This window comes from Kitasatospora sp. NPDC001175 (genome assembly GCF_053598215.1).
This window is the reverse complement of record NZ_JBSFJU010000013.1, coordinates 69,038-124,336: the sequence shown is the minus strand read 5'-3', so window position 1 is coordinate 124,336 and position 55,299 is coordinate 69,038. Positions and strand designations below refer to the sequence as shown.

Here is a 55,299-nt window from a genome sequence, read left to right as displayed (position 1 = left end):
TGTGTTCCAGGGCGTGCCGGATGTACGGGCCGTGGCCCTCGGCGGTGAGGCGGAGCAGCTCCTCGTGGCAGTACGCGAGGTGGTTGTCCTCGTCGGCGGAGATCATCCGCATGGCCTTGGCCAGTTCGGGGTTGCCGCCGTACGCCTTCACCAGCTGGCGCATCTGCTCGGCGGCCCGTTGTTCGGTGACCCGGCTGTGCGCCAGATAGGTGATGATCTCGCGCTCGGTCAGCGGGACCTCGGAGTTGAGCCGCTCGTGCGAGAGGCCGATGCCCTGGCGCTCCAGCAGCATGCAGTAGTCGGTGTCCGGTGGGACGGACACCTTCTCCAGGCCGCGCCGGTGCAGCAGCTGGGTGAAGATCCGTCCGTGCTTGCGTTCGTCGGCTCCGTGCCGCCCGATCTTCGGGGCCAGCACCGGGTCGGTGGTCAGCGCCCGGATCCGCTCGTTCTCCCAGCCGCCCTGGTTCTCGCCGCCGGCCGCGATGCTGCAGAAGAGGCGGTAGGCCTCGTCGTTGCGGTAGATATCGTCGAAGAGCGAACGGGAGCTGAGCATCTGACCTCCTGGCGTCTGCGGGGTAGCCGGTCGGGCGGGAGACGTTCCCCGGTGGTGGCCCGTCGGCCGGTGGCCGGTGGGGAATCACCCGGCCGGGGGAGGGCGGTCCGGGCAGCGTCGGCTACTGGCGCGGCTCGCGGTCCTGCGGGGTCTTGAGGTGGTCGCTCATCCACTCCAGTGCGGTCGGCAGTTCGCGCCGCCAGGTCTCGAAGCTGTGGCCGCCGTCGTCCAGCACCAGCGAGTCCACCCGGAACCCGGGGTGGGCGTCGGCGACGTGCTTGGCGTTGGCGAGGAAGGCCTGGGTCTGGGCGAAGTCCTCCTCCGTCCTGGTACTCACCACCAGCAGCGAGACGTCGGGGGCGGGAAGGTTCTGCAGTCGCCAGTTGAGGTCGCTGTGCTGGGCGTCGGTCTGGTCGCCGCCGAACAGGTCGCCGTCGGTCCAGTGGTCGTTGGGCACCTGGTAGTCGGCGTGCATGCCGGTCGCGCTGGTGTAGGCCTCGGGGTGGCGCATGGCCAGGCGCAACGCGCAGCTGCCGCCGGTGGAGTAGCCGAGCACTCCCCAGGAGTCGGCCGAGCGGCTGAGCCGGTAGTTGGCGCGCAGGGCGTCCGGCAGGTCCTTGACGAACCAGGTCTCGGTCTGCGGGCCGCCGGCGACGTTAACGCACTCGGTGTTGCGGGGCGGGGCGACGGTCGGACGGGCCATCACGATCACGGTGGGCGAGATCCGGCCGGTCCGCTCCAGGTCCCAGGCGGTCTGCGGCACCCGCAGCCCCTCGACCAGGTGGAGCGAGGGACCCGGGTATCCGGCCAGGGTGAGCAGCACCGGGAAGCGGACCCGGGAGTAGCGGGGGATGAAGTACTCGGGCGGCAGGTAGACGAACACCTGGTCAAAGAGGCCGGAGTCGATGCCGGTGACCTTGACGGAGTCCACCCGGCCGACCTCTTCCGGCTTGCCCTGCGGCAGGTCCTTGACCGTCTCCAGCCCGCCCTCGGTGGTCGGTCGGACCAGGCCGGCGGTCTTCGGCGCGGCGCCCCTGAGGTGCTCGGAGCCCGCCAGGGTCAGCGGCGCGCGGCCCGGGTGGAGCAGGTCGTTCCACGAGGTGTAGAAGCCGTACGAGTTGTTGACCGACAGCGCCAGTACGGCCAGCACGGAGAGTTGAATGACCGCCAGCAGGCCGAGTCGGCCGAGCACCGGGAGCGGGCGCTGGCGGGCGAGCCGGGGCCACAGCCAGAGGGTGCAGACCAGGGCGGCGGCGGCCAGCGCGGTGAGCGAGTACACAAGCGCACTGCTGGTCAGTTCCATGCGGATTCGCCCTCCCTTGGGCAGCAGTGGGGCCAGGGTTCATCGTGGGGCGGTCGACTGGGGGCAGCCAGCGGGGATGCGCCGCCCGGGTCCGTCACGGCCGGGTACCGGCACGTCGTGCCCGCTGCGGAGGGTGCAACCGAAGCTCTAGAATGCGGCGTCCAGCGTGTGTAACGCGTGTGCGGGGCGTCCCGTGGCGCAGCGTGCCGGCGTTGGGCCACCCACCTGCCATCGCCGCCGTCCGACCGTTCAGCCGTCCCGCTGGACTCGCCGTCCGAGCGGCGTCCCTGTCCCCGAGGCGTCCGCACCGCAGGGGTGTCCCCGGGAATTTACCGCCCGGGGATGCTTCCTTGACGAACGGATTGCCAGACCAAGGAATAGTCATGAAGGTCCATCACAGCTCCTCCCCGGGAGTGACAGGACAGCCCGTTCCAGCCTCTACGCTGAGCTTCCATGAGCGTTCCCGTGTCCGTTGAGCCGTCACCTGAGCAGCCCCGTCGGCGGGGCCTGCAGACGCTGCGCAACCAAGCTGCCTCCGTTCCCCGTGCCTGGCTGCCGGGAGCCGTCGGATACGCCTGTCTGCTGATCGGCCTGCTGGACATCGCCAGCGCCGTCTTCCCCCGGCTTCGGCACACCCGGGTGCACAGCTGGGCCGGGCAGCTGCCGGGCAGCACCACCACGCTGGCCGCGGTCGGCACCCTGATGGTCGGCACCCTGCTGGTGCTGCTGGCGCACGCGCTGCGCCGTCGCAAGCGGCGTGCCTGGCGGGCGGTCGTGGTGCTGCTGCCGGTCGGTGCCGCGCTGCACGTGCTGCGCTGGCACCAGATCGGCCCGGCGGTGGTGTCGGTGGCGCTGTTCGCGGTGGTCCTGATCCACCGGCGCGAGTTCTACGCCAAGGCCGACCCGCGCACCCGCTGGCGGGCCCTGCTCAACCTGATCGTCATGGGCGCCTTCAGCGTGCTGCTCGGCATGGTGATCGTGAGCGTCCACCCGAGCTCCGAGGTCGGGCACCCGACCTTCATCCAGCGTCTCAAGGAGACGGTGTACGGCCTGTTCGGCTTCGACGGCCCGGTCCGGTACCACACCGAGCGGGTCACCGACCTGGTGGCGTACTCGCTCGGTGCGCTGGGTCTGATGACGGCCTTCATCTCGGCCTACCTGGCGCTGCGGCCGGAGAAGCCGAAGCCGGAGCTGACCGCCGAGGACGAGGAGAAGGTCCGGGCGCTGCTGGAGCGGCACGGGGCGCGCGACTCGCTCGGGTACTTCGCGCTGCGGCGGGACAAGAGCGTGCTGTTCTCGCCGACCGGCAAGGCGGCGATCTCCTACCGGGTGATCTCCGGTGTGATGCTGGCCTCGGGCGACCCGGTGGGGGACGTCGAGGCGTGGCCGGGTGCGATCAAGGTCTTCATGGCGGAGGCCCGTGAGCACGCCTGGGTGCCGGCCGTGGTCGGCTGCAGCGAGGTCGGCGGTGAGGTCTGGACCCGCGAGGCGGGGCTGGACGCGCTGGAGCTGGGTGACGAGGCGATCGTGGACACCTCCGCGTTCTCGCTGTCGGGACGTGCCATGCGCAACGTCCGCCAGATGGTGAAGCGGATCGAGCGCAACGGCTACACCTGCAAGGTGCGCCGGGTCTCCGACCTGACGCTGGAGGAGAAGCGGCAGGTCGCCGACGCGGCCGCCCGCTGGCGCGGTACCGACACCGAGCGCGGCTTCTCGATGGCGCTGGGTCGCTTCGGCGACCCGAGCGACGACAACGGCGTGGTCGTCACGGCGCACAAGGCTCCGGAGGAGGGCGAACCCGCGGGCGCGCCCGGCAGCGACCTGAAGGCCGTGCTGCACTTCGTGCCCTGGGGCAAGGACGGCATCTCGCTGGAGCTGATGCGGCGTGACCGGGCGGCCGACCCCGGCCTGAACGAGCTGCTGATCGTGGCGGCGCTGCAGGAATCCCCGAACCTGGGCGTCAAGCGGGTGTCGCTGAACTTCGCGATGTTCCGTTCGGCGCTGGCCCGCGGTGAGCGGATCGGTGCCGGGCCGGTGCTGCGGGCCTGGCGCGGGCTGCTGGTCTTCCTGTCGCGCTGGTTCCAGATCGAGTCGCTGTACAAGTTCAACGCCAAGTTCCAGCCGGTCTGGGAGCCGCGCTTCCTGGTCTACCCGCAGACCCGGGACCTGCCGCGGATCGGGTTCGCCGTGATGCAGGCGGAGGCCTTCATCACGCTCGGTATGCCGAAGTTCGGCCGGAAGAAGCAGCGCCAGGGGCTGATGCCGGAGCAGGCGCAGCTCGGTTCGGTGACCGAGGCCGCTTGAGGGCGCGGCGCCGCGGGGTGTGCGGCGCCGGACCGATGGACGTCCGGTATGCGGTGACCGATGGCCGGTGACGGAACCGGTGAGGGGAACCGATGACGGATGACGGAGATCCGGCGACGGCTGACCGATGACCGGTAGTGAATGACCTATGACGGCTGACAGATTCTGAAATCTGTCAGCCGTCATCGTTTTTCCGACCAGGGGTGGCTCGATAATGGCCGTATGATCCACCTTCCCGGGCTCCCCCAGCTCGACCGCTGTGCGGTCATGGGCATCGTCAACGTCACCCCCGACTCGTTCTCCGACGGCGGCATGTGGCTCGATCCCGCCGCTGCCGTCGCGCACGGCCTGCGGCTCGCGGCGAGCGGTGCCGACCTGGTGGACGTCGGCGGCGAGTCCACCCGTCCCGGCTCCCACCGGGTCACCGAGGAGGAGGAGCTGCGCCGGGTGATCCCGGTGGTCCGCGAGCTGTCCGGGGCCGGGGTGGTGGTCAGCATCGACACCATGCGGGCCAGCGTCGCCGAACAGGCGGTCGCCGCCGGGGCCCGGCTGGTGAACGACGTGTCCGGCGGTCTGGCCGACGCCACGATGGCCCAGGTGGTCGCGGACACCGGCGCGCCGTACGTGCTGATGCACTGGCGCGGCCAGTCCGCCGAGATGGACAGCCTCGCCGTGTACCAGGACGTGGTGGCCGAGGTCGCCGCCGAGCTGACCCAGCGGATGGAGGCGCTGCTGGCCGCGGGGGTGAAGGAGGAGCAGCTGATCCTCGACCCGGGCCTCGGCTTCGCCAAGACCAGCGAGCACAACTGGGCCCTGCTCGGCCGCCTGGACGCGCTCACGGCGCTCGGTCGCCCGGTGCTGGTGGCCGCTTCGCGCAAGCGGTTCCTGGGTACGCTGCTCGCCAACCCGGAAACCGGGGAGCCGCGCCCGGCCCGGCGGCGCGACGACGCCACCGCGGCGATCTCGACGCTCTCGGCCCAGGCCGGTGCGTGGGCGGTCCGGGTCCATGACGTGGCCGGCACGGCCGACGCCGTACGAGTGGCCGCGGCCTGGCAACAGGCGGCGGCGAGGAGGGGGTAGGGGGCTTGGTGCGGCTCTGGAGGAAGCATGGCGGGTGACGGCAGGGTGGGCGACACGGGCCGCGAGGCGGCGCTGGAGCTGGACCGGGAAGCCGTCCTGGCGGCCAACCGGGCGCTCTACGAGGCGCTGGAGAACGGTGATCTGGAGGCCGTCGAGTCCATCTGGCTGGGTGCCGGCGAGGCCGACGACAAGGGCGGGGTGATCTGCGTCCACCCCGGCTGGCCGGTGCTGCGCGGCCGGGCCCAGGTCACCCGTTCCTACATGTTGATCATGATGAACACGGAGTACATCCAGTTCTTCCTGACCGACGTGGAGGTCGAACTGCAGGGCGATGTGGCACTCGTCACGTGCACCGAGAACATCCTCTCCGGCGGCGAGGCCGAGGAGGAGGGCGAGCTCGGGCCGTTGATCGGCGGGAAGGTCGTCTCGACCAACTTGTTCCGTCGTACGGCGGACGGCTGGAAACTCTGGTCGCACCACGGTTCACCCGTCCTGACCAGCGGTGACGACGAGGACGACGACTGATCGCGAACCGTTTGCGCAAGGTGTGACCGAACGGGGTGCACCCGTTCCGTGCGTGGACACCCAACGTTCACGTCAATCGCCGATCCGGTGCGCGTGGCGGGCGGTTGTGCCGGGTAGGACGGTCCAGGTCCGCGGGGGCTCGCAGGTAGATTCGATTGCGGCGGGCGACCCGGCCCGCCACCCTGTCCGCTCCGGGCAGGGTCGTTCAGGTGGGAGAAGTGAGTTGCTGGACCGCGTCACCCTGCGGGGCCTGCGTGCCCGGGGCCATCACGGTGTCTTCGAGCGCGAGCGCGTCGAGGGCCAGACCTTCGTGGTCGACCTCGTGCTGTTCCTGGACACCCGTCCGGCCGCCGCCGGCGACGACCTCACCCGCACCGCGCACTACGGCATCGTCGCCGAGGAGGTCACCGCGATCATCGCCGGCGAGCCGGTCGAGCTGATCGAGACCCTGGCCCAGCGGATCGCCGACCAGTGCCTCAAGCACGAGGCGGTGGAGGAGGTCGAGGTGACCGTGCACAAGCCGGACGCCCCGATCACCGTCCCCTTCGACGATGTGACCGTCACCATTCACCGGGGGCGCGTATGACGCGTACCCTTCAACATCCCACAGCCCGAGCCGTAGAGGGATACCGATGAGCACCGACCCGACCGCCCTGCCGAGCGCCTTCGACCTGGAGCGTCGAGTCGACAGCGCCGACTCGACCCTGCAGAACCCGCGGAACGCCGTTGTCGCACTCGGAAGCAACCTCGGCAACCGCCTGGAGACCCTGCAGGGTGCCGTGGACGCGCTGGAGGACACTCCCGGCGTCCGGATCACCGCCGTCTCCGGCGTGTTCGAGACCGAGGCCGTCGGCGGCCCGGCCGAGCAGCCGAACTACTACAACGCCGTGGTCGTGCTGCGCACCACGCTGCCGCCCGGCTCGCTGCTGGAGCGGGCCAACGCCATCGAGGACGCCTTCGGCCGGGTCCGTACCGTCCGCTGGGGCGCGCGCACCCTGGACGTCGACATCCTCGCCTACGAGGGCGTCACCAGTGACGACCCGCAGCTGCTGCTGCCGCACCCCCGGGCGCACGAGCGGGCCTTCGTGCTCGCGCCGTGGCTGGACGCCGAGCCGGACGGGGAGGTGCCCGGACACGGCCGGGTCGCCGACCTGCTGAAGGGGCTGGGCGAGGAGGCCGGGACGGCGGTCTGGCGGCGCGAGGACATCCAGCTGCGGCTGCCGGAGTAGGCCGCACCGTTCGGTGGCGACGCCGCGGAGCGTCCTCGGGGGCTCCGCGCGGGCCGGAGGGCGTCCGGCCGTACCTCCCCGTGCGGAGCGAGGGGCTGAGTGCGGTTGCCGTCCGGTCGGGCGGCGGTCGGGGCGCGCGAGGGGCGGTGCGCGCTGGGGCGGGAACTTCGCGACGGGGGTCGGCCGTACGAGTAAGTGATCGGAAGGGTCGGACCCGGGTACGGTGGCCTGTGGCGTCGTGCCGGCGAGGCCGTCCGTCAATCCGTCCTCGGCCGTCGGCCGGGGCACCCCAAGCCGTCGCACATGCCGGGAAGGACTCAAGTCCCAGTGAAGCCGCTCCGCCTCCGCCTGCTCCTGGGTATCGCCATCGTGGCGGCGGTGCTCTCCTGGGCAGGTGCCAAGCTCTGGGACTCCTTCGGTCAGTTGCCCGGCGTTCCCACGGCCGCGCCGATCGTGCTGGCCGTGGTCGCCGTGGTCCTGCTCGCCACCGCGATCTCGCTGCGGAGCCGGCTGAAGGCCATGCGGGAGCGCCAGCCGGGCGCCAAGGGCGTGGACCCGCTGGGCGCGGCCCGGGCGGTGGTCCTTGGCCAGGCCAGTGCGCTGGTGGCGGCGGTGGTGACGGGCGTCTACGGCGGCGTCGGCGTCTTCCTGCTCGGACTGCTGGACGTCACCGCCCGCAAGCAGCAGGCCGTGACGGCCGGGTTCGCGGTGCTGGCGGGGGCCGGGGTGGTCGCCGCCGGGCTCTGGCTGCAGCATGTCTGCCGGCTTCCCGAGGACCACGACGACCCGTCCGGGCCGGCGGCCACGCCCCGCTGAGCGGACGGCGGCGGACGTGCGGGCACCGGGCGGATGGTTTCCCGGTGGTCGGGTCCGCGGTGGTCGGAGTCGCGGCGGGTTCGGTGGTTCGCGCCGCGGAACTGTCGTGACGTCAGGTGGTGGTTCGGGTACCCGAAGTGGTTCTGGCTCGCTGTCAAGACCCGAAAGGGTGTCGCGGCTGACAGGGTCCCAATTCGCACGCTAGTTTCTTTGGCATGTCACGTGGACGCCACCGTCAATCTTCCGTCCTCGGCCGGGCCGCACCTCCGATCGCAGCGGGTGCCCTCGTCCTTGCAGCACTGGTCGCACTGGTGGTCAGTCCCGATGTGCCGCTGGTCCGGTCGGTCGGAGTGGCGGCGGTCTTCGGCGCGGTCGGCATGGCCGTACTGCTGCGCCAGCGGGACCGGATCGCCAAGCAGGCGGCCGAGGCGGCCGCGAAGCGCCGGCTGGTGGCCGAGGAGCGGTACGAGGAGCAGATCGCCGAGGCCGAGTACGCCGCCGAGGTGGCCGAGGAGCGGGCCACCCGTTTCGGCCGCCGGCTGACCGCCGAGAAGGCTCGGCTGGCCAAGGCCGAGACGGAGATCGCCCGGCTGCTCCGGGAACGCGCGGTCGCCGTCGCCGAGCAGGCCATGAAGGAGGCGGAGGCGGCCCAGCGGGCACTCGTGGAGGCCCGGCCCGAGTACCCGGCCACTCCGGCGGCGTACGTCCGTGCGGCGGCCGTGCTGCGGCAGTTGGAGTGGAAGGCCGAACGGGCCGCGGCGGCTCGGGAGGGCGCGGGGCGGGCGCAGCTGGAGCTGCGGCCGAAGGCGCAAGCGGTGCCGGCTTCGGCGACGGGTGCGGCAAGGCTCGTTCCGGTGGCGCCGACCGCTCCCGCGCTGCTGGTGGCGCCCGCGGCGGCAGCGGCCGCTCAGGACGGTGCGGCGGGCTCGATCGTGCCCGCCGGGCCGGGTGGGGGACTGGTGCGCCGGCTCGCCCCGGTCGCCGCGTCCGCCGAGCCGGCCCGACCCGCGGCCACGGCCGTGCCGGTGTCCGCCGCGTCCGACCTGCCCGCTGGGGCCGAGCGGATGGCCGCTCCCGCTGCGCCCGCTGCTTCCGCCGCTCCCGTCGCGCCGGCTGTGCCCCAGCCCGCGCTGTCGGCGGTCGGCCCGCTGCCGGCCCGTCCGGCGCTGTCGGTGCCGCGGCCGGAGTCGGACGGTGGTACGGCCGAGCGGGCTGCGGTGCAGCCGCGGATGCTCGGGGCGGCGGGTGCCCCCGCGCAGGGCGGTGCCGCTCCTGCCGGGCGGCAGCGTCCGCGTCCGCAGGGGGTCGGCCGGTCCTCGGGGTTCAGCTTCTTCGGGCGTCCCGGCGCGGCTCGTCCGGCAACTCCGGTGCCTGCCGCCGATGGTGTGGCGGAACTGGGCGAGCGGGCCGATCTGGCGGACGTGGTCGGTGACGAGGCCGTGGCCGAGAGCGTCCGGTACGCCGTCCCCGGGGCGGCCGGGACGGCTGCCGAGCCCGCCGTCCCGCCCGCCGCGCAGCCGGTGCAGGCGGACGCGCGCCCCGACCACGCCCGCCCGGAGGTGGTCGACCTGACGCCGCACGACGAGACCGAGCTCCTGGAGGTCTCCGAACTCCGCGCCAAGCACAACCGGCAGCGGTAGCAGCCGGCCGTATACCGACGCGAACGCCCGGCCCCTGCTGAAGGGGCCGGGCGTTCGCGTCGGTGCGGTGCGTCAGATCGCCACGCCGAAGTCCTGGGCGATGCCCGCGAGGCCGGAGGCGTAGCCCTGGCCGATCGCGCGGAACTTCCAGTCGGTGCCGTTGCGGTAGAGCTCGCCGAAGATCATGGCGGTCTCGACGGCGGCGTCCTCGGAGAGGTCGTAGCGGGCGATCTCGGCGCCGCCGGCCGCGTTGAGCACGCGGATGTAGGCGTTGCGGACCTGGCCGAAGTTCTGGCCGCGGGCGATCCCGTCGTAGATCGTGACCGGGAAGACGATCCTGCCGGCCTCGGCTGGCAGCCCGGCCAGGTTGACCTTGATCTGCTCGTCGTCGCCGTCGCCCTCGCCGGTGCGGTTGTCGCCGGTGTGCACCACGGTGCTGTCCGGGGTGCTGGTGTTGTTGAAGAAGACGAAGTGGCCGTTGGACAGGACCTTGCCGTCCGCGTTCAGCACGATCGCGCTGGCGTCCAGGTCGAACTCGGCGCCGGTGGTGGTCCGTACGTCCCAGCCCAGGCCGACGGTGACTGCGGTCAGGCCCGGGGCCTCCTTGGTCAGCGAGACGTTGCCACCCTTGGAGAGGCTGACTGGCATGGTGTGTGGTGTCCCTTCGTTGCTCTTGTGCGTAAAGAACGTAAAGGGGCCGGACGCGGTTCCGGCGAGGCGGGGCCGATTCGTCCTCGCGTCGGTGTGGCCCGGGCGGGGACCGGTCAGACGCGGGGGTACTTCCCTTGCAGCGTCCAGATGTTGGGGTTGTCGCCCAGGCCCTCGTGCAGCTCGGTGAGATCCGCGATCACGTCCTGGAGGAAGTCCCGGGCTTCCCGGCGCAGTTCGGCGTGGCGGACCACGGCGGGCGGGGAGTTCCGCCGCCAGGTCGCGCTGATCTCCACCAGGCCGAACCGGCGGGCGAAGCGCAGCAGTTCGGTGTTCTGGGTGAAGTCCAGGTCGAAGGTCTGCACGGCGGCGGAGCGGCTGCCGCGCACGTCGCGGTCCAGCTCCTCGACGGTGTCGCAGAGCGCCCAGGCGAAGTCGAGCACCGGCACCCATCCCCAGGCTGTGGAAAAGTCCCGGTCGTCCGCCTCCAGGAAGATGTCGCCGCAGAACAGGTCGTACCGCAGGCTGCGTACCGACGCGGTGCGGTAGTCGGTCTGCGGCGGGTCGGGGAAGTGGTCGGAGAGGGAGTAGTCGAGCTCGATCACGTACGCCATTGTCCGGCACGCGGGGCCGGCGGGTGCCACCTGAGGTTGTCCACAGCTGTGGACAAGTGGAGATGGCGACAGACGAGTGGGGATGGCGACAAAGAGAGAAGGTGTTCGGTCGACGGGTGGATAACCGGGTGACCCGGGCGCGGCGGGGCGGGATGATGGGGGACATGCCTGAGCCAATCCGCGTTCGGGGCTCGGTGGTCGTACCGGAGGCCGAGCTCGTCTGGCGCTTCTCGCGTTCGTCCGGCCCCGGCGGCCAGCACGTCAACACCTCCGACACCCAGGTGGAGCTGCGCTACGACCTGGCCGCCTCGGACGCCCTGCCACCGGTCTGGAAGGAGCGGGCGCTGGAGCGGCTCGCGGGCCGGCTGGTGGACGGTCGGATGCTGGTGGTCCGCGCCTCCGAGCACCGGTCGCAGTGGCGCAACCGCGAGGTTGCCGCCGCCCGGCTGGCGTCGCTGCTGGGGGAGGCGACGGCACCGCCGCCGAAGGTCCGGCGGGCGACCAAGCCGAGCCGGGGGATGGTCGAGCGGCGGCTGGAGAACAAGCGGCACCGCTCGGAGCTGAAGCGGGGGCGGAGCCGGCCGTCCGCCTACTGATGATCGCCGCCGGGCTTGCGCGGTGGCGGAGTTGGAGACCGCCGCGATCAGGGCGACCGGGCTGCCGCGCGCGCGGTTCACGGGCGAAGGCCCCGCGGCTGTCGGCCGCTCCCGGGGTTCAGGCGAACTTGCGGTAGCCGGTGCGGAAGTAGAGCAGGGGCTTGGTGTCCGGGCCCGGGATGCGGGCCGCCAGCACCCGGCCGATCAGCAGGGTGTGGTCGCCAGCGGAGACCCGCTGCTCGGTGCGGCACTCGACGGTGGCGAGGGCGCCGTCGATCAGTGGGGCGTTGGTGAACTCGCCGCGGTGGTGCGGGGTGTCGGCGAAGAGCAGGCGGTCGCTGAGGCGGCCCTTCATGGCGAAGCGGGACGCGATCGTCCGGTGCTCCTCGCCGAGCAGCGAGACCGCCCAGGTGTCGATCCGGGAGAGCAGCTCGTCCATCCGGGAGTCCTCGCGCACCGAGATCAGCACCAGCGGCGGTTCCAGCGACACCGACAGGAACGAGGTCGCGGTCATCCCGGCGTCCTCGCCGTCGGCCCCGCCTTCGGGGTCGTGGGCGGTCACCAGGGTGACGCCGGCGGCGAGCTGGGCGAGCGCGGCCCGGAACTCGTCGGCCGTGGCGGTCGGGGCGGAGGCGGGTTGTGGGGAGCTGTACACGTACTGCACGGTAGTCGGCGCGGCGGGTGGGCGGCATCGGACCCTGGTCGTAGGACCCACCCGGACCGGAGTCCCATCAGGTGCCGGGTGGGCGGAGGAGGACTCACCCGCGAGGTGGTGGGCCGACGCCTCCCGGTCGTCACGGGGGTTGAGTGCCGATGTCCGGCCGCCGGCCACCCGATGTTCGTGATTGTCCGGGAATGGCTGGGTTTCGGGCAACTGAACGGCATATGTATACATAAGGGCTATGTGATTTGGGTCACAAGTGGCGGCCTATTGTTGACCGAGCGTGCCGATCGCAGTGCTCGCTGTGATTCAGTTCTTCTGGCAATCGGACCATAACCAATCAAGAACTATCCGAAGCAGCCGGGGAGCCCCCGCATGGAAGCCGAGTCGGAGCCGTACGTCCGCCTGGCGACCCTCCGCACCTTGCACCGGGTCGTGGCGGACCTCAACGCTGCCCGCAGCCTGGCAGGCACCCTGCAGGCCGTGGTCGAGGGCGCGGTGCACGGGCTCGGCTTCGACGCGGCCGCCGTCAGCCTGGTGCGGCCGGACGGTGATCTGGTCGTGGCGGCGGTCTGGGAGATCGAGGAGAGCGCCTTCGGCGGGCCGGCCGTGCTGCTCGGTCAGGTCGGCTCGCGGGAGTCCTGGGAGCGGCTGCTCGGCGTCAGCGACCACTGGGGCACGCTGCGCTTCCTGCCGTACGACCGGGGCTGGGCCGTCGGCCCGGACATCCCGCGCTGGACCGGTGACGGCCCGCTGCCGGTGTACGCCAACGACTGGCACCCCGCCGATGCCCTGCTGGCCCCGATGTACAGCGCGGGCGGCGATCTGCTGGGCGTGCTCTCGGTGGACCGTCCACGCAGCGGGAAGCGCCCCGGAGCGTGGACCCGCGAGGCCCTCGAGATGTTCTCCCTGCAGGCGTCCATCGCCATCGGCAACGCGAGGCTACGCGCGGAGATGCAGCGTGCGCTGGCCCGGCTGGAGAAGGAGCAGCAGGCGCTGCGGGCCAGCGAGGAGAGCTTCCGGCAGGCCTTCGAGTTCGCGCCCAGCGGGATGGCCATCACCGAGCTGCACGGTGCCGGGCGGGGCCAGCTGAGCCGGGTCAACGACGCGCTGTGCCGGCTGCTCGGCCGTCCCCGGGCGACCCTGCGCCAGCAGCGCTTCGCCGACCTGGTGCACCCCGACGACCTGGCGCTGCTGCACCGGACCAGTGCCGACGGCGGCCGGGCGGAGGTGCGGCTCTCCCGGCGGGACGGCGGCTACCAGTGGGTCTGTCTGCGCAACTCGGTGGTGACCGACGCCGCCGAGGGGCCGAGCTTCCTGCTCACCCATGTCGAGGACATCGAGGACCGCAAGCGGCACGAGCTCCAACTCGCCCACCGGGCCAGCCACGACGCGCTCACCGGCCTGCCCAACAGCGCCGAGCTGCGGGCCAGGCTCGCCCACCGGCTGTGCGACCAGGCGCAGCTGCCGGGGGCGGCGGGGCCCGCCGCGGCCCGCCCCGGGATCGCCCACGGCGAGATCGGCTTCACGCCGCCCGAGTACGTCCCGCCGGGCTACGCCCCGCCCGGGTACCCCGCCCCCGCCTACGCCGACCCGCTCGGGGCCCCGCACACCCAGCCCGCGTACGCCGCTCAGGGTGCCTCGTACGGCGCGCACGGCGACTACGAGGGGCTGGGTGCCCCGGCCACGCTGACGCACGGCTACGGCGCCCCTGACGACCCCGGGGGCGCGGGCGACTCGCGCTCGCCGGAGCGGGACCGCGCGGACTTCGCCGCCGGGCACCCGCCGGGCCGCCGGGAGGAGGCGCCGCCGGACCACGTGCACGCCGTGGTGCCGTCCGAGGGCGGCGGCGAGCTGTGGAGCGGCGGCTTCCGGGGCGGCGGGGCCGAGAAGGGGCTCGCGGTGCTCTTCTGCGACCTGGACGGCTTCAAGTCGATCAACGACCGGTTCGGGCACAAGGCGGGTGACGCGGTCCTGATCGAGGTGGCCAGGAGGCTCCAGCAGGCCGTGCGCGAGGGTGACACGGTGGCCCGGCTGGGCGGCGACGAGTTCGTGGTGCTGGCCGACGGGATCGGCCGCGAGGAGGCCAAGGACCTCGCCGGGCGGCTGCGCAACGCGATCGTCCCGCCGATGCGGATCGACAACCGGACCACCCGGGTCGGCGTCAGCCTGGGTATCGGCTGGGCGGGTTGCGGGATGAGCATCGAGGAGGTCCTGCACGCCGCGGACGAGCGGATGTACGACGAGAAGAGGGCACGTGGAGGTGCTGTGAGGGGCGCGCGGGGAGAGCGTTCGCATCGGCGTGCGGGCTGAGCGCAGTTCAGGGCGCCTTTCTCTGTTGTCCGCTGTGGAAGGTAGGGTTCCCGCGTACGAGCGTCACCACTGGCCCGTACGGCGCGCTGCCGTGCGGCGCGCTGCGATGGGGAGTTGACCACCGTGACCACGGCCGGCAGCAACGGCGCGCCCGAGGGCGCGGCCGAGGACGACCCGTTCGCCCACCTCTACCGCCCGGCGGAGGGCGAGTCGGCGCCCGACACCACTCCGATCCCGGGGCAGCCGCGCACCCCGTACTCGCGCCCGGTGGAGGTCGGCCGCACCCAGTACGGTCAGCAGTCGCGATCGCCGTACGGGCAGCAGCCGTTGGCGGTGCCGACCCAGACCGTGCCGCAGCAGAGCCGCTACGCCGAGCGCTCCCGCCCGCAGCCGGGTGAGGAGCGGGCCTCCGGCGGGCGCGGCAAGGCCGCGGTGATCGGTGTGGTCGCGGTGATCGCGGCGGTCGCGATCGGCGGCGGGATCGCGCTGTCCGGCGGCGACGCGGGCAAGTCCGACGGCGCCGCCAAGCCGTCCAACCGCGCGAGCGCGCCGGTGAGTTCGAGTGCGAACCCGAGTTCCTCGCCGTCGTCGGCGCCCTCGGTGCCGCCGCCGTCCACGGACACGATCGCGGATGCGTCCAAGTTGCAGCTGCAGGACGCCCCCGTGGACAACAAGATCAAGAACGCGAAGTCCGCGGACGGCAGCTACGCCACCCTGACCGGCGGGCCCACCTCGACGGTGAGCTGGACGATTTCGGTGGCCACCGAGGGCACGTACAAGTTCTGGGTGCACTACAACAACCCGGGTTCCGACATCAACGGCATCGTGATGGTGAACGGCAAGCAGTTCGCGTCCCCGATCGGGCTGCAGAACTACACCCACTCCAGCGATCCCGACCAGGCCTGGACCCGGAGCAACATATGGCCGCAGCTGCAGGCCGGGGCCAACACCATCTCGATCTCGGTCCCGGCCGGGAACACCGTTCCGATCGACCAGGTGGCGATCAGGCCGCAGTCGGACGGCACCCCGCCCTGGTGACCGCCCCCGCCGGCCGGGCCGCAGTCCCGGTCCGCCTCCGGCAACGGGCACGGTCGTCCCCCGGAGGGTGAGTGGCGGGGCGCAGTGCCGCCACTCACCCCCCGATGGGACGGGGAAGGCTCAGGCCGCCCGGGCGACCGCGCGGAAGCGGTCCGCGCCGGTGATCCACTCGCCGCGGCGCATCACCGCGACGAGGTCGTACGTGTCGGAGTCGAGGACGACCAGGTCGGCGTACTTGCCCACTTCCAGGGAGCCGATGGAGTCCGACAGGCCGAGTAGCCGTGCCGGGACGGTGGACAGGGAGTGCACGGCCTGGCCGAGGCTCAGGCCGTTGACGGTGACGGAGCGTTGGAGGGCGACGTCGAGGGTGAGGGTGGAGCCGGCGATGGCGCCGCCCTCGACCAGCCGGGCGACGCCGGCCTCGACCCGGACCTGGAGCGGGCCGAGCGGGTAGAGCCCGTCGCCCATCCCGGCCGCGCCCATCGCGTCGGTGATCAGCGCGACCCGGTCGGCGCCCGCCGTGCCGTAGGCGAGGTCGAGCACCGAGGGGTGCAGATGGACGCCGTCGTTGATCAGCTCGACCGTGACCCGCTCGTCCTCCAGCAGGGCGACGATCGGGCCCGGGGCGCGGTGCTGGATGCCCGGCATCGCGTTGAACAGGTGCGTGGCGACGGTGGCGCCGGCCTCGATCGCCTCCAGCGTCTTGGCGTAGTCGGAGTCGGTGTGGCCGACGGCCGCGATGATGCCGAGGTCGGCGAGCATTCGGACCGACTCCAGGCCGCCCGGCAGCTCCGGGGCGAGGGTGAACATCCTCGCCTGGCCGCGCGCGGCGTCCGCCAGCTTGCGCACCAGTGCCGGGTCAGGGGCGCGCAGCAGGTCGGGACGGTGGGCGCCGCACCGGCCCGGGGAGATGAACGGGCCCTCGAAGTGGATGCCCGCGAGCACGCCGTCCTCGACCAGCTCGGAGAGCACCGCCGCCTGGTGGCAGAGGTCGTCGATCTCGCCGGTGACGGTGGAGGCCATGGTCGTGGTGGTGCCGTGCTCCAGGTGCGTCCGGGCGACCTTCAGCGCCTCCTCGGCCACCCCGGAGGCGTACGAGGCGCCGCCGCCGCCGTGCACGTGCAGGTCGACGAAGCCCGGGACGACGGTGTGGCCGGTCAGGTCGAGGTCGCCCGGGGCGCGGTTCCCGCCGCCCGCCGGGGACTCGTCGGCCGCCACCGTCGCGATGCGCGAGCCCTCGACGGTCAGCCGGCCCTGCTCGACGACACCGCCCGGCAGCACCAGCCGGGCACCGGTCAGCGCGGTACCGGCGGCGAAGGGGACACCCCCCTCGGCCTGGCGGCCGGGGGCGCCCTCACCCGGCCGATGGCTGGGGGACGTTGACTGATTCCGCGCGGTCGTCACGCGGTCACCTCCATCGAGAGCAGGTCCCAGGCGAGCAGGCCCGCGCCCAGGGAAGCGGCGGTGTCTTTGAGCATGGCCGGTACGACCTCCGGGGGCATCTGGAAGGTCAGCCGCTCGGCGACGGCCGTGCGCAGGGGCGTGAAGAGGGTGTCACCGGCTTCCGCCAGACCGCCGCCGACGATCACCGTCGACGGATCGAGCAGGCTCTGCGCCAGCACGATGCCGTCGGCGAGTGCGTCGAGCGCGGTCTGCCAGACCTCGATCGCCCGCTCGTCCCCGGCTTCGACGGCCCTCGCGCAGGCCGCGGCGTCGGCGGTCGGGTCGCCGGAGCGCTCGGCCCAGGCCCGGGAGACGGCCGAGGCCGACGCCAGGGTCTCCAGGCAGCCGCGGGCGCCGCAGCCGCAGGCCGGGCCGCCGGGGCGGACCACGACATGGCCGATCTCCCCGCCGTAGCCGTGGGCGCCCGCCTCGATGCGTCCCTCGATGCCGATGGCGCCGGCGATGCCGGTGCCGAGCGCGACGAACAGGAAGCGGTCCACGCCGCGCCCGGCGCCGAGCCGTCCCTCGGCCAGCCCGCCGCTGCGGACGTCGTGGCCGAGGGCGATCGGCAGGCTCGCGCCGTCCGGGCCGCCGAGGCGCTCGCCGAGCAGCTTGCGGATCGGCAGGTCCCGCCAGCCGAGGTTGGCGGAGAAGACGGCGATCCCGTTCTTCTCGTCGATCGTCCCCGGTACGGCGACGCCTGCCGCGAGCGGTGCCCGACCGAACCGGCTGCGGCCCTCGTCGGCCAGGTCGGCCGCGAAGTCGAGGATGGCGGCGACCACGGCGTGGGTGCCGTGCTCCCGCCCGGTCGGCCGGCGTGCTTCGAACAGCACCGAGCCGTCCGGGGCGAGCAGCGCGGCCTTCATGCCGGTGCCGCCCACATCGAGTGCGATGACGTGCTTCACGGGTGACAGTGTCCCTTGGCCAGGTCAGAGAGGTCTAGTCCAGTCGCGGGATTGGTCTGGTCCAGCAGGGGTGAGCTTTGTCGCCATTGGAGATGTGCCGGGTTCTGCGGCCATGGGCGGCCGTCCTTTTCCTGTTGTACGGACGGCGCGGGCGGGTGTCCAGGAGCGTGCGGGGCGTGCCGGCAGTTCCTGACGGAGGGGTTCTAGCCGAGGACGACCGAGCGGGTCAGGCCGCGCGGCTCGTCGGGGTTCAGGCCGCGAGCCCCGGCCAGGGCCACCGCCAGCCGCTGGGCCCGGACCAGGTCGGCCAGCGGGTCCAGGCCGGCGGTGCCGGAGTCGGCCACCAGCAGGGCGCCGGTGCGGGCGATGTCCGCGGCCAGGCCGTCCGGCAATTCGCCGAAGCACCAGACGGCCCGTCCGGGGGCGGCGATGCTGATCGGCCCGTGCCGGTACTCCATCGCCGGGTACGCCTCGGTCCAGGCGGTGGCCGCCTCGCGCATCTTGAGCCCGGCCTCCTGGGCGAGCCCGTACGTCCAGTTCCGGCCGAGGAAGGTGATCTGCTCGGCGCCGAGCAGGCCTTCGGGCAGCGGCCGGGCGATGGCGTCCTCGGCGTCCTCGGCGGCCTGCGGGACGCTCTTGACGCCTGCGGGGAGTGCGCCCTCCAGCTCCAGGTGGGCGCGCAGCAGTGCCAGTGCGGTGGTGGCGAACCTGGTCTGCACCACCGAGCGCTCGTCGGCGAAGTCCAGTACCAGCAGTCGGTCGGAGGCGCCGGAGATCGGGGTGCCGGGGTCGGCGGTGACGGCCGAGGTCGGCGCCTCGACCCGGTCGAGCACATCCAGCACCTCGGTGGTGGTGCCCGAGCGGCTGATCGCCAGGACCCGGTCGTAGTCGCGTCCGTACCGGAACTCGGAAGCCGCCAGGGCGTCCGTCTCGCCGTGCCCGCCGGCCTCCCGCAGGGCGGCGTACGCCTGGGCGATGAACCAGGAGGTGCCGCAGCCGGTCACCGCGACCCGCTCGCCGCGTCGTGGCAGCGCCGGGGACGCCTCGGCGGCGAGTGCGGCGGCGCGGCGCCAGTTCGCGGGTTGGCTGGCGAGCTCCTCGCCGGTCAGGGAAGTCAAAGCCATGGGTGCGAGCTCCTCGGAGTGCTCAGGTCCATTGCTGCGTCCTGCTGGGGTGCACCAGAGAGTGCATGGAGCGCGGAGTGCGTGAATCTGATTGATTTATAGCCGTTTCGCGCAGGACCGCGCAATGAGTGTGGCCGGCGGTGTGCCGGTTGGCCGGTCGCGGACAACGTCCGGGTCGGCACTGATGTGCGAAGCTGTCCAGGCTTCGCGCATCGGCGCGCGGCAGTGACCGCGCTGTTCGCGGCGGTCGCATCGAGTGCGTCGGTACAGGAGGAGCGGCCCAGCGTGTCCAGGTACGAGCGGTGGAACGCCCTGCTGGAACTGCTCGCCGAGCACGGCAAGTTGGAGGTCGAGGAGGCTGCCGACGCGCTGGAGGTCTCCGCCGCCACCATCCGGCGCGACCTCGACCAACTCGCCCGCCAGCAGATGGTCACCCGTACCCGCGGCGGCGCGGTGGCGCACAACGTCTCCTACGACCTGCCGCTGCGCTACAAGACGGCCCGGAACACCGACGCCAAGCAGCGGATCGGCGTGGCGGTGGCCGGACTGATCGAGGCCGGCGAGGTGGTCGGCCTCAACGGCGGGACCACCACCACCGAGGTGGCCCGCGCGCTGGCCGTCCGCCCCGACCTGGCCGAACGGCCGGAGAGCGGCCTGGGGCAGAGCGTCACCATCGTGACCAACGCGCTGAACATCGCCAACGAGCTGACGGTCCGTCCGCACGTGAAGATCGTGCTGACCGGCGGTGTCGCCCGCCCCCAGTCGTACGAGCTGATCGGCCCCCTCGCCGGGCTGGTACTGAACGAACTCACCCTGGACGTCGCGGTGCTGGGCGTGGACGCGTTGGACGCCGAGCACGGTGCGACCGCCCACCACGAGGGCGAGGCCAGCGTCAACCGGCTGCTCGCCGAACGGGCCCGCCGGGTGGTGGTGGCCGCCGACTCCTCCAAGCTGGGCCGCCGGGTCTTCGCCCGGATCTGCGGCGTGGACCGGATCGGCACACTGGTCACCGACGGGGGCATCACCCCCGAGCTGTCCGCCGCCTTCGCCGAGGCCGGGGTGCGGGTGATCGTGGCCTGAACCCCCGTGGCGAGCGCGGGAGTCGGGCAGCAGCGAAGAGTGTGGCCGTCGGGTGCGGACCAGCGCGAGGCGGCACGCCCTCGAAGGCGCCGCCCACCCTGCCGTTCCCGGCGCGGAACTCCTCGATCACGGAGAGGCCGAAGGGGTTGCCGTTGGCGGTGCCGGTCTCGGTCACGGCGGTCGTCCTGCCGGTCCGGTGACGCGGGTCTCGATCGCCGCAACACCGGCCGGCAGGGCATTCATCCCCGGGAAGTGACGGGATCTCAGTCGTTTCCGAGGTCGATCGAGTAGGCCTTGCGCAGGGTCTCGTGGACGGTCCAGGTGGTGCGGTCGCCCTCGCGCAGGACGGCGAAGTCGCCGGGGCCGACCTCCAGGGTCGTGCCGCCCTCGATCTCGATGGTGGCACGGCCGCTCACCACCACGAACAGCTCGTCCGCCTCGACGTCGGTCACCACGCCCGGGGTGACCTGCCAGACCCCGCGCAGCCGGCGGCCGTCCTCGGACTCCCAGAGCACCTTGCCGGTGACCTCCGGGGCGCCGGAGACGATCTGGTCGGGGTCGAGCGGCTCGGGGTCGAGTTCGAGGTCGGGGATGTGCAGAGCGAAGCTGTTGGTCATGCCCCGACGCTAGCCGGACGGCGGGTGCGGCGGGGGTGACAGGGTGTGTCCGGGCAGCCGGGCACAATGACACTTCGTACCGGCTCGGCAGGGAGGTGGATGTGGTGTCCGGACTGAGCGAACGCGAACTCGCGGTGCTCGCGCTGGAAGCGCGGCAGTGGCGTACGGCGGGTGCCAAGGAACGCGCCATTCGGGAGGAGCTCGGCCTCTCGGCCACCCGGTACTACCAGCTGCTCAACGGCCTGCTGGACCGGGAGGAGGCGCTCGCGCACGACCCCGTGCTGATCAACCGGCTCCGCCGGATCCGGGAGGCCAAGCGGGCGGAACGCTAGGACGCCGGGGGCCCTGTCCGCGCGGCCTCCAAGGCCTGTCCGGCGGGTCTTTCCGGATCGGCGCGCGGCGCGCCACGCCCGGCGCCACACGCGGCTCCACGCGTCTTCGAAGGCTCAGTCATCCCTGTGCTGGGTAGGGTCGGTGCATGGGTAGGACCGAACAGTTCGCACCGAGTACCCCGGTCGGCCGGGCGGGCCTGGCGGCCCTGCTGGCGGCCCCGTCCGAGGCGGTGATCGCGCTCGACTTCGACGGGACGCTGGCCCCGATCGTTCCCGACCCCGAGCAGGCGCGCGCCCATCCCGACGCGGTGGCCGCGCTCTCCCGGCTGGCTCCACTGGTCGGTGCGGTGGTGGTGGTGACGGGCCGGCCGGCGGAGGTGGCCGCGCGGTACGGCGGCTTCCCGGCCGCCCCCGGCCTCGGGCACCTCACCGTGCTGGGCCACTACGGCGCCGAACGCTGGGAGGCGGAGACGGCCGAGCTGACCGCCGCCGAGCCGCCGCCCGGGGTGGCCGCCGCCCGCGCCGAACTGCCCGGCGTGCTGGAGCGGTCGGGCGCCCACCCCGGCACCTGGGTGGAGGACAAGGGGCGGGCGCTGGGCGTGCACACCCGTCGAACCGGCGCGCCCGAAGCCGCGCTCGAACTGCTCCGCGAGCCGCTGGCCCACCTCGCCGCCGACCACGGCCTGATCGTCGAACCCGGCCGCTACGTACTGGAGTTGCGCCCGCCCGGGGTGGACAAGGGTGCGGCGCTGACCGCCTTCCTGGCCGAGCGCCCGAGGGCCGGCGCGGTGCTGTACGCCGGGGACGACCTGGGCGATCTGCCGGCGTACGCGGCCGTCGAGAAGCGCCGGGCGGACGGGCTGCCCGGCCTGCTGGTGTGCAGCAGCGGGACGGTGGCGGGCGAGGCCCAGGTGCGCGAACTCGCGGAGCAGGCTGACCTTTCGGTGCCCGGACCCGCCGGACTGGCCGAGCTGCTCACCGAGTTGGCGGACCGGATCGAATCGGCGGGCTGAACCGACAGGCCTCGGGGCGGAGCGGGGCGCGGGCGAGCCGCGCCCCCCTCCCTGCCCTGTTGGTGGCGGAACCGTCAGTCCAGCGCGCGGAGTTGGTCCAGGAACCACTGCTGGGGCGAGAGTACGGTGGCCGCGTCGGCCAGCCGCTTGGTGCGGTCGGCGCGTTCGCCGGCGGGCATGTTCAGGCCCCGGTACAGGGCGTCGGCGGTGGCGACGATGTCGTACGGGTTCACCACCAGGGCGTCGTCGGCGAGTTCGGCGTGGGCGCCGGCCTCGCGGGAGAGCACCAGGGCGCACCCCGCGTCGGAGACCACCGGCACCTCCTTGGCGACCAGGTTCATTCCGTCCCTGATCGGGTTGACCAAGGCCACGTCGGCGAGCCGGTAGGCGGCCAGCGAGCGCGGGAAGTCGTCGTTGACGTGCAGGATCAGCGGGCGCCAACGCTCCGTACCGAACTCGTCGTTGATCTCCTGGGCGATCCGCTCGACGGCCGCCGTGTACTCCCGGTACTCGGGCAGGTCGTGGCGGGAGGGGTAGGCGAAGGCGATGTGCACCACCCGGTCGTGCCACTCGGGCCGAGTGCGCAGCAGGTGCCGGTAGGCGAGCAGGCCGCGGACGATGTTCTTGCTCAGCTCGGTGCGGTCCACCCGGACGACCGTCCGGCGCGGTGTCCCGTCCGCCGAGCTGCCGACCGACTCGCGCAGCGCGGCCAACCTGGCGTCCACGTCCGGCCGGTGGGACCGGGAGCGGAGGAAGTCGGCGTCGGCGCCGAGGCTGTGCACACCGAGCCGGGTGGTGCGGCCGGAGAGGGTGACGGTGAGGGCGTCCCGGTCCACCGTCGCGCCGAGCACCGCCTCGCAGCAGTCGGCGAAGGCGAACGCCCAGCGGAGCGTCAGGAACGCCGCCCGGTCGGCCCCGAGGATGCCGGCGAGCACCGCCTCGGCGACATCGTCCGGCAGCATCCGGTAGTACTCGGGCGGGGCCCACGGCGTGTGCGAGAAGTGGCCGATGCGCAGGTCGGGCCGCATCTCGCGGAGCAGGGCCGGGGTGAGCGAGAGGTGGTAGTCCTGGACGAGCACCGCCGCGCCCGGGGCCGCCTCGGCGGCCAGGGCCTCGGCGAAGGCGGCGTTGTACGCGCCGTAGGACTCCCACGCGCGGTGGAACCGCTCGTCGAAGAGCGGCGAGAAGGGGGTGTCGTACAGCAGGTGGTGGACGAACCACAGGCTGGAGTTGGCGATCCCGTTGTAGGCGCGGTTGAAGGTGTCCGGGTCGATGTCGAGCATCCGCACGGCCTGGCCGCCGACGTCGAAGCCGCCCAGATCCAGCCTGCCCTCGGGGGAGCGGCGGACCGCCGCGCGGTCGGCGTCGCCGAGCGCGGCGCAGACCCAGACGGAGGACGGGTCGTCGATCGCGGAGAGACCGGAGACCAGGCCGCCGCCGCCTCTGCGCGGGGTCAGTGAGCCGTCGACCTCGATGCTGAAGGACACCGGGCCGCGGTTCGAGGCCACCAGGATCGGTGCCCTGCCGGTCGGATTCGAACGTTCGGTCGCGAAGTCGGCCATCAGTCCTCTTCTCAGGGCCGCGGATTCATCCGAAGGGATGGGCTCCCGGTGCGCGGTGGATGGGAGCGCTGCGGACCCGTACAGTCAGTGACCTGCCCACGGGCAGCGGTCAGGGCTCGGCCGCCGTGAGGTTCCACGGGGCCAAGTGGGAGCCCTCTCGTCGCGAGAGGGGGAGTCACGTCTTCAACCTTGCCGGACGGCAATGGTTGCAAACCACGCGCACCCCGGGCGACACACCGCGGCGGCGACCCCGCGCGGATCCTCACCCGGCGGCGGGGCGCGCCGTGTACTCGGGAACCGTCCGCATCGGGGGTCGCTCCAACGCCGCGACCGGGTGGGTGTGGGAGGCGAAGCCGCGGGCGAGCGGGTCGCGGGTGAACTGGGTGAGATGCGGGTGGACCAGGTCGTCCGCGGCCTTGAGGCGGTGGGTGCGCTCCAGTCGTTCCAGGGCGGTGCGGTAGATGGTGGCCGCCATCCGGCCGAGGGCCTGTCCGTCCTGGTGTCGGTGGTGCCGGACGCCGACGTCCACCTGGGCCAGGGCGTCCAGGCCGACCTCGTCCAGGGCGTCCACCAGCAGGCCCAGTTCGACCCCGTACCCGGTCGGGAAGTGCAGCCGCTCCAGCAGCGAACGCCGTGCCGCGTACTCCCCGCCCAGCGGCTGGACGAACCCGGCCAGCAGCGGCCAGTGCAGGTTGAGCAGCGGCCGTGCGACCAGCTCGGTCACCCGTCCGCCGCCGGCCGGCACCACCGCACCCGCGGTCTCCAGCGGCCGGTCGTACATCGCCTTGACCAGCTGGATCCCGGGGTCGGTGAGCAGCGGCCCGATGATCCCGGAGACGAAGACCGGGTCGAATTCGCGCAGGTCGGCGTCGATGAAACAGACGATCTCGCCGGAGGTGGCCAGCAGCGAGCGCCAGAGCACCTCGCCCTTGCCCGGGACGGCGGGTATCCGGGGCAGCAGGTCGTCGCGGTGCACCACCCGGGCACCGGCGGCGGCGGCGAGTTCGGCCGTCCGGTCCACCGAGCCGGAGTCGACCACCACCAGCTCGTCGACCAGCGCAAGCCGCTCCATCAGTTCGCGCCGGATCGTCCGGACGATCTCGCCGACCGTCGGCTCCTCGTCCAGCGCGGGCAGCACCACGCTGACCGTACCCGCCCGGCCCGCCGCCCGCTTGGCCGCCAGCAGGGCCTCGACGGGACGGTCGGCGGCCGTCCAGGAGCGCTCGCGCAGCCAGCGCCCCACCTCCGGCAGCAGGGCCTCGGGGGCGGTCACCGCCTGCTCGGCTCCGGGCGCTTCGATCCGGTGCCGGCGCTCCTCAACCCGGTGCTCGTTCGCCGCCTGTCGTCCGTCGCGGGCGGCACAGCCGCCGATCGGCACTGCGGCATCGGCGCGCCCCTCGACTCGGCGGGTCGGCTGGTCGGGCACGGTGTCGCTCCTTGCGCTCGGGCGGAAACTGTCGGGTTCATCTCGTGTGTCGGACGCTCCCCTTCGAGCTTGACACCTTCGGCTACAGTCTTCGTAACTCGGCCCGGGGCTTCGCACCGCGGGGCCGGCCGAGCAGCGTGACCAGCGCGATCACAACTTCACAGAGCTCATCCAGAGGGACTGAGGGAACGGCCCGTCGACGTCCCGGCAACCTTCTCGCCCGGCTGTCGCACAGGCCCCGGCGGGACAGGTGCCAATTCCGGCCCGTGGCGCGACCGCACCACGGGGAAGATGAGGAGAGAGGCCTCGCCATCATGGCTACCGCTACCCGTGTACCCGTCGCCACCGTCGACCTCGGCCCCGCCGCCGCACTGTCCTGCCGCGAGTGCGGCACCCGCTTCCCGCTCGGTCCGAGCTTCGCCTGCCTGGAGTGCTTCGGCCCGCTGGAGATCGCCTACGACTTCGGGTCGTACCGTGCCGAGGAGTTGCGCCGGCGGATCGAGGCCGGCCCGGCCAGCATCTGGCGCTACGCCCCGCTGCTGCCCGTCCCGGCCGACGTGGCCGGCAAGCCCAACCTGAACCCCGGCTGGACCCCGCTGGTCAAGGCCGACAACCTGGGCCGCGAACTCGGCTTCAGCGCGCAGCTGCACATCAAGGACGACTCCGGGAACCCGACCCACTCCTTCAAGGACCGGGTGGTCGCCTGTGCCATCGAGGCGGCGCGAGCCTTCAACTTCACCACCCTGTCGTGCTCTTCGACCGGCAACCTGGCCGGCGCGGTGGGTGCGGCGGCGGCCAGGGCCGGGTTCAGGTCCTGCGTGTTCATCCCGCACGACCTGGAGCGGGGCAAGGTCGTGATGGCCGGTGTCTACGGCGGCGAACTGGTCGGCATCGAGGGCAACTACGACGATGTGAACCGGTTCTGTTCCGAGCTGATCGGCGACCCGGCCGGTGCGGGCTGGGGCTTCGTCAACGTCAACCTCCGTCCGTACTACGGCGAGGGCTCCAAGACCCTGGCGTACGAGATCTGCGAGCAGCTCGGCTGGCGGCTGCCGGAGCAGATCGTCGTCCCGGTCGCCTCTGGCTCCCAGCTCACCAAGATCGACAAGGGCCTGCAGGAGCTGATCGGGCTCGGTCTGGTCGAGGACCGGCCGTACCGGATCTTCGGCGCCCAGGCCGAGGGCTGCTCCCCGGTCTCCGCGGCCTTCAAGGCGGGCCGCGACGTGATCCGCCCGGTCAAGCCGGACACCATCGCCAAGTCGCTGGCGATCGGCAACCCGGCCGACGGCCCGTACGTGCTGGACATCGCCCGCCGCACCGGCGGCGCGGTCGAGGACGTCACCGACGCCGAGGTGGTGGCCGCGATCAGGCTGCTGGCCCGGACCGAGGGCATCTTCGCCGAGACGGCGGGCGGGGTGACCGTCGGCGTGCTGAGGAAGCTGGTCGAGACCGGTCGGCTGGACCCGTCGAAGGAGACCGTCGCGATCAACACCGGCGACGGTCTGAAGACCCTGGACGCGGTGGCCGACGCGGGACTGACCGCCACCATCCGCCCGACGCTTAACTCCTTCCGCGCTGCGGGCCTGGCGTCCGTCTGACGCCCGCCCGCTCCCTCCCGGCCCCAAGACACCACCGCACCTAGGAGCTTCGCACCATGAGCGCTTCCGTCCGCATCCCCACCATCCTGCGCACCTACACCGGCGGTGCCGCCGAGGTGAGCGCCCAGGGCGCGACCCTGGCCGCCGTCATCGCCGACCTGGACGCCAACCACCCCGGCATCGCCGCCCGCATCCTGGACGACGCGGGCAAGCTGCGCCGCTTCGTCAACGTCTACGTCAACGACGACGACGTGCGCTTCGCGGAGGGCCTGGAGACCGAGATCAAGGACGGCGCCAGCGTCTCGGTCATCCCCGCGGTGGCCGGCGGCTGCTGACCGGCCGGCACCCGCTCCGGATGCCGCGGGACTAGCACACCGGGAGCCGTCGACGGGCATGGAATGGCTATTTCCGTGCCGGTCGGCGGCTCTCGGCGTGCCGGTGGAAAAGGGTGGCCCGAAGGGGCGGTAAAGTGCGCAGATACCGGCATGCATCCCGCCGGCCAACCCCGGGAACGCGGCCCGCGGCGGGCCCGCCCCCGACGCCCTGACGGCCGATCGCATACACAGGGCTCTTCCGGCCGCTAAGACGGACCTTGGACAGTCTGCCGCAGAAGATGTCAGGACGACGTCAGAAATTCACCGGCGATTTGCGAGCGTTCGTCCATTATGCCCGGCGGGAATAGGCACGGTCTGCCGCTTTCATCCCGCGGTATCCGAAAACTTCCGGATGGAATTCCCGGAAGTTGGGCCTGTTGCAGAGGGCACCTGTCCGGATACATTCAGCGGCGGTCGCACGCAATCACCCGTCGGCCCGGCAACTCCCGGGAGGCGGCGGAGGTTTGCGGCGTGCACGGCTGCGCCCAGGGGGGTTTCCTCGGGCCGGCCTACCAGCCTGGGCCCGCACCCTGCGGGTCCGTGAAGGGCCAGCACAGCACAAGGGGAGTTCGGAATGGCTCAGGGCACCGTCAAGTGGTTCAACGCGGAGAAGGGCTACGGCTTCATCGCGGTCGACGGTGGTGCGGACGTGTTCGTCCACTACAGCGCGATCCAGATGGACGGCTACCGCACCCTCGAAGAGGGCCAGCGGGTCGAGTTCGAGATCTCCCAGGGGCAGAAGGGCCCGCAGGCGGACATGGTCCGCGCCGCTGCGGTCTGACCTTCCGGCCTGCGGAGCCCTCGGCTCGGTCACGAGCTGGCGCTCACAACGTTGTTCGAGCAGTGGACCCGTACGACCCCCGTCGTGCGGGTCCACTGCTGTCTTCGCCGGTGTCCGGATCCGGACACCGGCGGCCGCTCGTGATCGCCGACTCCCGGTCGACACTGTCGCATTGGGCTTGCACTCGGTATCCCAGAGTGCTAATCATTGGCGTTAGCACTCTCCGCTCGAGAGTGACAACGGACCGGGTCGGTGAGGTTCCGGGGAGCGGCAGGGGAAAGGACCCCCGCTCCTGGGTGCCGTCCGTCGCGGGCACCTCTTGGTCCGAGCAGTCGACCGTGTCCTGGAGGACCACTTCCGATGGCCAAGATCATCGCGTTTGACGAGGAAGCTCGCCGCGGCCTTGAGCGTGGCATGAACCAGCTTGCCGACGCAGTCAAGGTGACGCTGGGCCCCAAGGGCCGCAACGTCGTCCTTGAGAAGAAGTGGGGCGCCCCCACGATCACCAACGACGGTGTCTCCATCGCCAAGGAGATCGAGCTCGAGGACCCGTACGAGAAGATCGGCGCGGAGCTCGTCAAGGAGGTCGCCAAGAAGACCGACGACGTCGCGGGTGACGGCACCACCACCGCCACCGTGCTGGCCCAGGCCCTGGTTCGCGAGGGTCTGCGCAACGTCGCCGCCGGCGCCAACCCGATGGCCCTGAAGCGCGGTATCGAGAAGGCCGTCGCCGCCGTCTCGGACCAGCTGCTGGCCCAGGCCAAGGACGTGGAGACCAAGGAGCAGATCGCCTCCACCGCCTCCATCTCCGCCGCCGACACCCAGATCGGCGAGCTGATCGCCGAGGCCATGGACAAGGTCGGCAAGGAAGGCGTCATCACCGTCGAGGAGAGCAACACCTTCGGCCTGGAGCTGGAGCTCACCGAGGGCATGCGCTTCGACAAGGGCTACATCTCCGCCTACTTCGCCACCGACCTGGAGCGGATGGAGGCGTCCTTCGAGGACCCGTACATCCTGATCGCCAACTCCAAGATCGGCTCGGTCAAGGACCTGCTCCCGCTGCTGGAGAAGGTCATGCAGTCCGGCAAGCCGCTGGTCATCATCGCCGAGGACGTCGAGGGCGAGGCCCTGTCGACCCTGGTCGTGAACAAGATCCGTGGCACCTTCAAGTCCGTCGCCGTCAAGGCCCCGGGCTTCGGTGACCGCCGCAAGGCCATGCTCGGCGACATCGCCATCCTCACCGGTGGCACCGTCATCTCCGAGGAGGTCGGCCTCAAGCTCGAGAACGCGGGCCTGGACCTCCTGGGCACCGCCCGCAAGGTCGTCATCACCAAGGACGAGACCACCATCGTCGACGGTGGCGGCGACAGCGAGCAGGTCGCGGGCCGCGTGAACCAGATCCGCGCCGAGATCGAGAACAGCGACTCGGACTACGACCGCGAGAAGCTGCAGGAGCGCCTGGCCAAGCTGGCCGGCGGCGTGGCCGTCATCAAGGCCGGTGCCGCGACCGAGGTCGAGCTCAAGGAGCGCAAGCACCGCATCGAGGACGCCGTCCGCAACGCCAAGGCCGCCGTCGAGGAGGGCATCGTCGCCGGTGGTGGCGTCGCCCTGCTGCAGGCCGGTGTCGCGTTCGAGAAGCTCGAGCTGGACGGCGACGAGGCCACCGGTGCCAACATCGTCCGCGTCGCGCTGGAGGCCCCGATCAAGCAGATCGCGACCAACGCCGGCCTCGAGGGCGGCGTCGTGGTGGAGAAGGTGCGCAACCTCCCCGCCGGCCACGGTCTGAACGCGGCCACCAACGAGTACGTCGACCTGGTCGCCGAGGGCATCATCGACCCGGCCAAGGTCACCCGCTCCGCGCTGCAGAACGCCGCGTCCATCGCGGCGCTGTTCCTGACCACCGAGGCCGTCATCGCCGACAAGCCGGAGAAGGCCGCTGCCCCGGCCGGCGGCGGCATGCCGGGCGGTGACATGGACTTCTGATCCTCCCCGAGGATCGGCGAGTTCTGATCGTCCACGAGGGCGGTCTCCCCACAGCGGGGAGGCCGCCCTCGCGGCGTTCCCGGAAGCGGTCACCCGTTCGTGGGACGCTGGGCGCATGGACGGTTTCGGCGGCTCTGAGGACCCGTACGGTGAGTGCGATCAGCGTCACGAGGAAGGGGGGAGGTCAGCGGTGACCGCGATGGCTGTCGAGCCGGGTCTGCACTGGAACTATCTGCTGAACACCTGGCGGGAGCTGGACGTCCCGGAGGGCTGGCGCGCCGAGATCGACGAGGGGAAGATCCACTTGGTGCCTCCGCCCGGTGTGGACCACAACATGATCGCCGAGGAGGTCCACCGGGCCCTGATCGAGTGCCTGCCGCCAGGCGTGGGCGTCTATCAGAGCCTGGGCACGGAGATCGTCCTGTGAAGACGGACGGCGTCCCGACGGCCAAGGAAGCTGCGGGAGAATCGGGGTATGGCCAGCTCTGAGATCGAAACCGCACTGCACGCCGCCCGCGCCCTGATCCTCGCCGACCTCACCGCCCGGGACGTGGCCGAGGCGGAGGTCGTCTCGATGGTCGAGAAGGCCGTGACGCACCGGCGCTGGTGGCTGGAGCAGTGGCCGGACGGAACGGATTTCGTGCTCGGGCTGCTGGCGCAGGACGTGCAGGACGCGCTGCTGGAGGCGTACGGGCGCTGGCCGCTGTGCACCGCCTGCGCCGCCGAGGGCGACCCGCACGCTCTCGGTGTGGAGCCCGAGTTGGGGCCGGAGCCGCACTGGGTCTGCGGCAAGAACGGCATCGTGGTGGCGCCGGTCGGGCAGCTGACGTGATCCTCATCGACCCCCCGGTGTGGCCGGGCCACGGCAGGCTCTGGTCGCACCTGGTCAGCGACGTCTCGTACGAGGAACTGCACGCCTTCGCCTGCGAACTCGGCGCTCCCGAGCGCGCGTTCGAGCGAGACCACTACGACATCCCGGCCGCCCGCTACCAGGACGCCCTGCGGTTGGGTGCGCAGCCGGTCGGCAGCAAGGAGCTGGTGGTCCGGCTGACCGCCGCCGGGCTGCGCCGGCGCAAGGCCATGGCCCGCTGACCGCGCGGCCGCGTCCATGGCCGGTGGGGCCGCGCCTATGACCCGCCGAGCGTGTCGAGTTCGGCGGCCAGATTGACCCGGGCCTGGGCGTCGAAGCGCTCCCGGGCCTCAGGGGTGCGGTAGAGGGCGGGCAGATCGAGCAACTGCCGCAGCACGGCGGCCCGTCCGGCCCGGAAGGCGTCCTCGGGGACGAAGCCGTACTCCTCGCGTACCGCTGCCGCGTACGCCGCGTACGCCTGGGGCGGTCCGCCGAGCACGGCCAGGTCGGCGTCGCAGAGCACCTCGCCGTTGCCGTCCCCGGGCTCGGGGCGATGGGTGACGGTGAGCCGGACCAGCCGGGCCACCTCGGCGGTCAACTCCTCGGCCAGGCCCGCATCGCGCAGTGCGCGGAGGGCCAGCCGGGCGCTGCGCTCCTCGTTCTCGGACCGGTCCGACCGGTAGACCGCGTCGTGGAACCAGGCCGCCAGTCGGACGGCGTCCGGGTCCTCGGCGTGCCCGGCCAGCCCGTCCACGTGGCCGAGCACCGCGGCGAGGTGTGCCGTGGTGTGGTACCGGCGCTGGGGTTCGGCCCAGCGCTCCAGCAGGTCGCGCCCGTACGGCGCGGGGTCGGCGGTGGCGCCGCAGCGGGTCAGCAGCGCGTTCCAGTCCTTGAGCAGCGGGTGGGTCTCGGTCGGCATGCCGTCATTGTGGCGGGTCGGGCTGACCGTGCGTCGGCCGGATCGGACGAACGGTCAGGAGCGTTGCTGGTGCCGGTGGACAGCATATGCAGTTCGCCGATATATGTAGTCGCATGACAGAGCGATCCATGCAGGAGCCCACACTGCTCCTGCTCACCGCGCTGGCCGATGCCCCCAGGCACGGCTATGCCCTCATTCAGGAGGTCGCCGCGATCTCCGACGGCCGGGTCAGGATGCGCACCGGCACCCTCTACGGCGCTCTCGACCGTCTGCTGGGCCAGGGGCTGATCGAGGTCGCCAGTGACGAGGTGGTGGACGGGCGCGCCCGGCGCACGTACGCGCTCACCGACGGCGGACGTGCGGCGCTGAGCGCCGAGACCGAGCGTCTGCGCGCCGTGGTCGTGGAGGCGGAGCGTCGACTGTCCACCGCCCGTCCGAGGCTGAGGGGGGTGACGGCATGACGGACCGTTCGCTGAAGGCCGCGTTGAGCCTGTACCCGGAGTGGTACCGGGACGACCGCGGTGAGGAGATCATCGCCGTGTACGAGTCGGTGACGGTGGGCGGTGGGCGGCTGCTGCGCCTGCGCGAACTCGCCGGCATCGCCGGGCACGGCCTGCGGGTGCGGACCGGGCTGGTCTCCGGTGGTGTACCGGGACAGGTGGTCGCACAGGCGGTGCCGTTCGTGCTGGGGGCCGGCCTCGGGTTCTGGCTCTGCCTCTCCGGGCTGGTCGACCCGTCGTCGAGCGGCCAGGGGCATGCGTGGCAGCTCGCCCTGGTCGCCTCCTGGGCGCTGGCGGCGGTGGCGGCCGTCGCCGGGCGGTGGGGCGTGGCGCGTTGGACCGGTGTGGCGGCGTCGGTTCCCGGCCTGGCGCTGCTGGCGGGGAGGGCCCTCTTCTCCGCCTCCCTCCTCGGCCTCGTCTGGGTGGTGAGCGTGCCGCTGGTGTGGCTGGCCATGCTGCTGATGGCGCCGCCGGACCTGCTCAGCGGCCGTTCCCGCCGGACGCTGCCGATGGTGCTCGCGGGTGCGGTGCTGCCCTGGCTGCTCATGTTCGGCCAGGCTTATCTGCACACCCCGCTGTTCTGGGACCCGAGTTGGCGGCCGCTCCAGCTTCTGCTGGCCATCCTGCCCCTGCTGGCGGTGCACCGGCGTCGGCTGTGGCCGGCCGGGATGGTCGTCGGCGCGCTGCCGTTGCTGGTGAGTTTCAACCTGCTGAGCCTCCTGAACGGCTTCGAGGGTCCGATCGGCATGCTGGCGGCCGTCGGGTTCGTGGTGGTACTGCCGCTGGCCGCACTCCGGCTCGTCAAGGCCGTACGGGCGAAGGACGAACCGCCGGCAGCCGCCTGACCTCGGCGGACGTCGCCGCCCGGCCCATCCCGGGATGTGGTGGGCCGGGCGCGCGACGCGGGGCCCGCGCGCCGGCTTGGGCGCCGGCCCGGGGTGTGGCAAGGTAACGATATGTCTAGACCAATTTTCGAAGTCATCGCACTGACGGCGCAGGACGCCCGGGCTGCCGAGGCCGGCGGTGCCGACCGCCTCGAACTGGTCGCCGACATGGCCGCCGACGGACTGGCCCCTTCGGTGGCCGACTTCGCCGCCATCCGGGCCACCGTCGCCATTCCGCTGCGGGTGATGCTGCGGATCCGCGACGGCTTCGCGCCGGGCGATCTGGACGAGCTCCGCGACCGCGTCGCCGCGCTGCGGGCCGAGGGGGCCGAGGAGTTCGTGTTCGGGTTCCTGGACGCGGGCGGTGCCGTGGACCTGGCCGCGACCACCGCCGTCGCGGAGGCTGTCGCGGGCTGCCGGTGGACCTTCCACCGGGCGCTCGACCACAGCGCCGACCGGGCCGCCGTCCGGACCGCGGTCGGCGAACTGCCGGGCCTGGACACCTTCCTGACCTCAGGAGCGGCGGCCGGCGTGGACGCCGGGCTCGACGTCCTGACCGAGGAACTGGCCAAGTCCGGTGAACCGGGATATCGGCAGCGGATCCTGGTCGGCGGCGGGCTGCGCGCCGAGCACGTCCCTGGGCTGCGGGCGGCCGGCTTCGACGCCTTCCACATCGGCAGCGCCGTCCGCGAGAACGGCTGGGCCTCCCCGGTCGACCCCGCCGAGGTCGCCGAATGGCGCGCCCTGCTGGACGGTTGAGGCGGCCGGAGTGCGGGGAGTTGCGACCGGCCGAGGCTCCCCGCAACCCCGCTCGCTACCCCCGCAGTTGCTCCGGCAGCGGCTCGGAGTGGACCACCATGAGGCCCGAGACCGCGCGGGTCAGGGCGACGTACAGGCGGCGCAGGCCGGTGCGTTCGTCCGGCTCGCCGGCGACCACCGCGGCGGGTTCGTCCAGGACCACGTAGTCGTACTCGAGACCCTTGGCGAGCGAGGCCGGGACCAGGGTCAGCCGAGCCTCCGTGCTGGTCTCGGTGCCGGGGGCGAGGAACGGCAGTCCGGCTTCCGTCAGGGCCTCGGCGAGCAGCGGGATCCGGTCGTCGGCGGCGATCAGTCCGGTGGAGCCCTCACGGGCGAGGGCCTTGCGGCAGCCCTCGATCACGGCCTCGGTCAGCCCGTCCGGCCCGTCGAGGACGCGGTCGATCGCCAGCGAGCCCGGGGTGTCGCGGATCGAGGTGGCCGGCGCCAGCCCGGGGGCGATCGCGGGAAGCAGTCGGGAGGCGTACGCGATGACCTCCTCGGGCACCCGGAAGCCGGTGGTGAGCTCCTCGATGTGCGCGGTGGGCTTGCCGAGGTGCTGCAGGGCCTCGGGCCAACTGCCGGTCGCCCAGGGGGTGGTGCCCTGGGCGAGATCGCCGAGGACGGTCGCGGAGCCGGTGGAGCAGCGACGGCCGACGGCCCGGTACTGCATGGGGGAGAGGTCCTGCGCCTCGTCCAGCACCACGTGCCCGAGCGAGGGCGTGCGCTGCACCAGGTCGGCCGCCTCGTCGACGAGTACGGCGTCGGCCGGGGTCCAGGGGGCGGTCTTCAGGGACCGGCCGGGCTTGGTCCACCGGATCGCGGCCTGCTCCTCGGCGTCCAGGATCCCTTCCGCGCACTCGGCCAGGAACTCGGCGTCGGTGAGCAGCCGGTGCACCAGCTTGGCCGGGTCGACCGGCGGCCAGCACTGCTTGACCACCGCCTTGACCGCCGAGTTGCGGGCGACCGCGTCCTGCACCCGGTCGTCGGGGGCCTCGCCGCTCTGCTCCATTTTCAGCAGGACGGCGTGCGCGATGCGCTGCGGCAGCGCCTCCCCGGCCGCGCCGTAGCGGACGTCCCGGTCCTTCAACTCCTCGATGATCTCGACGAGTTCGTACGCCGGAACGCGCCAGCGGCGCGATCCCCGGATCACCATGCAGGGTTCGGTGGGCAGGCTGATCCCGGACCGCACGGCGCGGCGCAGCACCTCGGCCATCCGGGCGTCGCCCTTGACGGTGGCGGCCTCGGCGGTGTCGGCGCCGCGGACCTCGACGTGGCCGACCAGCTCCTGGACGGTGGCCTGGGCCACGTCCAACTCGCCGAGAGCGGGCAGGACCTGCTCGATGTAGTGGAGGAAGGAGCGGTTCGGACCGATCACCAGGGTGCCGGTGCGGGCGAGCCGCTCGCGGTGCGCGTAGAGCAGGTAGGCGACTCGGTGCAGGCCGACCGCGGTCTTCCCGGTGCCGGGGGCGCCCTGGACGCAGACGGTGCCGGCGATGTCGGCGCGGACGATCTCGTCCTGCTCGGGCTGGATGGTGGCGACGATGTCGCGCATCGGGCCGACGCGGGGCTTCTCGATCTCGGCCGCGAGCAGCGCGGAGCGGGTGTCCGACTCGGCGGGGTCGGTGAGGTTCTCGTCCTCGTACGCGGTCAACTCGCCGCCGGTGTAGCCGAACCGGCGGCGGCGTTCGACGTCCATCGGGTCGGTGCGGCTGGCCCGGTAGAACGGCTGGGAGACCGGTGCGCGCCAGTCGATCACCATCGGGTCGCCGTCCGAGTCGTGCACGTGCCGGCGGCCGATGTAGAACCGCTCGCCCGCCCGTCGCCCACCACCACCCTTGCCCGAAGCGCTTCGCGCGCCCCCTCCTGTGTCCTCGGCCAGGTGCTCACTGATGGCGTGCAGGTAGTCCAGCCGGCCGAAGAACAGCGGGGTGTGGGCGAGGTCGGCCAGCGCCGCGATGCGCTGCTCGATCTGGTTCTGCAGGACGGCGGCGGAGACCCAGGTGCCAGTGACGTCGCGCAGGTCGAGGGACTCGACGTCCTCGCGCATGGCTTTCAACGCGGACCTGGAGGCGGCCAGGTGGTCGCGCTCGCGCTGCAGGGGGTCGGTGGCGGAGTGGTCGATGGGGGCGTGCACAGCGAACCTTCCCGGCCGTCCTCGCGATGGGGCGGCGGACTCGTCGTAGCTCACAGTGAAGGACGCGACCGGTTGCCGACCGGCCGGGACCTCCCACGGCTGCCGACGGTTGGCACCACGGTTCGGGAGGGGGCAAGACCGGAGATCCTAGACCGCCGCCGAGCCCGGCGCTAATCGTTTTCTCAGGGTTCACGTACGCCTTGACGTAGGGGTGTCGTACACCTGGAGAAGGACCTGGGGCCAGGTCATCGCGCCCTTCGGGCTGACGACCGGGCGGTGGCACGGCGCCTAACGTCGAGGGCATGAACAGCGAACGCATCAAGCAGCACCGACCCGGCCGGGGTGCCGTCGGCGACAGCCGCCGCCGCGGCCCGATGGCCCAGGCCGTCCGTACCGTGGGGATCATGCTCGACACCGCCGCGCGGGTGGTCTTCCTCGGGCGCGACGGCGTCAAGCTCTGACGGCCGGCCGCATCATGACCGGCCGTCACCCGTTCACACGTCGTCGGCGTCGATGATCCGGTACGCGTAGCCCTGCTCGGCCAGGAAGCGCTGCCGGTGGGCGGCGAAGTCCTGGTCCACGGTGTCGCGGGCCACCACCGAGTAGAAGTGCGCCGCGTGGCCGTCCGCCTTGGGCCGCAGTACCCGGCCGAGGCGCTGGGCCTCCTCCTGGCGGGAGCCGAAGGTGCCGGAGACCTGGATGGCGACGGTCGCCTCCGGGAGGTCGATCGAGAAGTTGGCCACCTTGGAGACCACCAGCACGCTGATCTCCTTGTTCCGGAACGCGTCGAAGAGCTTCTCGCGCTGGGGGTTGCTGGTCTCGCCCTTGATCACGGGCGCGCCGAGCGCCTCGCCCAACTCGTCGAGCTGGTCGATGTACTGACCGATGATCAGCGTCTGGTCGTCCTTGTGCTTCCTGACCAGGGCCTCCACCACCCGGCGCTTGGTCGCCGTGGTCGAGCAGAAGCGGTAGCGCTCCTCGGGTTCGGCGGTGGCGTACGCGAGGCGCTCGGAGTCGGTGAGGGTGACCCGGACCTCGCAGCAGTCGGCCGGTGCGATGTAGCCCTGGGCCTCGATCTCCTTCCACGGGGCGTCGAAGCGCTTGGGCCCGATCAGCGAGAAGACGTCGCCCTCGCGGCCGTCCTCGCGGACCAGGGTCGCGGTCAGCCCGAGCCGCCGCCTGGCCTGCAGGTCGGCGGTGAACTTGAAGACCGGGGCGGGCAGCAGGTGCACCTCGTCGTAGACCACCAGGCCCCAGTTGCGGGCGTCGAACAGCTCCAGGTGCGGGTAGATGCCCTTCCGCTTGGTGGTCATCACCTGGTAGGTGGCGATGGTGACCGGACGGATCTCCTTGCGGGTGCCGCTGTATTCGCCGATCTCGTCCTCGGTCAGCGAGGTCCGCTTCACCAGCTCGTGCTTCCACTGCCGGGCCGAGACGGTGTTGGTGACCAGGATCAGCGTGGTCGACTTGGCCTCGGCCATCGCCGCCGCGCCGACCAGGGTCTTGCCCGCGCCGCAGGGCAGGACGACCACACCGCTGCCGCCGTGCCAGAAGCCCTCGACGGCCTGCTTCTGGTACGGGCGCAGCGCCCAGCCGTCCTCCTCCAGGTGGATCGGATGCGCCTCGCCGTCCACGTACCCGGCGTGGTCCTCGGCCGGCCAGCCGAGCTTGAGCAGCACCTGCTTGATCTGGCCGCGCTCGGACGGGTGCACGATCACGGTGTCGGCATCGACCCGGGCGCCGACCAGCGGGGCGATCCGCTTGGAACGCAGCACCTCCTCCAGCACCGGCCGGTCGGTGGTGGTGAGCACCAGGCCGTGCACCGGGTGCTTGGAGAGCTGGAGGCGGCCGTAGCGGGCCATGGTCTCGGCGACGTCCACCAGCAGCGCGTGCGGCACCGGGTAGCGGGAGTAGTTCACCAGGGCGTCCACGACCTGCTCCGCGTCGTGTCCGGCGGCGCGGGCGTTCCACAGGCCGAGCGGGGTGACCCGGTAGGTGTGCACATGCTCGGGGGCGCGCTCCAGCTCGGCGAAGGGCGCGATCGCCCGGCGGCAGTCGGCGGCCTTCGGGTGGTCGATCTCCAGCAGCAGCGTCTTGTCGCTCTGGACGATGAGCGGTCCGTCGTTCACGCGGGGAAACCTCCGTAGGTCCGGTCGCAGACTTTCCAGTGTCCCGCACTCGGCCCGAAGCACGTGACCCGTGCCGAGGATCCTCGTTGAGCCGGGCATGAAGACGCCGAAGCGGGTACTCTCCGCCGTTGTCCTGTCCGGTGCCGCCTTCGCGGCCTCCGCCACCCCCGCGCACGCCCTGGCCGGGCTCGGCGAGACCGGTGGGCCTTTCACCTTCGTCGGGCTGGAGGCGGCCAGTCTGATCAGCGGCCAGGACCTCTCGCTGCCGGACACCAACAAGATCGTCCAGCAGGCCAAGGAGCAGCACGCCAAGGAGACGGCGGCCAAGGAGCAGCAGAAGCCGCACTGAGCCCCTGCGCCGCCGCGCCCCGGCCCCGCGGCCGGTCAGTCGGAGTCGTCGTCCACCTCGGCGACGCCGGTGATGCGGTGCAGGGCGAAGGTGCGTACCTCGTCCGTGAGGTGGTCGTACGCCGTCACGAAGCCGCCCTCGACCTTGACCGGGTCGACGACGCGCTGCGAGGCCAGTCCCTCCGCGTTGACGTAGCCGATCCACATCCGCTCGCCGAGCAGGACGGCCGTCTGCAGGGCGGCGAGCGTGTCGGCGGCGGCGGTGCGGGGGAGCTGCCGCAGATCGGTACGGGCCGGTCCGGTCTGCTGCGGTGTGGCCGCGGGGCCGGCCACCGTCTCCTTGCGGACGGCGGTGGCCGCCCGGTCGCCCGCGCGCACCGCCTTGACCGCGGCGCCCAGCAGGACGTCGTCCGGGCGCGGCGGACCGTCGGGGACGGGTGCCGGGGAGGTCCGTGGCGGGGTGCGGTGGCTGTCGGGGCGGGTGATCAGCACATCGCCCTCGGCGGACTCGGCGGCCGGTGCGAAGCCCATGCCGCGCAGCACCGCGAGAAGGGTCTCGGGCGGTGCCTGGGCGGCCAGCACGGTCGGCGCGAGCAGCCGCAGCCGCAGCTCGGCGGCCCGCCGGTCGGCGAGCACCTCGGCCAGCAGGGCGGTGTCGTCGCAGCGCAGGTACGAGGAGGCGGCGCCGACCCGCAGCACGCCGTGCCTGCGGGCGACGTCGTCGATCAGGTAGGTCAGCGGCTGCGGGACGCCGGTCCTGGAGTGCTGCTCCAGGAAGGCGTGCAGGTCGGAGGCGGTACGCCCGGCGTCCAGCGCGCGACGCACCGACTCGGTGGTGAAGCGGTAGACCGTGGCACCGCCCTTGGACTCGATGTCCGCGCAGAGTGCCAGCGCCTGGGCGAGCGGGGTGAGCAGCGGCCCTGGCGCGATCGCGGTGAGGTCGGGCTGCAGGATCACGTGGTCAAGCGGCTGCGGCAGCAGCGGCCCGAGCACGGGTGCCGGGTCGCCGCAGGCCAGCAGCGTACGGGCCGGCGCGGCGAGTGCGCCCCGGCCGGTGAGGCCGAGCATCTCGGCCTCCTCCAGGGTGAAGTCGACCAGGTGGTCCCGCAGTTCGCGGTCGTCCTGCTGGACGGGGCCGCCGCGCAGCGGGCGCTGCCAGCGCAGTACGGGCAGCAGCGCACCGGCGCCGGCGGTGCCGCCGGGCGGCAGCGAGGCCAGTAGGGCGAGGGTGGCGCGGCGGACGGACGGGGCGAGGGTGCGGTCCAGCTCGGGGCCGAGGGCGGCCCGGATCCTGCCCTTGCCGTCAGGGGTGCCGGCGAGCCGGCCCACCCGGGTGGTGGCCAGCCAGCTGCGGGCGAGCAGCGCCCAGCGTTCGGCGATCGGCTGCTGCAGCCAGGTGTCGTACGCCGGGGTGGGTGCCCAGCGTTCGTCCACCTCGCCGTCGGAGGCCAGCAGGCCTGCGGCGTAGGCGAGTTCGAGCCAGAAGGCGGCGGTGGGCTCGGGGCACTCCAGGGTGAGCGCGGTCCGCTTGAGGTCGCGTACGCCGAGCCCGCCGGCCCGCAGGTTCGCGGGGGGTTGCAGGCCCCAGGCGTCCAGCAGCTCCTCGACGGTGCGGACGGCGGTGTACGCCTGCCCGGCGGCGGCGCTGTCCACGGCCTGCGGATCGCGCTCGGGGCCCGGTACCAGCGCCGGTGCCAGGGGCTCGACGGCGCGGTGGCTGCGGCCGCCGCGCAGGTGCAGCGCCAGCTCGCGGGGGAGCACAACCGAACCGGGGCTGGACGGCAGTAGCAGGCCGCGCGCCAGCAGCCACTCGACCGGGCTGCGGGCCTCCTCGGCGGTCACCGGGCGGGCGGCATCGGGGACGGTGCCGGTGGGCGGGCCCCAGACCAGTTTCTCCAGCAGCGCGAGCGAGGCCTCGGGGGCCTCGGCGAGCAGCGCGGCGCAGCGCTTGCGGTCGGTGAGCAGCCCGGCGAGCGCGGCGACGGCGGTGACCGGATCCGGGGTCGGCGACAGCCCGGCGCCGGCCAGCAGTTGCTGCAGCCGGGCCGGGGACATGCCGGCCGTCGCCTCGGCGAAGGTGGGGCCGAGGCCGGTGCGGCCCGGGTTGTTGGCGCTGGGCGCGAGCGCCTCGCGGACGGCGATCACCAGGCGCAGCGCGGAGTCCGGCCCCCAGAGCAGGGCCTGGCCGCGGAGGGCGGCCAGTGCGGTCGGCAGGGCGGCGGTGACGGCGGCGCGGTCGGCCGCCGCGGCCCCCGGGTGCGGTCCGACCCGGGCGGGACCGGCCAGCAGGTTGCGGACGGTGGCCTCGGAACTGCCCTCGGGAGCGGCTGCCAGGGCCTCGGCGACCTGCAGGGTGAAGCGGTCCAGTCGTTCCAGCGCGCGCAGCGCGGAGGCTCGGCCGGAGAGTCGGGCGGCCAGCTGGGTCAGGTCGCTCGGCACCGGGTTCAGCACGTCGGGGCGGGCCCGCAGCAGCTCGGCCAGCGCCTCGTCGCTGCGGGCGCGCAGTTCCTCGGCGAGCGTACGTGGTGCGGCGACGGTTCGGCCGGGGCGCGGGGCACGCTGCGATGCGGTCATTCGACCCAGCCTAGTCGGCCGTTCTTTGAGCGCACCTCCCCGAGCGGGAGGCGTTGACGCGATCAGTGGGTGGCGCCTGCGGGCCACGGGTCGGCGGCCTCAGCACCCTGCCGTCGGCCGTGCGCGACTCCCCGCGCCCCGGGCTGCGACTTCGCGCCGGCGGGATCGGCGCGGCGCGGGTGCCCGCCGCTTTCGCGCAGCTCCCCGCGCCCCTGCGGCGCACCTTCCCGTGGAGGTTCCCGGCGCCCCTGAGGGTGCGGGGCTCGCGTGGGTACTCAGGGAGTGGGTACCGTCGGCGGTCGGCGGCACGGCTACACGAGGCGGGGTGGCGGGGCGATGGCGGACGGGCACGAGGGTGGCCGCTCGGACGGTGAGTGGTGGCGGGTTGACAGGCCGCAGCGGGTCCTCGGACAGCCGGGCGGTGCCGCACCCGAGGAGAGCGTGTACACGCCCGAGGGGCCGGCGGACCCCCCGCCCGCCGCAGCGCAGGCCGGGCCCGCCCCGGCGGTGGGCGCACCCGCTGCGGGGGCCCCGCGCCCCAGACGGGTCGTGCCCGGCCCCGGACCGAGCGCCGCCGACTTCCCCGGCTGGGACAGCGTCACCTTCGACTTCGGCAGCGCCGAGCCCGCGGCCGCGCCCGTCGTACCGGACCCGCGCAAGGACCCGGCCGAGGCCGCGGTGCCCGCCACTGGCGACACCCCGGCGGCCCCCACGGGGAAGCCGCCGCGCGCGGCCGGCCTGCTGGCCGGCCGCCGTCCGTCGCCGCTGCTGCTGATCGCCGCGGTGGTGCTGCTCGCCGGGGCGCTGACCGGGCAGATCCTGATCATGCTGGTCGGCTGGGCCGCCGCCTACCTCTCCGCCAGGCTGGGCGATCTCACCAAGAAGTTCGCGGTCTTCGGCATCCCGATGGCCACCATGACGGCTTCGACGGTCTGGTACTGGGGCCGGGCGAAGGGACGTTGGGGTTCCCCGGTGGCCCCGGACCAGTTCAACCACGCGGCCCTGACGGCCGCGCCGACCGTGCTGCGGCTGGCGGCGGTCCTCTCGGCGCTCTTCCTGCTGGTCGTGAACCTCCGCCGCAGCCCCAAGGGTTGAGCGGATCACCCACCGAGGAGGTGCTGGAGTTCGGCGAGCACGAGATTGGCGCCGGTGTAGCCGATCCCCTCGAACCAGAGCTGGTCGTCCACCGGGAAGACCCGGTGCGCCTTGACCGCGGCCAGCGCCTGCCAGCCGCTGCCGGCCAGTACGGCGGCGGTGGCGGCCTTCGCCGGATCGCCGTAGGTGGAGTAGAGCAGCACGTCGCCGTCGGCCTTGGCGATCTGCTCGGGCGGCACCTCGACGTCGAACTGGTCGACGTTCTGCGGGTCGGGCCGCGCGAGGCCGAGGTCGGTGAGCAGCGTGCCGATGAAGTTCTGTCTGCCGTAGAGCCGTACGTTCGGTGAGCCCTCGATGAAGCGGACGACGCTGACCCGCTTCCCGGCGGACCCGGCCTCGGCGATGGCCTGCGAGGTCTGGGCGACGTGCCGCCCGTACGCGGTGACGACCGCGGCGGCCTGCTCCTGCCGGCCGAGGGCCTGGGCGTGCAGCTGGAAGTCGGCCTTCCACGGGTAGCCGGTGGTCTGGGTGAGGACGGTGGGGGCGATCCGGCTCAGGGCGTCGTAGCGGGTGCCGTCGCGGGTCTGGTTGCTGAGAATCAGCTGGGGGGCGAGTGCGGAGATCCTGGCGAGGTCGGGGTTGCTGACGGTGCCGACGGAGGCGATCTTCGCGAGCCAGGAGGCGGGCCAGTAGCTCGGCAGGCCGCGGTCGGCGGGGGCGCGGGCGGCGCCGACCGGGCTGATGCCGAGGGTGATCGCCGAGTCGAGCTCGGCGGTGTCCAGGGTGACCACCCGGACCGGCGACCCGGGCACCACCACCGTGCCGGTGGCGGCGGTGACGGTGGTGCTGGGCAGCGGTCGCGGACTCGGTGGCCCGGTCTCGGGGACGGTGGGCGACGGCGTGGCGGGCAGGCCGGGCGAGGAGCCGCCGCCGTGGGTGCCGCCGGGCGGGGAACTGCATCCGGCCAGGGCTTCCGAGCCGAGCGCGGCCAGCCCGAGCAGGGCGCTGCGGCGGGAGAGCTGACGCGGCATCGGGCCCTCCTCGCATGGCCGTGATCGCGGACGTGCGGCCGTGGACGGGTGATCGCGAACGGGGCCGCCCGCCCAGTATGTCGGAATTGTCGTAGTAGTCAGTGCCGTGCCGCCCGGGGCGCGCCCGGGCGTCGCAGTCCAATGGCCGGCGCCCGATCCGTTCACCCGGCGGACCCGGGACGGACGGATCGCCCGCATACCCTGGGTTCCATGGCTCTCACCGTCGGCTTCGACCTCGACATGACCCTGCTCGACACCCGACCCGGGATCAGAGCGGCCTACCAGGCCCTCTCCGCCGCCACCGGCACCTGGATCGACAGTGACCTGGTGGTCACCCGGCTCGGCCCGCCGCTCGAGCACGAGCTGGCGAACTGGTTCCCGGCCGAGCGCGTGGCCGAGATGGCGGTCCGCTACCGCGCCCTCTACCCCGAGCACGCGCTGCCGGGCACCGTGGTGCTGCCCGGAGCGCGCGAGTCGATCGACGCGGTCCGCGCCCGGGGCGGCCGGGTCGCCGTGATCACCGGCAAGTACGAGCCGAACGCCCGCCTCCAGCTGGACCACGTCGGTCTCGCCCCGGACATCGTGGTCGGCGACACCTGGGCCGAGGGCAAGGGCGATGCGCTGCGGGAACACGGTGCGTCCGTGTACGTCGGCGACCACCTGGGTGACATCCGCGGTGCGCGGGCCGCCGACGCGGTCGCGGTCGGCGTGGCCACCGGGCCGTACGGCGCGGCGGAACTGCGCGAGGCGGGGGCGGACGTGGTGCTCGGCGACCTGACGGAGTTCCCGGCCTGGCTGGAGTCCTACCGCTGAGGCTGCCGGCCGCCCGGGGCGGGGGCCATCGCGCCCCGGCGCGCCGCCCGGGCGGTCAGGCGGCCGCGCGGCGGCGCTGGGCGCGGGCCGAGCGCAGCAGCCCGCAGAGCGCGAGCAGGAATCCGGCCGGCATCAGCATGCAGACCCAGTACGCGATGCTCGGGAACCGCGGCAGGCCGAAGAAGAGCGGGACGAAGGTCGCGATGGTGGCGATCGACCCGGCGAGGAAGACGATCGTGCCGGCCCGGACCAGTCCGTCGCCGGGGCTCTTGGTGCTGCTCATGCCCGTTCCTCCAGCTGGTGCGGCTCTGGTCGAAGGCGTCGACCCGGTGTCGACGGTTCAGTCTGGCAGACCCGGCGTACCCCCGCCGATCGACGGGGGTAGGCTCACCCCTGGCGCTCAGGTCTCCCAGGGAACTCTCAGGCACCCTAGGAGGATGCCGGTCTTCCGACGGGAGTCTCCCCGGGCGAAGGCCGGTGCCGATGGGGCAACGGGGAAGCATGGCCAAAGGTGGAGCCTGGCCAAAGGTGGAGCAGGGGCGTAACGACGCATGGGTCTGACCAGTCACAAGGTGCTGGCGCTGTCCGCGCTGATCTCGGTACTGATGGTCGCCGGCACCGTCTGGGTGTGGCCCAGGCTCGCCAAGCGTTCCGTGGTGGCGGTCTTGGGCCGGCTCGGCACCATCGTGGGCACGCAGTTCGCGGTGATGTGCACGCTCGGTCTGGCGGCCAACAACTACTTCGCCTTCTACAGCAGCTGGGCCGACCTGCTGGGTACCGGCAACCAGGGCCCGGTGACGATCCAGAGCGCGCTCGGCAAGGACCACCCGGGCGTGCAGCAGATCTCCACCGAGAACGTGCGCGGCGCCAACACCGTCGGCCGTGACCCGGCCGTGGTCGGCAAGCTGGAGAAGATCCGCATTCCGGGCGCCACCACCAAGCTGTCCACCGAGGGATACGTCTACCTGCCGCCGCAGTACTTCCAGCCGGACTTCAAGGACAAGAAGTTCCCGGCGGCGATCGCGATCACCGGGTTCCCCGGCGACGCCAAGAACCTGATCACCAAGCTGAACTACCCCTCCACCGAGCTGCAGCTGATCAAGGAGGGCAAGACCAGCCCGACCGTCCTGATCATGATGCGCCCGTCCCCGGCGATGCCGCGCGACACCGAGTGCGAGGACATCCCGGACAGCACGCAGTCCGAGACGTACTTCGCCAAGGACGTCCCGCAGGCCATCCGCGACTCGTACCGGGTCGCAGAGGGGCCCGGCAGCTTCGGGTTGATCGGCAACTCCACCGGCGGCTACTGCGCGCTCAAGCTGGCGATGAAGCACCCGGACGTCTTCTCCGCCGCCGTCTCGCTCTCCGGCTACTACAAGGCCGCCGAGGACGCCACCACCGGTGACCTGTTCGCCGGCAGCGAGGACCGCCGCAACGAGGCCAACCTGGACTGGCGCCTGGCCCACCTGCCCAAGCCGAAGGTCTCGCTGCTGGTCGGCGGGCCCAAGGAGGGCGACGGGAAGTACTTCGCGGACACCAAGAAGTTCATCAAGGCCACCAAGGGCAGCGACACCAAGGTCGCCTCGATCACCCTGGACACCGGCGGCCACAACTTCAACACCTGGAACCGGATGCTCCCGGCCTCGCTCGGCTGGCTGGGGCAGCACCTCAACGCCCCGTCCGCGGCCCCCGGCGGCAGCCCCGCCTGAGGCCTCGCCCGCGGCGCTCGGTTGAGTTCCGACGTCCGGACGTCCCCGTCACTGCATGCAGTTCCCCGGGAACTGGGAGTTTTGGACTCCCGTTGACCAGGGTATGCAGCCAACGCACGGGGCCGTCCGGACGCCCCGCTTTCCCGACGGGGGTGTGAGCCATGGACAGCGCTGTGCCGCGCCCCGGCCGCGCCAAGCCCGGGGCAGCGGCCGATGCCTCAGCGGCGCACGCACCATCGGCGCCCGGATCCCCCTCGCGGGACCCCAGGCGACTGCCTGGCCCGCGGTGAGCGGTTGAACCGCTAACGGATCATTAGCCTGCAGAACGAGCCCGGCCCCGCTGTCCATGTGGTCGGCTCGCCGTCCATCCGGCGATCAGCGGCCCCCGCGCCGAGATCGCCCCGCACCTACACCGAGGACTTTTCGAGATGCCCACCGGCCAGGTCAAGTGGTTCAACGAGACGAAGGGTTACGGCTTCCTGTCGCGCGACGACGGCGGGGAGGTCTTCGTCCACACCAAGGCGCTGCCCGCCGGGGTCACCTCGCTCCGGCCAGGTCAGCGGGTCGAGTTCGGTATCGCCGCCGGTCACCGGGGCGACCAGGCGATGGCCGTCACCCTGCTGGAGGCGCTGCCCTCGGTGGCCGCCGCCCAGCGCCGCAGCGCGGACGACATGGCGCCGATCGTGCAGGATCTGATCACCACGCTGGACGCGGTGCTGCCCGGGCTGCAGCGCGGCCGGTACCCCGCGAAGCCCGCGGGGCAGAAGCTCGCGGTGCTGCTGCGGGCGGTCGCCGACCAGTTCGACGTCTGAGCGGGCCGGCCGCTTCGGGGCGCGGGGAGCTCGCCGGACCGGCGGCTCCTCGCGCCCTTCGGGCCCGCGGCCCTGCCGGGCGTCAGAAGGCCAGCGCCTCCGGGTCGACCTCCGGTACCAGTCCCTCGGCGGCGGCCCGGGTGAGCAGGCCGCGCACGGCCGCGCAGCCGGCCTCGCCGAGGTCGGCGGTGAACTCGTTGACGTAGAGCGCGATGTGCTGGTCGGCGACGTCCGGGTCCATCTCCTGGGCGTGCGCCAGCACGTACGGGCGGGACGCCGACGGGTCCTGCCAGGCCAGCTCGACCGACGTGCGGATCGTCCCGGCCAGCTCGCGCAGCCGCTCGGCGCCGAGCGAGCGCCGGGCGACGATCGCGCCCAGCGGGATCGGCAGGCCGGTGTCCCGCTCCCAGGCCTCGCCCATGTCGGCCAGCTTGTGCAGGCCGTACTGCTGGTAGGTGAACCGAGCCTCGTGGATCACCAGGCCGGCGTCCACCCGCCCGTCCCGGACGGCGGGCATGATCTCGTGGAACGGCAGCACCACGATCTCCCCGAAGCCGCCCGGCACCGCCTTGGCGGCCCAGAGCCGGAACAGCAGGTAGGCCGTGGAGCGCTCGCTCGGCACCGCGACCCGGCGTCCCGTCAGCTCCGCGCCCGGTTCGCGGGTGAGCACCAGCGGGCCGCAGCCCCGGCCCAGCGCGCCGCCGCAGGGCAGCAGCGCGTACTCGTCCAGCACCCAGGGCAGTTGGCCGTAGCTGATCTTCAGTACGTCCAGTTCGCCGCGCTCGGCGAGGCCGTTGGTGATGTCGATGTCCGCGAAGGTCACCTCGGGGGCCGCCGCGCCGGGGACCAGACCGTGGGCCCAGGCGTGGAAGACGAAGGTGTCGTTCGGGCAGGGGGAGTAGGCGATCCGCAGCGGCTCAGCCATGTCCGACCTCCTGGAGCAGTTCCGGGTACGGCAGGTGGGCGAAGGCCCGCTCCAGCGCGGCGAGCGCGTCGCCGATCCGCCAGGCGGAGCGGTCGCGCGGGCCGACGGCGTTGGAGACGGTCCGCAGTTCGAACACCGGCACCCCGTGCCGGGCGGCGGCCTCGGCGACCCCGAAGCCCTCCATCGCCTCGGCCAGCGCCCGCGGATGGCGGGCGGCCAGCTCGGCGGCCCGCTCGGCGCTGCCGGTGACCGTGGAGACGGTCAGTACGGTGCCGTGCGCGGCGCCCAGCGCTCCGGCGGCGCGGCGGACGGCGGCGGGGGCCGGTGTGTGGCGCACGCTGCCGAAGCCCAGCTCGGCGACGTCCAGGAAGCCGTCGGGGGTCTGCGCGCCCAGGTCGGCGGCCAGGATCTCGTCGGCGACCACCACGGACCCGATCGGCGCGTGCGGGGCGAAGCCGCCCGCGATGCCGGCCGAGACCACCAGTTCGTAGCGGTGCAGCCAGGGCAGGCTCGCCGTCGCGGCGGCCGCCGCGGCCGGGCCGACACCGCCGGCCAGCACGTCCACCGCAACGCCGCAGGCGTGCCGGGCGCGGTGCAGTTCACCGCCGGGGACGACGAGCCGGGTGGCGTCGCTGCCGAGCCCGCGCAGCACGGCCTCGGCCTCGGCGGGTACGGCGGTGACGACGAGCAGCCGGGCGGCCTGCGCCTCCGGTTGCTCGTCGTCGTACGGACGCGTCACTCGCCGCGTCACTGCGCGGTCGGGACGAAGTCCTTGTTCTTGAGGTCGAAGAACCAGGCGGCGATGATGTCGCCGGTCTTCGCGTCGTTCTCGACCACGGTGACCCGGGTGTTCTCCGAGCTGGTGGAGAGCAGCGCGGAGGCGGGCTGCATACCGGAGAAGGTGGAGCTGGTGCGCAGCGACGCGATCTGGGCCTGGCCCTGGCCGCCGTCGGTCGCGGCCCACCAGCCGGTGTCGGAGACGCTCGGGTCCACACCGACCCCGATCCGGTCGGTGCTGGTCACGTCCGAGGTGGGCAGGGTGCCCTCGTCACCGGCCTTCTTGGCGTCGGCCTGGCACTTGGTGATGGCGTCCTTGTTGAGCGGCTTGCCGTCGTTGTAGCAGGTCGGTCCGGCGTGGATGGAGGACCGGCCGACCACCAGGGTGGCCAGCGGGTGCTCGGGCTGGCCCTTACCGCTGGCGTACGCGACGGAACCGGCGACCGTGCCGGCGCCGATCACGACAACGGCGCCGACGGCGGCGATGACACGGGTGCTGAGGCTCATGGGCACGAATCTACCGGGCAGTGCCGATCAAGGTGCGCCCGGGTGGGCAAGTCTCCGCCGCCCGTGTCATCCGGACCGGCTCGACGCACGGGAACCCGCCGGGGTGTCGGCCGGCGCATCTTCCGGGGGCACGCGGCCCCGGGGGCTCAGGCGACCCGGGGCCGGGCCGCCGGGCCGCGGAGGCCGACCCTGAGCAGGGCCCGTACGGTCCACAGCAGCACCAGGCCGACCAGTGCCGCGGCCACCGAGAGGCCGAGCGCGCCGTCCAGCGGCAGCAGGATGCCGACCGCGCCGCCCACCACCCAGGACAGCTGGAGCAGCGTCTCGGAGCGGGCGAAGGCCGAGGTCCTGACCGCCTCGGGGACGTCCCGCTGGATCAGGGCGTCCAGGGCCAGCTTGCCGAGCGAGGCGGCCACCCCGGCCGCGCCCGCCACCACGGCGACCGTGGCGAGCCCGTACCAGAGCGCCGCCGCTCCCGCGGCCAGGGTGGCCAGCAGCAGCATCACCGTCGCGGTGGCCTCCGAGCCCCTGGTGCGCAGCCAGGAACCGAGCACCGAGCCGAGCGCGTTGCCCGTGCCGGCCGCGGCCGCGACGATGCCGAGGCTGACCGTCGGCGGCAGGTCGCCCACCGGGTCCTCGCGCAGCAGGAAGGCCAGGAACATCACCAGGAAGCCGACCAGGGCGCGCAGCGTCGCCACCACGCGCAGGGCGAGGATCACCGACGGGCCGACGGTGCGCAGGGTCGCCTTCTCCGGCATCACGGTGCTCCCGTCGGGCAGGGCCGGGTACTGCTCGTCGGCGTGCAGCACGGCCCGCTGCTCGCCCTTGGCGGAATCCACCTTGTGCGGCAGGTGGAAGGCCATCAGGGTGCCGATGACGAAGGCCAGGAAGGCTCCGCGCAGCGGCCAGCCGGGCCCGAGCAGGTGCAGCAGTCCGCCGAGGCCGGCCGCGAGTCCGGTGGCCAGCAGCCCGGCCAGGGTGACCCGGGAGTTCGCCTTCACCAGGGACAGCCGGGTCGGCAGCAGCCGGGGCACCACCACGCTGCGGACCACCCCGTACGCCTTGGAGGCCACCAGCACGCCGAGGGCCTCCGGATAGAGCGCGAGGCCGCCGTCGGTGACCGTGCCGGCCATGCTCCACGCCAGTACCGCGCGGACCAGCATCGACATCGCCATCGCGGAGCGGCGTCCGTGCGGCATCCGGTCCAGCAGCGGGCCGATCACCGGGGCCAGCAGGGCGAAGGGGGCCATGGTGATCAGCAGGTAGAGCGCCACCCGGCCGCGGGCCTCGCCGGTCGGGACCGAGAAGAAGATGGTCGAGGCCAGCGCGACGGTGATCATCATGTCGCCGAAGGAGTTCAGCGTGTGCAGTTCGATCAGCTTCGCCAGCCCCGACTCGCCCGCGCCCTCGGCGGCGGTCGCGCGGCGGATCCGCCGGCCGGTGTAGTGCACCAGCCTGCCGGTGCGCAGCCCGGCGGCACAGGCCCCGCGGAGCAGCAGGTTGCGGCGTCCGCCGGGGGCCGTGAAGAGGTCGTCCCCGGCGCCGGAGGGCTCGGGCCCCGGAGCCGTCGCGGGCGGGGCGGAGCCGCCCTCCGACTGCGGCGCGGCGCCGCCCGGGGGGACCAGCTGCTGCGGTCGCGGCACGTCGGCCGGCTCCGGGGGGAGTCCTGCCCGCTGGCCGTGCAGTGCGTGCCGCGACGGGGTCTCGTCCGCCACGTACGTCATCCTGCCCGACGAACCCTCACCGCACGAGGGAACCGGTGCCGATCGGCGCGGCTCCGCCGGGACGTCGGCACCGGACTGTCGAAGGGGGCCGACCGGCGGGTAGCCTGCACTTCGCGTGTGCGCAACCCGGTGGGCGGCGCGGCCGGTCTCCATGAGGGTTCCGGGTCGCGCAGAATGGGAGCACGGTACCCAGCGGGGCCGGAACCCGTGGCACGGTCCGGTGGAGGTTCTCGGAGCCTTCTTTCGGGAGCACTTCCCGGAGAGCTCTTCGGGTCCGACCGCGACGGACGGCCGCAGCGGGCGACCGCGCGGAGCGGGCGACGGAACGCTGGCAAGGGACCGACGGCACTGGACCGCCGGCCATGGACCGCAGGCAACAGAACTGGGAGAGAATCGACGCCGTGAGTGCTGCGATGCGAAGCCGTACCCCTGACCGGCTCTGTGCCGAGGCCGTCGAACTCGCCCGCCAGGCCGCCGTCGACAGCGTCGGGGCCGAGCTCGTGGGCGCCCACCTCGGTGCCCAGGCGGACGCCGACCGGGTGGTGACCCACACCTTCGAGTGCCTGGACGCCGCCTACCGCGGCTGGCACTGGGCCATCACCGTGGCCCGCGCGCCGCGAGCCAAGAACGTCACCCTGGACGAGGTCGTACTGCTGCCCGGCCAGGACGCGGTGCTCGCCCCGCAGTGGGTGCCGTGGAGCGAGCGGCTGCGCCCCGGCGACCTCGGGCCCGGGGACCTGCTGCCGACCGGCGCCGAGGACCTGCGCCTGGAGCCGGGCTGGACCGGCGAGGACGAGCCCGCCCCCAACTCCGCCGTCGCACTGGCCGCCGAGGAGGACGTGGTGGTCGCCGACGCCGGCGTCCAGCCCGCGCCCGCCCGCGCCCAGATCGGCGCCGTCGCGGAGGAGCTCGGCATGGGTCGGCCCCGAGTGCTGTCCCGGTTCGGGCTGCACCTGGCCGCCGAGCGCTGGGAGACCGCGTACGGTCCGCAGACGCCGATGGCGCAGTCCGCTCCGGCGCACTGCTCCAGCTGCGGCTTCCTGGTGCCGATCGGCGGGTCACTCGGGCAGGCGTTCGGGATCTGCGGCAATGAGTTCGGTCCGGCGGACGGCCAGGTGGTCTCACTCTCCTACGGCTGCGGGGGCCACTCGGAGGCAGCGGTGCTGCCGGCTCCGCCGGTGCCCTCGGAGCTGATCCTGGACGAGCTGAAGGTGGAGCCGCTCCACCTGCACCCCGACCGCTCCAGCGGCTCGGTGGAGCCCGACGCCCCGGCCGAGGAGCTGGGTCACTCCTGAGCCTTTGGGCGGGCTGGGTGAGTGGACCGGGCCGTCTGCCCTCCGCACGGCGAAGCCGGCCCGGTGGGCTCCGGCGCGGTACCGGGAGTCTCCGGTCCGCGCGGCTCCCCGTGCCCTGACGTGCCCGCCGGCCCCCGCGCCCGGGGCTGTTCCCCCGTGCGCGAACGGCCCTGCCTCACCCCTGGTCGGTGGCAGCGGGCCGGGCGAGGGAGAATGCCCACCGTACGCAGGCAGGGTGGAGACGGCGGAAGGCGGCAGGGCCAGTGGAGCCTCGGATCATCGGCAGCGGTACGGACGAGCAGGCCCCCGACGTCTTCGACACGACCGGGTTGCGCCGTCGGGTCCTGGAGGCGTGGACGGCCGCCCCTGCCCGGTTCCGGGAGGACGCCAACGCGGAGGAGGAACTGGCTCTCGGCGGCTACCGCGACCGGCTGATCGTCGAGTTGGCGCAGAACGCCGCCGACGCCGCCGCGCGGGCCGGCACCGCTCCCGGGCGGCTGCGGCTGACCCTGCGCGGCGGTGTGCTGGCCGCCGCCAACACGGGCGCGCCGCTGGACGCCACCGCGGTGGAGTCGCTCTCCACCCTGCGCGCCTCGGCGAAGCGGGCCGAGGACGGTGCCACGGTGGGCCGGTTCGGTGTCGGCTTCTCCGCCGTGCTGGCGGTCACCGACGAGCCCGCCGTGCTGAGCGCCCACGGCGGGGTGCGCTGGTCGCTGGCCGAGGCGTACGCGCTCACCGAGGCGCGGGAGGAGCTCGCCGAGGAGCTGCGCCGCCGCGAGGGCCATGTGCCGCTGCTGCGGTTGCCGTTCCCGGCCGAGGGCGCCGCGCCCGACGGGTACGACACGGTGGTGGTGCTGCCGCTGCGGGACACCGCCGCCGAGGACCTCACCCGCCGTCTGCTCGCCGAGATCGACGACGCCCTGCTGCTCACCCTGCCCGGCCTGGCCGAGGTGGTGGTGGAGACCCCGGACGGGACCCGTACGCTCACCCGGACCGCCGCGCCGCAGCGGCCGAACGGCATCACCACCGTCACCATCACCGACAACGGTGCCGAGACCGTCTGGCAGACCGTCGCCCTCGCCGGGACCACCGCGCCCGAGCTGCTGGCCGACCGGCCCACCGAGGAACGCGCCCGCCCGTACTGGACGGTGACCTGGGCGGTGCCCGTCGCCGGGGACGGCGCGCCGCAGGCGCCGCGCACGCTGCCCGTGGTGCACGCGCCCACCCCGAGCGACGAACCCCTGGGCGTACCGGCCCTGCTGATCGCCGGGTACCCGCTCGACCCCACCCGGCGGCACGTCGCGCCCGGTCCGCTCACCGACTTCCTGACCGAGCGCGCCGCCGACGCGTACGTCGAACTGCTGCGGGCCCGGGGCGCCGACCTCGGTTCGCTCTCACTGGTGCCGGGCCCGCTCGGGCAGGGCGCGCTCGACAACGCGGTGCGCGCGGCGGTCATCGAGCGCCTGCCCGGGACGCCGTTCCTGCCGCACCCGGCGCCGGTGGAGGAGGGCACGCCCGCGCTCCGGCCGCGGGACGCGACGCTTCTGGAGGGCGCGGACCACTCGGTGGTCGAGGCGCTCGCCCCGATCTTCCCCGGGCTGCTCCCGGCCGGGCTCGAACGCCGCACCGAGCTGCGGGTGCTGGGCGTGCGCCGGGTGCCGCTGGCCGAGGTGGTCGACCAACTCGGCGGACTGGAGCGGGAGCCCGCCTGGTGGCGCAACCTGTACGCGGCGCTGGCCGGGGCCGACCCGGAGGCGCTCGGCGCGCTGCCGGTGCCGCTCGCCGACGGCCGCACCGTCACCGGTCCGCGGCGGGTCCTGCTGCCCTCCGACGCCGCCGACTGGGCCGGCTACGAGGGTTACCCGGAGACCCTCGCCGAGGCGCTGGGGCTGCTCGACCTGCGCCTGGCCCACCCCGACGCCGCCCACCCGCTGCTGGCCAAGCTCGGCGCGGGCACCGCGACTCCGGCCGGGATCCTGGACACCCCCGAGGTGCGGGCGGCCGTGGCGCGTTCGCTGGAGCTCGGCGAGGACGACTTCGACGCCGCCGTCGACCTCGCCGACGCCGTGCTGGCGCTGGTCAAGGCCGCCGGGGCCACTTCGGGCGAGCACCCCTGGCTGGCCCGGCTCGCGCTGATGGACGACGAGGGCGAACTCACCCGCGCCGGTGAGCTGATCCTGCCCGACAGCCCGCTCGCCGCGCTCGCCCGCGAGGATGACGCCGGGTACGTGGACGAGGACCTGCTGGAGCGCTGGGGTGCCGAAGTCCTGGCCGCGGCAGGGGTGTTGAACACCTTCGTGCTGGTCCGCGCCGAGGACGTGGTGCTCGACCCGGACGACCTGGAGCGGCTCGATCCCACCGCACCCGCCGACCGCGCCGCCGGCGGGCGTCCCGCCGGCCTGCTGGACGAGGCGCCCGACGGCCTCACCGAGTGGTGCGAGGACGCCCTGGAGGCCCTGCACGCGGACGACGACGGCGAGTTGGGCGTACCGCCGGTCGCCGCCGAGCTGCTGGCGGTGCGCGACCTGGACCTGATCGACGACGACGCCTGGCCCGAGGCGCTGGCCCTGCTGGCCCGCCCGCCGTACCGCGACGCGGTGGTCAACCCGGTGCGCACCCTGCTCCCGGACGGCTCGTACACCGACCTGCCGCCGTACACCGCCTGGTGGCTGCGCGACCACCCGGTGCTCGGCGGCCGGGAGCCCGCCGGGCTGCGCGCGGCCGGGGCCGATCCGCTGCTGCGCGGCCTCTACGAGGAGGCCCGCACCGACCTGGACGAGCCCTTCCTGCACGCGCTGGGCGTCCGCACCACACTGGCCGCGCTGCTCGCCGAGCCGCACGGCCCGGACGAGCTGCTGGACCGCCTGGTCGATCCGGCGGCGGGCGTCTCGCACCGCCAACTGCACGGCATCTACAGCGCGTTGGCGGCACTTCCGGCAGATCGGATCGAGTCGCTGGACGAGGTGAGGGCCGTTCCTCCGCTGGACGAGGGCACCGGCCGCCGGCCCGACGGCACGGTGGTCGTGGACGCCGCCGAGGCGGTCGTCGCCGACGCCCCCGACCTGGTCGAGCTGCTGCACGACCACCCGGTGCTGCCGGTCGCGCCCGAGCGGGCCGCCGAACTCGCCGAACGGCTGCACGTCTCGCTGGCCAGTGAGGTCGCGGGCGGCCGGGTGCTCTCCGAGGGCACCCTGCACCGGACCCCCGCCGTGGTGCGGGAACTGCTGCCCGGCTGCCCCGCCGTGTACGAGGAGCACGAGGAGCTGCTGGTGGTCGGCCCGGACGGCGAGGAGGCCGCGATCGGCTGGCGCTGGGACACCGCCGCCACCGCGCCCGAGCTTCCGTACGACCCCGAGGACGTCGAAGCCGCCGACGAGGAGGACGAGTTCGAGGTGCCGCCGGTGCCCGGACTGCTGCACGCGGCCACCCCCGAGGGCCTGGCCGCCGGGCTCGCCTGGTCGGTCGGCCAGTGGCACCGGAGGTTCGAGATCCTGGCCGCGCTCACCGAGCCCGACCGGGCCTACGAGCTGCTTGCCGCCCGGGACTTCGAGTCCTGAGCCGTGCGCCGGGCCCGGAGCCTGCGGTACGTCAGTACCGTGGCCCCGAGCCCGGCGGTGCCGGCCGTCGGCAGCCACCACCCCGGCTCGGTGGTCGACGACCCGCCGGCCACCAGCCAGAGGGCCAGTAGCACCAGCAGAGTGACCGCCAGCCCGCCGCAGAAGGCGATGAACGCCTCCAACTCCCCGTCCCGATCCGCCATTGCGCCCCCTCCCGACGGGACCCTTCCCCGCTGGACGGCGACCATGCCGAGCGCCCCCGGATCCGGCGGCCTCGGGGCAGCCCTCCTCGGATCAGCTCTCCTCGGTCCGGCGGACGACGAAGCGCCAGACGATCTCCAGGAGGATCCCGGCGAGCAC

At 73.1% G+C, this 55,299-nt stretch carries 54 protein-coding genes and 1 riboswitch (2 of these 55 only partly in view); of the genes, 31 read left to right on the top strand and 23 right to left on the bottom strand.

Translation table 11 applies throughout. The annotated features are described in order from the left end of the window. Nucleotides 1-553, bottom strand: partial view of a ferritin-like domain-containing protein gene (locus ACWDAK_RS12840; protein WP_344637773.1) — the 5' portion only. 215 nt of this gene lie to the left of the window's left edge; 553 of the gene's 768 nt are visible here — the first part of the coding sequence; its start codon is at nucleotides 551-553; its stop codon lies beyond the left edge, outside the window. A 121-nt stretch (nucleotides 554-674) separates the two neighbouring features. Beyond that, entirely contained in the window at nucleotides 675-1,856 is a 1,182-nt protein-coding gene (locus ACWDAK_RS12835; RefSeq protein ID WP_344637774.1) for an alpha/beta hydrolase, read from the bottom strand. 453 nt (nucleotides 1,857-2,309) lie between these two features. Between ACWDAK_RS12835 and ACWDAK_RS12830 the strand changes: the two genes are divergently transcribed. The 7 genes from ACWDAK_RS12830 (at nucleotide 2,310) to ACWDAK_RS12800 (ending at nucleotide 9,450) form a co-directional block, all read left to right on the top strand. Next, a complete protein-coding gene (locus tag ACWDAK_RS12830; RefSeq protein ID WP_344637775.1) occupies nucleotides 2,310-4,160 on the top strand; it encodes a phosphatidylglycerol lysyltransferase domain-containing protein in 1,851 nt (616 codons plus the stop codon). Nucleotides 4,161-4,382: 222 nt separating this feature from the next. Continuing rightward, nucleotides 4,383-5,240: a dihydropteroate synthase gene (gene folP, locus ACWDAK_RS12825; protein WP_344637776.1), complete on the top strand. Its 858-nt coding sequence runs from the start codon at nucleotides 4,383-4,385 to the stop codon at nucleotides 5,238-5,240. Between the two features lie 27 nt (nucleotides 5,241-5,267). Further along, complete coding sequence (locus ACWDAK_RS12820) at nucleotides 5,268-5,765, top strand: nuclear transport factor 2 family protein (RefSeq protein WP_344637777.1); 498 nt, start codon at nucleotides 5,268-5,270, stop codon at nucleotides 5,763-5,765. Between the two features lie 226 nt (nucleotides 5,766-5,991). Then, nucleotides 5,992-6,351 (top strand): dihydroneopterin aldolase, encoded by a 360-nt coding sequence (gene folB, locus ACWDAK_RS12815; RefSeq protein WP_427393318.1) that lies wholly within the window; start codon nucleotides 5,992-5,994, stop codon nucleotides 6,349-6,351. Between the two features lie 46 nt (nucleotides 6,352-6,397). Next, a complete protein-coding gene (folK, locus tag ACWDAK_RS12810) occupies nucleotides 6,398-6,994 on the top strand; it encodes a 2-amino-4-hydroxy-6-hydroxymethyldihydropteridine diphosphokinase (RefSeq protein ID WP_344637778.1) in 597 nt (198 codons plus the stop codon). A gap of 327 nt (nucleotides 6,995-7,321) precedes the next feature. Then, entirely contained in the window at nucleotides 7,322-7,810 is a 489-nt protein-coding gene (locus tag ACWDAK_RS12805; RefSeq protein WP_344637779.1) for a DUF3180 domain-containing protein, read from the top strand. Between the two features lie 215 nt (nucleotides 7,811-8,025). Further along, nucleotides 8,026-9,450 carry a hypothetical protein gene (locus tag ACWDAK_RS12800; RefSeq protein WP_427393286.1) on the top strand — a complete coding sequence of 475 codons (1,425 nt, stop codon included), beginning with the start codon at nucleotides 8,026-8,028 and terminating at the stop codon, nucleotides 9,448-9,450. A 72-nt stretch (nucleotides 9,451-9,522) separates the two neighbouring features. Here ACWDAK_RS12800 and ACWDAK_RS12795 read toward each other — a convergent pair whose 3' ends face one another. Further along, on the bottom strand, nucleotides 9,523-10,098 hold the full coding sequence (locus ACWDAK_RS12795; RefSeq protein ID WP_344637781.1) for a TerD family protein: 576 nt from the start codon (nucleotides 10,096-10,098) through the stop codon (nucleotides 9,523-9,525). 116 nt (nucleotides 10,099-10,214) lie between these two features. Further along, complete coding sequence (locus ACWDAK_RS12790; protein WP_344637782.1) at nucleotides 10,215-10,703, bottom strand: hypothetical protein; 489 nt, start codon at nucleotides 10,701-10,703, stop codon at nucleotides 10,215-10,217. A 164-nt stretch (nucleotides 10,704-10,867) separates the two neighbouring features. Between ACWDAK_RS12790 and arfB the strand changes: the two genes are divergently transcribed. Continuing rightward, complete coding sequence (gene arfB, locus ACWDAK_RS12785; RefSeq protein WP_425557684.1) at nucleotides 10,868-11,308, top strand: alternative ribosome rescue aminoacyl-tRNA hydrolase ArfB; 441 nt, start codon at nucleotides 10,868-10,870, stop codon at nucleotides 11,306-11,308. 118 nt (nucleotides 11,309-11,426) lie between these two features. Here arfB and ACWDAK_RS12780 read toward each other — a convergent pair whose 3' ends face one another. Further along, the gene (locus ACWDAK_RS12780) at nucleotides 11,427-11,963 is read right to left on the bottom strand and encodes a flavin reductase family protein (RefSeq protein ID WP_344637784.1); all 537 of its coding nucleotides are present in this window, start codon (nucleotides 11,961-11,963) and stop codon (nucleotides 11,427-11,429) included. A gap of 381 nt (nucleotides 11,964-12,344) precedes the next feature. Between ACWDAK_RS12780 and ACWDAK_RS12775 the strand changes: the two genes are divergently transcribed. Together ACWDAK_RS12775 and ACWDAK_RS12770 are read left to right on the top strand one after the other, a co-directional pair. Then, nucleotides 12,345-14,282, top strand: coding sequence for a GGDEF domain-containing protein (locus ACWDAK_RS12775; RefSeq protein WP_344637785.1), 1,938 nt, complete (start codon nucleotides 12,345-12,347; stop codon nucleotides 14,280-14,282). 114 nt (nucleotides 14,283-14,396) lie between these two features. Further along, nucleotides 14,397-15,320, top strand: a complete 924-nt coding sequence (locus ACWDAK_RS12770) for a carbohydrate-binding protein (RefSeq protein WP_425557676.1) — start codon at nucleotides 14,397-14,399, stop codon at nucleotides 15,318-15,320. A 120-nt stretch (nucleotides 15,321-15,440) separates the two neighbouring features. On the opposite strand, the gene nagA is transcribed toward ACWDAK_RS12770, so the two are convergent. From nagA to ACWDAK_RS12755, 3 genes are all read right to left on the bottom strand, one after another. Then, nucleotides 15,441-16,619 (bottom strand): N-acetylglucosamine-6-phosphate deacetylase, encoded by a 1,179-nt coding sequence (gene nagA, locus ACWDAK_RS12765; protein WP_344637876.1) that lies wholly within the window; start codon nucleotides 16,617-16,619, stop codon nucleotides 15,441-15,443. 101 nt (nucleotides 16,620-16,720) lie between these two features. Next, nucleotides 16,721-17,668: an ROK family protein gene (locus ACWDAK_RS12760; RefSeq protein WP_344637786.1), complete on the bottom strand. Its 948-nt coding sequence runs from the start codon at nucleotides 17,666-17,668 to the stop codon at nucleotides 16,721-16,723. A gap of 203 nt (nucleotides 17,669-17,871) precedes the next feature. Next, nucleotides 17,872-18,792: an SIS domain-containing protein gene (locus tag ACWDAK_RS12755; protein ID WP_344637787.1), complete on the bottom strand. Its 921-nt coding sequence runs from the start codon at nucleotides 18,790-18,792 to the stop codon at nucleotides 17,872-17,874. Nucleotides 18,793-19,077: 285 nt separating this feature from the next. Between ACWDAK_RS12755 and ACWDAK_RS12750 the strand changes: the two genes are divergently transcribed. Beyond that, entirely contained in the window at nucleotides 19,078-19,872 is a 795-nt protein-coding gene (locus tag ACWDAK_RS12750) for a DeoR/GlpR family DNA-binding transcription regulator (RefSeq protein ID WP_344637788.1), read from the top strand. Nucleotides 19,873-20,135: 263 nt separating this feature from the next. Here ACWDAK_RS12750 and ACWDAK_RS12745 read toward each other — a convergent pair whose 3' ends face one another. Then, nucleotides 20,136-20,489, bottom strand: a complete 354-nt coding sequence (locus ACWDAK_RS12745; RefSeq protein WP_344637789.1) for a cupin domain-containing protein — start codon at nucleotides 20,487-20,489, stop codon at nucleotides 20,136-20,138. Nucleotides 20,490-20,593: 104 nt separating this feature from the next. Between ACWDAK_RS12745 and ACWDAK_RS12740 the strand changes: the two genes are divergently transcribed. Both ACWDAK_RS12740 and otsB read left to right on the top strand, forming a co-directional pair. After that, a complete protein-coding gene (locus tag ACWDAK_RS12740) occupies nucleotides 20,594-20,821 on the top strand; it encodes a DUF3263 domain-containing protein (protein ID WP_344637790.1) in 228 nt (75 codons plus the stop codon). Between the two features lie 146 nt (nucleotides 20,822-20,967). Then, the gene (gene otsB, locus ACWDAK_RS12735) at nucleotides 20,968-21,834 is read left to right on the top strand and encodes a trehalose-phosphatase (protein WP_344637791.1); all 867 of its coding nucleotides are present in this window, start codon (nucleotides 20,968-20,970) and stop codon (nucleotides 21,832-21,834) included. A gap of 74 nt (nucleotides 21,835-21,908) precedes the next feature. Here the strand turns inward: otsB and ACWDAK_RS12730 are convergent, their stop codons facing one another. Together ACWDAK_RS12730 and ACWDAK_RS12725 are read right to left on the bottom strand one after the other, a co-directional pair. Further along, a complete protein-coding gene (locus tag ACWDAK_RS12730; protein ID WP_344637792.1) occupies nucleotides 21,909-23,396 on the bottom strand; it encodes an alpha,alpha-trehalose-phosphate synthase (UDP-forming) in 1,488 nt (495 codons plus the stop codon). 262 nt (nucleotides 23,397-23,658) lie between these two features. After that, nucleotides 23,659-24,651, bottom strand: a complete 993-nt coding sequence (locus ACWDAK_RS12725; RefSeq protein WP_344637877.1) for a glucosyl-3-phosphoglycerate synthase — start codon at nucleotides 24,649-24,651, stop codon at nucleotides 23,659-23,661. A 335-nt stretch (nucleotides 24,652-24,986) separates the two neighbouring features. Further along, nucleotides 24,987-25,120: riboswitch (SAM riboswitch) on the top strand. Between the two features lie 16 nt (nucleotides 25,121-25,136). Here ACWDAK_RS12725 and thrC point away from each other — a divergent pair. From thrC to ACWDAK_RS12690, 7 genes are all read left to right on the top strand, one after another. Further along, on the top strand, nucleotides 25,137-26,420 hold the full coding sequence (gene thrC / locus ACWDAK_RS12720; RefSeq protein WP_427393287.1) for a threonine synthase: 1,284 nt from the start codon (nucleotides 25,137-25,139) through the stop codon (nucleotides 26,418-26,420). 56 nt (nucleotides 26,421-26,476) lie between these two features. Then, complete coding sequence (locus tag ACWDAK_RS12715) at nucleotides 26,477-26,755, top strand: ubiquitin-like small modifier protein 1 (protein ID WP_344637794.1); 279 nt, start codon at nucleotides 26,477-26,479, stop codon at nucleotides 26,753-26,755. A gap of 613 nt (nucleotides 26,756-27,368) precedes the next feature. Further along, nucleotides 27,369-27,575, top strand: a complete 207-nt coding sequence (locus ACWDAK_RS12710) for a cold-shock protein (RefSeq protein ID WP_344637795.1) — start codon at nucleotides 27,369-27,371, stop codon at nucleotides 27,573-27,575. A gap of 360 nt (nucleotides 27,576-27,935) precedes the next feature. Continuing rightward, nucleotides 27,936-29,558: a chaperonin GroEL gene (gene groL / locus ACWDAK_RS12705; RefSeq protein ID WP_344637796.1), complete on the top strand. Its 1,623-nt coding sequence runs from the start codon at nucleotides 27,936-27,938 to the stop codon at nucleotides 29,556-29,558. A 190-nt stretch (nucleotides 29,559-29,748) separates the two neighbouring features. Beyond that, entirely contained in the window at nucleotides 29,749-29,985 is a 237-nt protein-coding gene (locus tag ACWDAK_RS12700) for a hypothetical protein (RefSeq protein ID WP_344637797.1), read from the top strand. A 48-nt stretch (nucleotides 29,986-30,033) separates the two neighbouring features. Beyond that, nucleotides 30,034-30,390, top strand: coding sequence for a hypothetical protein (locus tag ACWDAK_RS12695; RefSeq protein ID WP_344637798.1), 357 nt, complete (start codon nucleotides 30,034-30,036; stop codon nucleotides 30,388-30,390). Continuing rightward, entirely contained in the window at nucleotides 30,387-30,650 is a 264-nt protein-coding gene (locus ACWDAK_RS12690; RefSeq protein ID WP_344637799.1) for a DUF4031 domain-containing protein, read from the top strand. The genes ACWDAK_RS12695 and ACWDAK_RS12690 overlap by 4 nt, the downstream gene beginning before the upstream one ends. Nucleotides 30,651-30,685: 35 nt before the next feature. Here the strand turns inward: ACWDAK_RS12690 and ACWDAK_RS12685 are convergent, their stop codons facing one another. Then, a complete protein-coding gene (locus ACWDAK_RS12685) occupies nucleotides 30,686-31,327 on the bottom strand; it encodes an HD domain-containing protein (protein ID WP_427393288.1) in 642 nt (213 codons plus the stop codon). A 113-nt stretch (nucleotides 31,328-31,440) separates the two neighbouring features. Between ACWDAK_RS12685 and ACWDAK_RS12680 the strand changes: the two genes are divergently transcribed. The 3 genes from ACWDAK_RS12680 (at nucleotide 31,441) to ACWDAK_RS12670 (ending at nucleotide 33,470) form a co-directional block, all read left to right on the top strand. Then, a complete protein-coding gene (locus tag ACWDAK_RS12680; protein ID WP_344637801.1) occupies nucleotides 31,441-31,788 on the top strand; it encodes a PadR family transcriptional regulator in 348 nt (115 codons plus the stop codon). After that, nucleotides 31,785-32,672 (top strand): hypothetical protein, encoded by an 888-nt coding sequence (locus tag ACWDAK_RS12675; RefSeq protein WP_427393289.1) that lies wholly within the window; start codon nucleotides 31,785-31,787, stop codon nucleotides 32,670-32,672. Before ACWDAK_RS12680 ends, ACWDAK_RS12675 begins: the two co-directional genes overlap by 4 nt. Nucleotides 32,673-32,783: 111 nt before the next feature. Then, nucleotides 32,784-33,470, top strand: a complete 687-nt coding sequence (locus ACWDAK_RS12670; RefSeq protein ID WP_344637803.1) for a copper homeostasis protein CutC — start codon at nucleotides 32,784-32,786, stop codon at nucleotides 33,468-33,470. Nucleotides 33,471-33,525: 55 nt separating this feature from the next. Here ACWDAK_RS12670 and ACWDAK_RS12665 read toward each other — a convergent pair whose 3' ends face one another. Beyond that, nucleotides 33,526-35,643, bottom strand: coding sequence for a HelD family protein (locus ACWDAK_RS12665; RefSeq protein ID WP_427393290.1), 2,118 nt, complete (start codon nucleotides 35,641-35,643; stop codon nucleotides 33,526-33,528). Nucleotides 35,644-35,945: 302 nt separating this feature from the next. On the opposite strand from ACWDAK_RS12665, the gene ACWDAK_RS12660 reads away from it, so the two are divergent. Beyond that, nucleotides 35,946-36,104 (top strand): hypothetical protein, encoded by a 159-nt coding sequence (locus ACWDAK_RS12660; protein WP_344637805.1) that lies wholly within the window; start codon nucleotides 35,946-35,948, stop codon nucleotides 36,102-36,104. A 33-nt stretch (nucleotides 36,105-36,137) separates the two neighbouring features. On the opposite strand, the gene ACWDAK_RS12655 is transcribed toward ACWDAK_RS12660, so the two are convergent. Further along, nucleotides 36,138-37,772, bottom strand: coding sequence for a DNA repair helicase XPB (locus ACWDAK_RS12655; RefSeq protein ID WP_427393291.1), 1,635 nt, complete (start codon nucleotides 37,770-37,772; stop codon nucleotides 36,138-36,140). A 97-nt stretch (nucleotides 37,773-37,869) separates the two neighbouring features. On the opposite strand from ACWDAK_RS12655, the gene ACWDAK_RS12650 reads away from it, so the two are divergent. After that, nucleotides 37,870-38,121 carry a hypothetical protein gene (locus tag ACWDAK_RS12650; RefSeq protein WP_344637807.1) on the top strand — a complete coding sequence of 84 codons (252 nt, stop codon included), beginning with the start codon at nucleotides 37,870-37,872 and terminating at the stop codon, nucleotides 38,119-38,121. A 35-nt stretch (nucleotides 38,122-38,156) separates the two neighbouring features. Here ACWDAK_RS12650 and ACWDAK_RS12645 read toward each other — a convergent pair whose 3' ends face one another. Next, on the bottom strand, nucleotides 38,157-40,694 hold the full coding sequence (locus ACWDAK_RS12645) for a helicase-associated domain-containing protein (protein WP_344637808.1): 2,538 nt from the start codon (nucleotides 40,692-40,694) through the stop codon (nucleotides 38,157-38,159). A gap of 267 nt (nucleotides 40,695-40,961) precedes the next feature. Here ACWDAK_RS12645 and ACWDAK_RS12640 point away from each other — a divergent pair, with 267 nt between their 5' ends. After that, a complete protein-coding gene (locus ACWDAK_RS12640; protein WP_344637809.1) occupies nucleotides 40,962-41,789 on the top strand; it encodes a hypothetical protein in 828 nt (275 codons plus the stop codon). Nucleotides 41,790-41,794: 5 nt separating this feature from the next. On the opposite strand, the gene ACWDAK_RS12635 is transcribed toward ACWDAK_RS12640, so the two are convergent. Then, entirely contained in the window at nucleotides 41,795-42,820 is a 1,026-nt protein-coding gene (locus ACWDAK_RS12635; protein ID WP_427393292.1) for an ABC transporter substrate-binding protein, read from the bottom strand. Nucleotides 42,821-43,030: 210 nt separating this feature from the next. On the opposite strand from ACWDAK_RS12635, the gene ACWDAK_RS12630 reads away from it, so the two are divergent. Beyond that, a complete protein-coding gene (locus tag ACWDAK_RS12630) occupies nucleotides 43,031-43,633 on the top strand; it encodes an HAD family hydrolase (RefSeq protein WP_344637811.1) in 603 nt (200 codons plus the stop codon). A gap of 55 nt (nucleotides 43,634-43,688) precedes the next feature. On the opposite strand, the gene ACWDAK_RS12625 is transcribed toward ACWDAK_RS12630, so the two are convergent. Continuing rightward, nucleotides 43,689-43,916, bottom strand: coding sequence for a hypothetical protein (locus ACWDAK_RS12625; protein ID WP_344637812.1), 228 nt, complete (start codon nucleotides 43,914-43,916; stop codon nucleotides 43,689-43,691). Nucleotides 43,917-44,184: 268 nt separating this feature from the next. Between ACWDAK_RS12625 and ACWDAK_RS12620 the strand changes: the two genes are divergently transcribed. Together ACWDAK_RS12620 and ACWDAK_RS12615 are read left to right on the top strand one after the other, a co-directional pair. Beyond that, nucleotides 44,185-45,342: an alpha/beta hydrolase gene (locus ACWDAK_RS12620; RefSeq protein WP_344637813.1), complete on the top strand. Its 1,158-nt coding sequence runs from the start codon at nucleotides 44,185-44,187 to the stop codon at nucleotides 45,340-45,342. A 428-nt stretch (nucleotides 45,343-45,770) separates the two neighbouring features. Then, entirely contained in the window at nucleotides 45,771-46,154 is a 384-nt protein-coding gene (locus ACWDAK_RS12615; protein WP_344637814.1) for a cold-shock protein, read from the top strand. Nucleotides 46,155-46,236: 82 nt separating this feature from the next. On the opposite strand, the gene ACWDAK_RS12610 is transcribed toward ACWDAK_RS12615, so the two are convergent. From ACWDAK_RS12610 to ACWDAK_RS12595, 4 genes are all read right to left on the bottom strand, one after another. Further along, the gene (locus ACWDAK_RS12610; protein WP_427393293.1) at nucleotides 46,237-47,079 is read right to left on the bottom strand and encodes a 1,4-dihydroxy-6-naphthoate synthase; all 843 of its coding nucleotides are present in this window, start codon (nucleotides 47,077-47,079) and stop codon (nucleotides 46,237-46,239) included. Then, the gene (locus ACWDAK_RS12605) at nucleotides 47,072-47,818 is read right to left on the bottom strand and encodes a futalosine hydrolase (RefSeq protein ID WP_344637816.1); all 747 of its coding nucleotides are present in this window, start codon (nucleotides 47,816-47,818) and stop codon (nucleotides 47,072-47,074) included. The genes ACWDAK_RS12610 and ACWDAK_RS12605 overlap by 8 nt, the downstream gene beginning before the upstream one ends. A gap of 8 nt (nucleotides 47,819-47,826) precedes the next feature. Further along, nucleotides 47,827-48,363: a hypothetical protein gene (locus ACWDAK_RS12600; protein WP_344637817.1), complete on the bottom strand. Its 537-nt coding sequence runs from the start codon at nucleotides 48,361-48,363 to the stop codon at nucleotides 47,827-47,829. Between the two features lie 146 nt (nucleotides 48,364-48,509). Beyond that, nucleotides 48,510-49,862 (bottom strand): MFS transporter, encoded by a 1,353-nt coding sequence (locus ACWDAK_RS12595; RefSeq protein WP_427393319.1) that lies wholly within the window; start codon nucleotides 49,860-49,862, stop codon nucleotides 48,510-48,512. Nucleotides 49,863-50,500: 638 nt separating this feature from the next. Here ACWDAK_RS12595 and ACWDAK_RS12590 point away from each other — a divergent pair. After that, the gene (locus ACWDAK_RS12590; protein WP_344637879.1) at nucleotides 50,501-51,382 is read left to right on the top strand and encodes a DUF3027 domain-containing protein; all 882 of its coding nucleotides are present in this window, start codon (nucleotides 50,501-50,503) and stop codon (nucleotides 51,380-51,382) included. Between the two features lie 263 nt (nucleotides 51,383-51,645). Continuing rightward, complete coding sequence (locus tag ACWDAK_RS12585) at nucleotides 51,646-54,939, top strand: sacsin N-terminal ATP-binding-like domain-containing protein (RefSeq protein ID WP_427393294.1); 3,294 nt, start codon at nucleotides 51,646-51,648, stop codon at nucleotides 54,937-54,939. On the opposite strand, the gene ACWDAK_RS12580 is transcribed toward ACWDAK_RS12585, so the two are convergent. Together ACWDAK_RS12580 and ACWDAK_RS12575 are read right to left on the bottom strand one after the other, a co-directional pair. Further along, nucleotides 54,903-55,142 carry a hypothetical protein gene (locus ACWDAK_RS12580; RefSeq protein WP_344637818.1) on the bottom strand — a complete coding sequence of 80 codons (240 nt, stop codon included), beginning with the start codon at nucleotides 55,140-55,142 and terminating at the stop codon, nucleotides 54,903-54,905. The two genes, ACWDAK_RS12585 and ACWDAK_RS12580, sit on opposite strands and share 37 nt — an antisense overlap. Nucleotides 55,143-55,233: 91 nt before the next feature. Next, nucleotides 55,234-55,299 carry the 3' portion of an HAD-IC family P-type ATPase gene (locus tag ACWDAK_RS12575; RefSeq protein ID WP_427393295.1) on the bottom strand. Its footprint extends 2,391 nt past the window's final position, so 66 of the gene's 2,457 nt are visible here — the last part of the coding sequence; its start codon lies beyond the right edge, outside the window; its stop codon occupies nucleotides 55,234-55,236.

Coding starts and splice junctions, on each gene's coding strand:
- ACWDAK_RS12680 (WP_344637801.1), top strand. CDS start 31,441: ATGACAGAGCGATCCATGCAGGAGCCCACACTGCTCCTGCTCACCGCG.
- ACWDAK_RS12630 (WP_344637811.1), top strand. CDS start 43,031: ATGGCTCTCACCGTCGGCTTCGACCTCGACATGACCCTGCTCGACACC.
- ACWDAK_RS12830 (WP_344637775.1), top strand. CDS start 2,310: ATGAGCGTTCCCGTGTCCGTTGAGCCGTCACCTGAGCAGCCCCGTCGG.
- ACWDAK_RS12580 (WP_344637818.1), bottom strand. CDS start 55,142: ATGGCGGATCGGGACGGGGAGTTGGAGGCGTTCATCGCCTTCTGCGGC.
- ACWDAK_RS12685 (WP_427393288.1), bottom strand. CDS start 31,327: ATGCCGACCGAGACCCACCCGCTGCTCAAGGACTGGAACGCGCTGCTG.
- folP (WP_344637776.1), top strand. CDS start 4,383: ATGATCCACCTTCCCGGGCTCCCCCAGCTCGACCGCTGTGCGGTCATG.
- ACWDAK_RS12745 (WP_344637789.1), bottom strand. CDS start 20,489: ATGACCAACAGCTTCGCTCTGCACATCCCCGACCTCGAACTCGACCCC.
- ACWDAK_RS12660 (WP_344637805.1), top strand. CDS start 35,946: ATGAACAGCGAACGCATCAAGCAGCACCGACCCGGCCGGGGTGCCGTC.
- thrC (WP_427393287.1), top strand. CDS start 25,137: ATGGCTACCGCTACCCGTGTACCCGTCGCCACCGTCGACCTCGGCCCC.
- ACWDAK_RS12615 (WP_344637814.1), top strand. CDS start 45,771: ATGCCCACCGGCCAGGTCAAGTGGTTCAACGAGACGAAGGGTTACGGC.
- ACWDAK_RS12695 (WP_344637798.1), top strand. CDS start 30,034: ATGGCCAGCTCTGAGATCGAAACCGCACTGCACGCCGCCCGCGCCCTG.
- ACWDAK_RS12775 (WP_344637785.1), top strand. CDS start 12,345: ATGGAAGCCGAGTCGGAGCCGTACGTCCGCCTGGCGACCCTCCGCACC.
- groL (WP_344637796.1), top strand. CDS start 27,936: ATGGCCAAGATCATCGCGTTTGACGAGGAAGCTCGCCGCGGCCTTGAG.
- ACWDAK_RS12730 (WP_344637792.1), bottom strand. CDS start 23,396: ATGGCCGACTTCGCGACCGAACGTTCGAATCCGACCGGCAGGGCACCG.
- ACWDAK_RS12625 (WP_344637812.1), bottom strand. CDS start 43,916: ATGAGCAGCACCAAGAGCCCCGGCGACGGACTGGTCCGGGCCGGCACG.
- ACWDAK_RS12715 (WP_344637794.1), top strand. CDS start 26,477: ATGAGCGCTTCCGTCCGCATCCCCACCATCCTGCGCACCTACACCGGC.
- ACWDAK_RS12675 (WP_427393289.1), top strand. CDS start 31,785: ATGACGGACCGTTCGCTGAAGGCCGCGTTGAGCCTGTACCCGGAGTGG.
- arfB (WP_425557684.1), top strand. CDS start 10,868: ATGGGGGACATGCCTGAGCCAATCCGCGTTCGGGGCTCGGTGGTCGTA.
- otsB (WP_344637791.1), top strand. CDS start 20,968: ATGGGTAGGACCGAACAGTTCGCACCGAGTACCCCGGTCGGCCGGGCG.
- ACWDAK_RS12710 (WP_344637795.1), top strand. CDS start 27,369: ATGGCTCAGGGCACCGTCAAGTGGTTCAACGCGGAGAAGGGCTACGGC.
- ACWDAK_RS12590 (WP_344637879.1), top strand. CDS start 50,501: ATGCGAAGCCGTACCCCTGACCGGCTCTGTGCCGAGGCCGTCGAACTC.
- ACWDAK_RS12755 (WP_344637787.1), bottom strand. CDS start 18,792: ATGGCTTTGACTTCCCTGACCGGCGAGGAGCTCGCCAGCCAACCCGCG.
- ACWDAK_RS12635 (WP_427393292.1), bottom strand. CDS start 42,820: ATGCCGCGTCAGCTCTCCCGCCGCAGCGCCCTGCTCGGGCTGGCCGCG.
- ACWDAK_RS12645 (WP_344637808.1), bottom strand. CDS start 40,694: ATGACCGCATCGCAGCGTGCCCCGCGCCCCGGCCGAACCGTCGCCGCA.
- ACWDAK_RS12600 (WP_344637817.1), bottom strand. CDS start 48,363: ATGAGCCTCAGCACCCGTGTCATCGCCGCCGTCGGCGCCGTTGTCGTG.
- ACWDAK_RS12800 (WP_427393286.1), top strand. CDS start 8,026: ATGTCACGTGGACGCCACCGTCAATCTTCCGTCCTCGGCCGGGCCGCA.
- folK (WP_344637778.1), top strand. CDS start 6,398: ATGAGCACCGACCCGACCGCCCTGCCGAGCGCCTTCGACCTGGAGCGT.
- ACWDAK_RS12670 (WP_344637803.1), top strand. CDS start 32,784: ATGTCTAGACCAATTTTCGAAGTCATCGCACTGACGGCGCAGGACGCC.
- ACWDAK_RS12610 (WP_427393293.1), bottom strand. CDS start 47,079: ATGGCTGAGCCGCTGCGGATCGCCTACTCCCCCTGCCCGAACGACACC.
- ACWDAK_RS12820 (WP_344637777.1), top strand. CDS start 5,268: ATGGCGGGTGACGGCAGGGTGGGCGACACGGGCCGCGAGGCGGCGCTG.
- ACWDAK_RS12835 (WP_344637774.1), bottom strand. CDS start 1,856: ATGGAACTGACCAGCAGTGCGCTTGTGTACTCGCTCACCGCGCTGGCC.
- ACWDAK_RS12795 (WP_344637781.1), bottom strand. CDS start 10,098: ATGCCAGTCAGCCTCTCCAAGGGTGGCAACGTCTCGCTGACCAAGGAG.
- ACWDAK_RS12650 (WP_344637807.1), top strand. CDS start 37,870: ATGAAGACGCCGAAGCGGGTACTCTCCGCCGTTGTCCTGTCCGGTGCC.
- ACWDAK_RS12620 (WP_344637813.1), top strand. CDS start 44,185: ATGGGTCTGACCAGTCACAAGGTGCTGGCGCTGTCCGCGCTGATCTCG.